Origin of the sequence: Aestuariibaculum lutulentum (assembly GCF_032926325.1) — a bacterium.
GTDB classification, from domain to species: domain Bacteria; phylum Bacteroidota; class Bacteroidia; order Flavobacteriales; family Flavobacteriaceae; genus Aestuariibaculum; species Aestuariibaculum lutulentum.
This window is the reverse complement of the sequence record NZ_CP136709.1, coordinates 2,433,185-2,490,855: the sequence shown is the minus strand read 5'-3', so window position 1 is coordinate 2,490,855 and position 57,671 is coordinate 2,433,185. Positions and strand designations below refer to the sequence as shown.

The window sequence follows — 57,671 nt, the reverse complement described above, 5'->3', positions numbered from 1 at the left end:
GTCATCGTAAAACACAGCGACAAATCGCTTCACAATAATATCGTAAACCTGCTTTTGGTTGTATGGCAACTGCGACTGCATACCGGTGGGAATAATAGCATGGTGATCGGTAACTTTTTTGTCATTGAATACCTTGCTGGATTTCCTGATTTTCTTACCTAATAAGGGCTGCGTTAAGGCAGCATATTCGGTTAGATTTCTAAGAATGCCCTCAACTTTCGGATACACATCATTTGGTAAAAACGTCGTATCTACCCTTGGGTAAGTCACCACTTTTTGCTCATATAAACTCTGAACAATCTTCAAGGTATCTTCAGCTGAAAAACCAAATTTATTATTACAATACACCTGTAAGCCTGTTAAATCGAACAGTTTGGGTGCATATTCCTTTCCATCCTTCTTTTCAATGGAAACAATCTCGAAGTCACTTTCTTTAACGCGATTGGCTAAAACCTCCCCGTCTTCCTTCTTTAAAAAGCGGCCTTCCTCACAACTAAACAAAGTATCACGATACATGGTTTGTAATTCCCAATACGGCTGTGGCTTAAAGTTTTCAATTTCCTTGAAACGATTCACAACCATCGCCAAAGTTGGCGTTTGTACGCGCCCGATAGACAAAACCTGTTTGTATCCACCATGTTTTAAAGTGTATAAACGCGTGGCATTCATACCCAGTAACCAGTCACCGATCGCTCTGGAAAAACCGGCGTAATACAAATTATCATACTTTTCAGATGGCTTCAAGTTTTCAAAACCTTCTTTAATGGCTTCGGTGGTTAACGAAGAAATCCAAAGACGTTTCACTTCACCTTTGTAATTCGCTTCATTCATTACCCAACGCTGAATAAGCTCTCCTTCCTGCCCGGCATCCCCACAGTTTATAACCACATCGGCTTTTTCAAACAGACTTTTAACAATTTTAAATTGCTTTTGAATTCCTGAATTGGATACTACCTTCGTTTCAAACTTTTCAGGCAGCATAGGCAGATTATTCAAATCCCAGCTTTTCCAGTACGGTTTATAATCGTTAGGTTCCTTTAAAGTACACAAATGCCCGAAGGTATATGTTACTGCATAGCCATTCCCTTCGAAATACCCATCACGTTTGGTATTCGCTCCTAAAACAGTGGCTATTTCTCGCGCCACACTTGGTTTCTCGGCTATACAGACTTTCATTCGGTTTCACTAAATAAGAGCCCGCAAAATAGCAATTTTGAAGTAGTTTTTACAGAAGACTTATCAGGAGTTATTAACGAAATTAATCTCCAACCGTCTGCATAAAATCAGGGAAACCACTTGGCGTCCATTTTACTACTCTGGCTCTGGTTGCACGATTTGGATCTGATAGTTCATGCCCTTTAATTTCCTTGTAATCACGGGCATGGTAAATCATAATCAACTCTTTACCGTCTTCTGAAGTGGTGAATGAATTATGCCCTGGTCCGTAGCGTTTTACATCTTCGTTGGTATAAAATACGGGGCCAGGTGATTTATTCCAGTTTTTAAGATCTAAAAGGTCCTTATCTTCATCAATCCATAACAGACCAACACAATAATTATGATTGGTAGCACTCGCCGAATAAGTTACAAAAATTCTACCACCGTGTTTTATTACCGCAGGTCCTTCGTTTACATTGTATTTCATACGTTCCCAGCTAAATTCTGGTTCGGTAATTACTACTTCAGGCCCCACTAAAGTGGTTGGATTTTTCATTTCAGACAAGACCAATCCTGTTCCATGAGCTCCACCACGTACATTTTGCGCCCAAATCATATAACGTTTACCATTGTGTTCAAATGTTGTGGCATCTAAAGAAAAGGATTCTTGTTTAGCTTTTACCTGTCCTTCTTCTTTCCATGTGCCTTCCATTGGATCTTCTGAAGTGTTAGACAAAGCCCACATACGGATATTCCAGATATTTTCGGCTTCGCCAGCTGCAAAATAAATATACCAGACACCATCAATTTTGTGTAACTCCGGTGCCCAGATATGATGCCCCATCACACCAGTTTTATGCTTGGTCCACACCACTTTTTCTTCAGCTTCCTTTAAGCCGTTTATAGTTTTGGCTTGTCGAATAACAATTTTATCATATTCGGGAACGGTAGCAATCAAATAATAGGTTCCGTCATCGGTTTTAAACACCCAGGGATCGGCACGTTCTTCTGCTATTGGGTTATTAAATTGTTCGTTCTGCGCAAAAGACTGCAAGGGCAAAATAACAAAACATGCCAGAAAAAGTAGTGGTGATAAAAATTTCATATGTAGTTTAGTTTTAATAAAATATAATAAGTGACTAATTTACACTTTTTATTAAAACTTCCTAATTCCTCTTTAAAAAGTATAGGTTTTGGCCGGACTAAAATTATCATCAAATAATATTTCTGCATGACCACTGGCGGCATCGTAAGGCGCTTTTGCAACCATCGATGGATTGGACGGATAGGTTCCGTTTATATAAATCAGCTCCTTTAATTCTCCTTGAGACCTGGTTAAAATAATTTTCCAACCATTTTTCATAGTCTGCTCTATCCAAATTGGTGTACTGGTTACGGTAAACTTAGTGATTGGTTTTAGTTCAGGGCTTAATAGTAGCAGGGTACATCCGCCTGTTCCACAAAAATAAGACGTCATAAAATTAACAAAGACCTCATTGTTTCCATCATTATTCAAATCGATTTGATAAAGCTGAAACTTGCGTTGTGATTCATCAATAATATTCAGATCACCTTCAGATAAATACTGAGTTGTTATAAAATCCTTTATTTGTTCCGCCAGCGTATAATTTACACTTTGTGGAGTAAAGATTTCTTTGGGCTCTTCATTTTTAACCTCAACCTGTTCAACTTGCTCTACTATAGGTTCAGTAACTTGATTCTCTATCTTCTTTTTACAGGTATACAAGACACTAACAACGACAAACAATAAAAGTACATTTTTCATGAATTATTAATTTTAGAAACCTATCCTAAATTTAATCAAATTCTTTAAAAAACGAATATGAAGAAACTATTTACTGGTATCGATAGCCAATACCATATCTTTACTTTTAACTTTTTTAGACATGAAAAAGAACAGATTACCAATCAAACTACAAGTAAACATGGCTACACCAATTGGTACTAAATCTTTAGAATGAAACAACGCAATTAGGGTTCCTGAAACAAAACCTAATAGGAATCTGAAAATCCCTAAAGTTGCATTTGCAGAACCGCTTACTTCAGGATTACTATTCAAAATTAAGGCTGTTCCGTTACCAAAAACCAATCCCAAACTACCTACATAAAACACAATCAATACAAACACACTCCAAAACGACACACTTTCAAACTGCACCGATAAAAATAATAAGAATCCTGCCAATAGCTGCATATACAAACCTATTCGCAACAAACGCTTTGGTTTGTAGAATTTAAGCAGATAGGTATTTAATAACGATAATAAGATGTTTAATAAAATGGTTGCGCCGAATATTAACGGGAAATGTACCTGATTAACCTCAAAATATTCTAAGTAGATAAACGACGAACTGGTAATAAAAATATACAGTCCGGACACCGGAAAACTTATTGCCATAAGCATAATCACCGATTTTCTATCGGACAGAAATACTTTGTACTTCTCTAATAATTGTCTGGTATTAAAATTTTTGGTAATTAGCTTTTCATCTCTGGATTCTGGAATAAGCATGTAAAATAATGTAAACAGAATCACCGCCCAGATACACAAAAAGAAAAAGACCCCTTGCCATCCGTTATAATGAATGATTGCGGAACCCAACACTGGAGCAAACAATGGTGCCAGCATCATAATCATGGTTGTAATCGTAATAAGTTTAGCAACTTTTTCACCATGATACCAGTCGCGTATAAAGAGATTGGCCGTTACTGTAGCAAAACCACCGCCAAAGGCCTGAAGGATTCGCAGAGCCAATACACCTTCTATTGCCGTACAAAACGGAATAGCCAATGCCGAAAGTCCGTAAAGTGTAATTCCTGTTAAAGCTATTGGTTTTCTACCAAAGGCATCAGAAAGCGGACCCCCAAAAAAATTACCTATAGAAAACCCTAGAAAATATAAGGTAATAGTTAATTCTACCACATTAATATCCACCCCAAAAAACGTTGCCATAAGCGGCATGGCCGATAAATATGAATCTATTGCAAATGGCGACAATGCTATCAATGCCGCCAAAAACAATATGATAATTTTGCTATTACCCTTATTAACTCTAAACTTTTTCATATGCAATTTTCTCCCTTCGGAAAGTGCAAAGATAGCCAGGCTTACAGGTTTAACAGCAATTCAAAATAAGGTGAAAATGATATTTTTTAAGGTAGTTTTCTAAAAACCGAAGGCGTTAGCCCTTCGTTATTTTTAAAGAATTTAATAAAGTTGGTCGCTTCTTCAAACCCCATAATCATTGATATTTCTTCAATAGGTTTTGTGGTTTGTACCAGTAAAGATTTAGCGCGCAGCATCTGATAATTAGTTAAAATCTGTTTTGCTGAAAGTCCATTGGCGCGCTTGGTAGATTCCGACAAATAAATAGGTGTAATATTCAACTGGCTGGCGTATTCGGCAATCGTTTTATATTTACCGGTTTCTTCAAGTACCAGTTCTTCAAAAGCATTGGTTAACTGCTCATAACGTTTCAGTTTCACTTTGCCCGAATCTCCTTTTAAAATTCTCTTAATGTAATTCAACAAAATATTTAAGTACGATTGAATGATTTCAATACATTGTGGTTCGTTATTCTCAAACTCGCGATGCATGACTTCCAATAACTGCTTGATATATTGCTTTTCTTCTTTACTAATTTTAAACGACGGTTTGGTATTTAGTTTAAAAAACGGAAACTCATGCTGGATATCGTACTGGTGGCGTTTGGGCGTAAAAAACTTAGCTTTAAAGAACACAATGATGCCCACGGGTTTTTCCTTACGAATCACCGACAACGACTGCATGGGTGAGGTAAACATAATAGAATCATTCAAATCGTTCATAGTAGTATGTCCCACCTGAACCTCATTCTTATTTTCCTCGTAAAAAGTAATTTCAAAAAAACGCTTATAATGCGGAAACGTCTCGACACGACGGGCATAATCTATATCGTCAAACTTTAGAATGAAGAAATCCGGCGACACGCTTTTTTTGGTCACATGGAGTTCGGTAAGTAGATCGTCTATAGTATCGAATACCTTCATAGAGAGTTATTCTATTTTTATTTGATACGCCTCCAAGAGTCCAGAAACGCCTTCCAAAGCAAATTTAGCGCCTTTCATTTTATTATGCTCAGGATGAATTCGATAATTTATTGATTTTCTAAAATCGGTATGTTCTAAAACCGTCTTCTGAAAGGTCGCGCCTTTAAAGTCACAGCCTTCCAGATTTACCCCACTTAAATCGGCTTCCGTGAAATCTACATGTATACACTTACTGTTAACAATGCTGCTGGTTTTTAGTCCGACCTGATAAAAGGAAGAATGATCGAGCGTGCAGTCATCAATTTTAATCTCCAGAGCAAAGGTGTTACAATACTCAAAATGCAACCCCAGCATTTTACAGCGTTTAAATTCCACATCCTGAAAACTGGTATGCGTAATATTAGCAGAACTCAAATTACAGTCAATAAACTCGCATTCCATGAATTTAATTTCAGATAGAAAGCTTTCAGAAAAATTACAATTAATAAATCTACAGTAATCGTAATCACCTTTAGGTAATCGGTTTACTGTAAAGTCTTGTTTTTCGAAAACTTCATCTTCTGTTATATTTAGTGACATATGAGCTGCGTTTAATTAAAGAGTTTCTTTCACAAATTTTCTATACTTAAAACCATAAATCTCCTGTAATTTATAATTAAGGATATGATCTGAAGGAATCACCTTTAATTCTATATTTTTATTTTTGGATTTCAAATATTTAACAAAACTAAGGTAACATTCATCATCTCCAACAGTATCGAATTTAACGGCCTGAAGTTTACTCCCTTTAATGAATTTAATACTATTTTTGGTAGGCACCCTGTATCCTGATATATATTTTACTTCTATCAAATCATTATACTGCACTTTAATTTCCCTATCTATAAAAGTATATTTTATGCATATTTCTTCTTGTTCAAAATAAATATTAAAAGCTTTCTTTCTTGAATAAATGACAACCCAAACTATCATCAATACCACTACAGACAAAGAAATAACCTTCAAAAACATTAAATCTAAACCCCTAAACAAAAAATAACCTATAAGCAAAATCATAATACATGCTGTAGCTGCTTCACTGATAAACTTACTTGAAGATGAAATGTATTTTTTCATTAATAAACATTATAGTTTGATTAATGTATAAAGTAAATTAAAATACTTGACTAAAAAAAAGAGCTCCTCTACCCTTTTTCAATAACACTCAACGCCAAACGAATTTTAAAGTAATCCATCTGCTCGTTAAAGTAATCGAAATACGGTTTTAAAGCATCAGGTGCGTCCAGCTCTTTATAGGCTTTTTTTACCGCAGCCACTTCGCTTTTTGTTACAAAATCGTAGATATTTATAGCTTTACCATCTTTATACAACTTAGCTATATGTGAGTAAATAGTTTGTGATTTCAGTTTTCGTTTTATAGATATTTCTTCAATAGACAAACCTTGCTTATACATCTCGTAAGTAACCAAATGTGTATCGTTCTTTTTAGGTTTCTTAGGTTTTGTGCCCATAAAATCGAGAATCTCGGCAATAAACTCATCACCATAAACTTCGAGCTTACGCTGTCCGACCCCGCTAATTCGTAAAAAGTCGTCTTCACTCATTGGGCGTTCGCGTTCAATTTCTTTAAGTGTGGCATCACTAAACACCAGGTACGCGGGAATATCTTCCTCTAAAGCAATCTTATAACGTAACTGACGTAAACGCTCAAATAATCCAGTCCCTTTTGGTTTCGACACTTTAAGCTCACGTTCCGCTGGCTTTTGTTTCACCTCAGCAACCTCTGTTGGTTTGGTTAACGATACCTTTAAACCTTCGAACAGCACCTTTTTTGAAAATTCGGTAAGATGTAAGGCGTTATTCTTATGAAAAGCGATTTCGCAAAACCCCTGATTAATCAACTGAATAATATAATGCTGCCAGTCTTTCCAGGCTATATCTTTACCAATACCAAAAGTTTTTAACTGGGTGTAACCTTTCTCCATCACCGCTGCATTATGCGACCCACGCAACACATCAATCACCATACCTATGGCTTCGGTTTCCTTTAAGCGATAGATGGCCGACAATACCTTTTGCGCTATAATCGTTCCATCAAAAAACTGAGGCGGGTTTTTACAAACATCGCAGTTCCCGCAATTCTCAGCCAGTAATTCCCCGAAGTAACTCAACAGTATTTTTCTTCGACAGGTAGTGGCTTCAGAGAACTGTTTCATGCGTTCTATTTTCGCCACCTGAACATCTTCATTAGACGTGCCCGAAGCAAAATTCCGCAGCTGAATCACATCGGCATAACTATGAAATAACACCGCATGCGATTTTAATCCGTCACGTCCGGCACGACCAATTTCCTGATAATAGCCCTCTATATTTTTAGGCATGTTGTAATGCACTACCCAACGCACGTTCGATTTATCAATCCCCATCCCAAAGGCAACCGTAGCACATACAATGGGAGTTCTATCGAAAATAAAATCTTCCTGTACCTTATTACGTTGATCGAAATTCAATCCGGCATGATAAGCCTTAGCTTTAATCCCGTTATTAGATAATTTCTCTGCGAGTTGCTCGGTAGCTTTTCGGCTTAAACAATAGATAATTCCCGATTGGTCTGGTCGTTTTCTAATAAACTTTACAATTTGCGACACACGATTATCGGCGGCACGCACCTCCAATGAAATGTTTTTTCTGTCGAAAGACGAAATAAACTGCTGGGCATGCTCAATCTGCAACTGCTTTAAAATATCATCGCGCGTGGCTTTATCGGCCGTAGCCGTTAAAGCAATAAACGGTGTATTGGATAAGCTGGCTTTTAAAAAGCCTAACTGCTGGTAACTGGGACGAAAATCATGACCCCACGATGAGATACAATGCGCCTCATCAATAGCCACACAACTAATGTATGTTTCCTTTAAAATATTCTGCAAACCCGGTAAACTTTCAGGTGCTACATACAATAATTTTAACTGCTTTGCGACCACCTTTTCAATAATGGCTTCCTGCTCTTCGGCACTCTGGCTACTATTAAAAAACGAGGCTTTAATGCCATTGGCATTTAGGCCATCCACCTGATCTTTCATCAGGGCTATTAATGGTGAAATGACCAACGTGACTCCAGGAAATGACAAAGCAGGCAACTGGAAACATATCGATTTTCCACCACCGGTAGGCATAATTACCAAACAATCCTGCTTGTTTAGTAAAGTTTCAACAATGTCTTTTTGCTGCGCACGGAAACTATCGTAACCAAAATAATGCTTCAGGTTCGATAATACCAGATTTTGAATATTTGTAATTTGCATGTAGCTGTGTCGTGAAAAGACCAGAGAGAATGGCTTAGTCTACCACTCTCTAAGTTTATTCAATTCCTCCTGTGCCTCTAATTCTTTTTGAGGAATCACTTTTAAAAACGATGGATGTTGCTCGATAGCAAATTCTATTTTTTTTACGATATCATCGGTAGTTTCGTTATCGTAATCAATCTCTAACGGCGCTTTAATCTCCATGCTTTGAAGAATGTTCTTCTTCTTAATGCGTAATCCTTTTTTATCGAACGAACGGCGGAACCCATCAATAACAATAGGCACCACAACAGGTTTGTAACGTTTTATAATATGAGCCGTTCCTTTTCGAATCGGTTTAAACGGCGTGGTTGTTCCCTGCGGAAACGTAATTACCCAACCATCGTCCAGTGCCTTACCAATATTCGAAATATCACTCATACGCACCTGACGGTTTACATCTTTACCTTCCGATCGCCATGTACGCTCAATACTTACCGACCCCACATAAGCTAATACTTTAGGCAGTAAACCTGCTTTCATGGTTTCCTTAGCTGCTACGTAATAAATGTTCAGTTTTGGGTGCCACAGGTAGCCTACATTTTTTATAGAATCGACACGGCCACTTAAACTCGCGTTAAACACGTGAAACATAGCCACCACATCGGCAAAATACGTCTGGTGATTAGAAATAAACAACACGTTTTTATCCGGAAGATTTTTGATGATTTCAGAACCTTCGATTTGTAGTTCGTTAAATCCGCGAAAGCGCTGATGCGTCATGGCGCCCAACACGCGAATTAACCACTTCTTTACAATAAGTATATGTCCAAACGGATTTCTTTTAAACAACCCCATAAAATCGTGCCTCAAATAAATTTAGTTAGCAGCTACAAAAGTAATAAATCTATTAGACTACTATGGCCGTTTTTAATAAGTCTTTTATTTCACTCAGCATCATGGCGGTAGCTCCCCACACCACATAATCGTTCAATTTAAAGGCAGGCACCTCAACTTCAGGACTATAAGACGTTTGCAGGGTTTTGGCAATCACGTTCGCATCGTCTAAAAAATCGCTTAAAGCCACTTCAATAAGCGCTTCAACTTCTTCATCCTGCTTTATAAACTGAGGCGTTTCATGACACACCCCGATAAACGGAAACACATAAAAATTACTTGGCGGAATATACACCTCGGTTAACTGGCGTAATACTTTTATATTTTGCTCCGGTACGCCTACCTCTTCAAACGTTTCACGTACAGCAGCCGCTTCTATCGAGGCATCGTCGTCTTCCAGCTTACCTCCGGGAAAGCCCACCTGTGCCGAATGCACCCCTTTGTAAGTCTTCCGTAAGATTAAAATAATATTGGTAATATGTGAGCTATCAGGATAAAACAAAGCCATAACGCCTGCCTGCCGTGCCTGTTTTATGGCTTCACGTTGCATACGTAATTCTTCACGACGAAACGTGGGTACCATTTTAAACTGTGCAGATTCGGCTGGTAGTGGTATATTTTTTATTTTTGAAGCAACTTTTAAAAATTCATCAAAATTCATACACTATGCGCTTTATCTTGTTTTTATGTCTTTCCTGTTTATTTCTGAATTGTGAAGATAAACAATCTAAACAAAAAAATAAGACCCAAGAGCTGAAGACTGAAACCGCAGCCGACAAACCGAAACTGGTAGAACCTAAAAAACGTACCTACCCAAAACTTACCGATAAGAATGCCATGGAGTTCTTTTTAAAGTACGGCGAAGAGAATAAGGAAAATAAAGTGCGTATTACTACCGACTTTGGCGATATCGAGATTTTATTGTTTGAAGAAACCAAATACCACCGTGCTAATTTTATCTTTTTAACCAAACAGAAGTATTTTAACGGCACCCAGTTTTACCGTGTGATTAATAACTTTATGGTTCAGGCGGGCAGTAGTGACGATATTGAAGTGGGTAGAAAACGTGCCAATATTGGACGTTATTTATTACCTGCCGATACCAAACGTGGTTTTAAACACGATCGTGGGGTGATTTCTATGCCAAGCAGTGAAATTGACAACCCGCATAAGCTGGCATCGCCTTTCGAGTTTTTTATTGTGCAGCAACATGGTGGCTCCCACTTTTTAGATGGTGATTTCTCCATTTTTGGTCGTGTTACCAAAGGTATGGATGTGATTGATAAAATTGCTGCCGTTGAAACCGATGATGCCGACTGGCCTTTGAAGAATATTTACATTCGTAATGTTGAAATTATACAGTAAGGTTTGATAACTGGGGACCGGTGACGGATGCCGGAAGTGTTAACTATCATGCCTGGGGAAGGAGGCATCCATTATACGTACTCCTTGATAGATTCCTGCCTACGCAGGAAATCGCAGATTCGACGTAGTCAATAATAAACTCCTGAACTCTCACAACTGTCATGCTGAATTCATTTCAGCATCTTTACTACATCTTATTTATACACTGAAATCGAAGATTCAGCGTAGCTAAACCAGTTCAGGGTGACAAGGTTTGTTTTCTTTCAAAATGAAATTATTCCCCTTAATACCTTTACTTTTTTTAGTTCACTATTTTATATTTTAATTTAAGGAGTTCATGAATCTCCTTCGTCGATTTGCATTACCCAAAAAAGTAACAAACCCTTCGACTCCGCTCAGGACAGGCAGCTAGACTTCTGATTCATTTCTTGAATATCTGATTTTAAGGCTTTGCATGCGCATGGCAAACGCTACGCTAGGCCATGCTTCTCTGCCCTAGCTGCGCCTTAAAGCTTATATTACTACAAAATAAATCATAGGTCCAAATATAAAAAGACAACTTTTTAATTCTACTTTTAAACCAAAAATAAGAACAACAAATATTGTTAGAAACTCATCTCCAACGTAAGCATAACAAGGCAAAGCTCCGAGATTCAGGAACGCAGTGACGCGGAGTTTGCATTGCGGTTTTCGGTATGCCGAAAAATGCCTATCGTTGGAGGGTCTTTTTCTTTGGTTCGTTTCTTTTGGACAAGCAAAAGAAATGAACAAAATAATTCGAAAAATAAAACCATTTGACACAATATGAGACAGAATGAGACGAATTGACACAGTTTGAGACCATTTGGGACTGAAGCCAAAAAAACAGGGGTTTTGTTGCAGTTTTGTTCGAGGTTTGTTCAGCTCTCGTTCAGGGTTATGTTTTTTAAATACACCTTTAGCTGAACAAGGGTACTATTAAAGTGGTTTTAAACGAGAATAATGGTAATATGTAGAGTTGTTTAAAACTACAAATAAATTCATTTTTAGTTCGTAGGAATAGTATGTATATTTAGATAAACAAAACACATACGATGATAAAACAAAACCCCTTTTCAGTATATGATTTTCTTGGATATCTTATTCCTGGGTCAATTGTAATCTATTCTTTATTGACTATTGACTACTTAAAAAAAGTAGAGAGAATTAATATCGATGAATTAATCAAAAACTTTTCTTCGGTTAAAATAGAAGGCATCTTTTTATTCATAATCTTAGCCTATACAACTGGACATTTAATCAGTTTTGTTTCTTCAATAACCATTGAAAAATATGCTAACTGGAGATATGGTTATCCTTCTAAATATTTACTTGGCTTTGAAAATCAAGGTTATTGGGAATCTTCATCAAATTGGAAAGAATTATTATGGAGGATTTGTTTATTTATTTTTTTATTTCCTTGCGTTTTATTTGATTGGATTTTTGGTCAGTTATTAGGCTTAAAAAGTTTCTACACAAAGCCCTTAGATTCATTTTTAACTGACCTAATTAAATTAAAAACCAATATTCTTTTAGGTAATCTTGGTTTTAGAAATATGTCTCAAAAAACCAAATACAATAGAGGAGAGAGTAAAAAATATGATTTCTACCGAATTCTATCACACTATGCTTATGAAAATAGTAAGCAACATCAAATCAAAATGAATAACTATATTGCACTTTACGGTTTCTTAAGAACCATTAGTTTAATTTTCAACATACTAACAATTTACTTTATAGTTAGGTTTATTAGATTTTTGCCAATTACTATGGAAAATATTCTATTAACACTCATTCTTTCTGCAATTTCATATATAGCATTTATGGCTTTCATGAAATTTTACAGACGCTATACATTAGAAGGACTTATGATAATTGCTATATCAGAAAACATAAAAAAACAACCTTCACACTAACTATCTATAAAACATCAAACTAGGACATTTTCTTTTTTATATCAATCCCTATAAATATTAGGCAAAGCAATTTTAAAACGCACCGCTAGTAAACGCGTGGCAATAATAATGGTTCCGGAAGCTAAAAACACAATATTGTGGTCTAACGGCAAAACCCCTAAAGCAAAATACATTACCCCTCCCAATATACAGCAGGTGGCGTAAATGGTTTCGCGCCTAAACACCACGGGGATTTCGTTACACAAAATATCGCGTATTACCCCACCAAAACAGGCCGTCATAGTACCTAAAGCTATACAAAGTATGGGGTGCAAATGCAACTCCACGCCTTTTTCTAAACCAATTAAGGTGTACAACCCGATACCAATAGCATCAAATAACAATAAAGAGGTACGTAAATAGTTGAGTTTACTGCGAAACCCAATAGCAAAAATGGTCGAGACAATAATAACATAGGTATAGGTCAGGTCGTTCATCCAGCCTACCGGTGTATGCCCAATGAGTAAATCGCGTAGGGTACCACCACCTACCGCCGTTACAAAGGCAATAATAAAAATACCAAACACATCCATGCGTTTATCGAACGCCACTAAGGCTCCCGAAATAGCAAAGGCAATGGTTCCTAAAATGTCAATTATATACAGCATTACATGTTCTGGGTATAAAAGTTATAATCTTTTAAAATCACATCAATAAACTCCATATCGGTTTTTTGCTTCACGTCTTTAATGCCTACCACCTCAATCAGTTTTTTACGCAGACGAATCAAGGTTTGATAATCGCGTGCCGCCTTGGCCTGTGTAAAGGTTTCTTTAATAATGCGGGCATCGTTATCACTTAGTTTTATCACGTTCGGGTAGGTTGGCACGTAATCGTCCTTCAACTCTTCCAGAATGGTGTGGTTAATGTTTATGTTTTCCTTTAGGCTAATCACTGCCGTACCTGCCGCCATATCACCCAGACGCTGCGACTTTTTATTGAGGATCATCACAAAAAAACCAAGTCCGAAGATAAAGACATCAACAATTCTAAAAAACCAGCGCACCACATAATCGGACAACGACGCCTGATAGCCATCAATCTTCACCACCTTAATCTTCAAGGCTTTCTTCCCCAGGGTTTGCCCCTGTAACGTCGACTCTAATGCCAGGGTATAAAACATCACCGGAAAACTTAACACCGTATTAATAGCTATTTGCGACCATTGATCCATAGCATCGAACACCCCAAACGCCTCACTCAAAATAAGCAGATACCCAATTTTAATAGCCCAGTCAATAGCATACGCCAGTACACGCTCTCCGGCACCGGCGGCATTGAAATTTATTTTCACATTTTGGGTCGTGTTAATTTGTAACTCTGACATTTTATATTTTAATTTATCTCCTATATGAGAGAAGTTTCATTCATCAAGCAAAATAAAGAAAAATGGTTAGCTTTCGAAAAAGCCATCTTTAATAATGACTTTAAAGATGCAGACGAACTGGCTTCTCAATACATTCATGTAATTAACGATCTGGCTTACGCACAAACCTATTACCCCAAAAGTAAGGTAATTGTTTATTTAAACCAGCTGGCCGCCAAAGCTTTTCAGAAAATTTATAAAACCAAACGCGAAGACAGCAATCGACTGGTGAGTTTCTGGAAAACCGAAGTCCCTTTAATCTGCTACCAGTACCGCAAGTTTATTTATGTGGCCTTCATCATCTTTTTTGCCTTTACCTTTATTGGAGCCATATCGGCTGCCAACGATGGTGAATTTGTACGTTCCATTCTGGGCGACGATTACGTAAACATGTCTATAGAAAATATTGAAGCCGGCGACCCGGTAGCTGTGTATAAAAGCGGCAGTAACTGGGGGAGTTTTATTGGTATTACCATAAACAACCTGAAAGTGGGGATTATCTCGTTTATTCTTGGGGTGTTTGGTGGTATTGGCACCATATATATCCTGTTTAAAAACTGCATCATGCTGGGCTCGTTTCAGTATTTCTTTTACGAAAAAGACGTATTCTGGGAGAGTGTTCGAGGTATCTGGATTCACGGCGCTATGGAAATTTTCGCCATTATTATTGAAGCCGCCGCCGGATTAATTCTTGGGGCAAGTATTCTATTCCCCAATACCTATAGCCGCATGACCTCGTTTAAACAAGGGGCTAAAACCGGTGTGAAGATTCTCATCAGTACCTTTCCGTTTACCTTTTCGGCAGGCTTTCTGGAAGGTTTTATTACCCGTTACAGCAACATTATGCCGCATTGGCTGTCGGTAGGCATTATTTTAACCACGCTAAGCATCATTACCTACTATTACCTGATATATCCGTTTAAAATTCAGAAACAAATTACCCAAAGCCTCATATTAAATCGCCCTTGATATTAAAACGTTTACATATTTACACGCTACTTGTTTTGATGCTTTACTGCTATCAAACCGTTACGGGATTACCTGTACAGGAGCCGAAACAGGAACGCGAATTTGATGAAAATTTTAAGGAACGATATAGTGACGATACTTTTAATTATGAAGGTATTGATATAGTAGGCCATACACAGGAAGGTTCAGGTGAATATGTGGATTATAAAGAGCAAAAGGTTAAGGTTAAAGAACAGAATAACGACAATTACCTGAATATGAATTTAGGGCCGCTGCGCTTTATATTCTACATCGCGATTGCTTTGGCCGTCATTGGTTTGGTTTACGTATTATTTAAGGAAGGTGGCAATGGCTGGTTTCAGTCGAAACAAAACCGAAACATTGCACATCATCAGGAGATTACCTCTGAAAACATTGAGCATACCGATATCAGTCTATTGATTAAACAGGCGGAAGACCTTGGCGACTACCGACTGGCTATTCGCTATTTCTACCTGCTGGTATTGAAAAATCTGAGCTTAAAAAACCATATTAAGTTTGAAGACGACAAGACCAATAGCGAGTACCTGAATGAAATGAGTAACACCCCTTTCAGCGACAACTTTGCTTACACTTCCTATTTATACAACTACATCTGGTACGGTAAATTTCCGGTAAACGAAGCCCAGTACAACAAAGCCAAAGGCAATTTTACAACCCTGTTAAACCTGGTGAAATAATGAAGAAAGTCTTACCATTTATCCTCATTATTGTCGTCCTGATCATTACTGCATCGGTTGTGCTTTCGGTACGTACTACCAAAACGGTAGACTGGGAAGAATCCTTTAACGAAAAGAGCAACAAACCCTACGGAGTAAGTATTCTGTATAAGGAATTACCGAACCTGTTTAAAGATAAAAAGATTCGAACGGTGTACCATCAGCCGGCGAGTTACCTGAGTGTAAATAGTGAAGACGGCAACGGCAAACATATAGCCAGGGGGACGTTTATGATTATTGGTAATTCTGATTATTTACTGGACGATTCCATTGATGAACTGATGCGTTTTGTGAGTGATGGCAACACCCTGTTTATTTCCGATTATGTGTATCCGCAGAAAATACACGACACCCTGCAAATCAGTATCGATTATATTGCCAACGAAAAAGACAGCATATCCTATTTATCTTTTGAAAACAGAACCTTAAAGTCGACTAAGATTGACAGAAATGTGGGTGACAACTATTTCTCCCGTTTTGATTCCATAAACTGTAAAATTCTGGGCTATTCAAAAATTGACTATAAACATGTGAATTTTATTGAAGTGCCTTTTGGAAGTGGTTCCGTATTCCTTCATACCGAACCAAAGATTTTCACTAATTACAACCTGTTAAAGGATGACCGTTACCAGTATGTTGAGGGAGTCCTCTCCTATTTTCCCGATACCGATATTTACTTCGACTCGTACACCAAGATTCAAAAAAACTATTACGGTGAAGTGGAGAAAACCTCTAACCTCAGCTGGTTTTTAGAGCAAACCGCCTTCCGATGGGCCTGGTATACCGCACTCATCTTTACATTACTGTTCATGATTTTTAACGCCAAACGCCGACAACGCGTAATTAAAATCATCAAACCTTTACAAAATACCACAGTGGCCTTTGTTAAAACGGTTTCTAATTTATATTTTGAAACACAAGATCACAAAAACCTGATTGACAAAAAAATAACGTACTTTTTAGAAAAAGTAAGAAGCGATTATAATATCAATACCGATACTCTTGACGATGAATTTGTTTCCAGGTTGGCATCGAAATCGGGTAAGAAAAAAGAAGATATTAAAGCACTGATTAAATACATTAATTGGCTTAGAACAAAAAACGAGTTTTTTGAAGAAAACCTAATCAAGTTAAACAGGCATATCGAAGCCTTTTACAACTACTAATTATGGAAGAAAACATGCAACCCCAAGACCACAGCGCCTTTTTACCAAAACAAGACGCAGGCGCACAAATAGAAACTACCGATAATGCAGAGACTAACGGCTTAGAGTTTCAAAACCGTTTAGACCTGTCGGAATTACAAAACAGTGTGCAAAACATTAAAGCCGAAGTAGGTAAGGTCATCGTTGGTCAAAAAGATATGGTCGATATGCTTATTGCCTCGCTATTAGCCAAAGGACACGCCTTAATTGAAGGTGTTCCAGGAGTTGCCAAAACAGTAACGGCAAAACTTTTAGCCAAATCATTAAGTGTTGGGTTTAGTCGTATACAGTTCACCCCGGATTTAATGCCTAGTGATATTTTAGGAACCTCGGTATTTAACTTAAAAGTGTCGGAATTTGAGTTTAAGAAAGGGCCTATTTTCTCGAACATGATTTTAATTGACGAGATTAACCGTGCTCCTGCCAAAACACAAGCAGCGCTGTTTGAGGTGATGGAAGAACAACAAATTACCATCGATGGTAATAAATATAGTCTTGATGGGCCGTTTATAGTCTTAGCAACACAAAACCCTGTTGAACAGGAAGGCACCTACCGATTACCGGAAGCACAATTAGACCGCTTTCTGTTTAAAATAGATGTGGATTACCCGAATCTGGAAGAAGAAATTGAAATTCTGGTACGTGAGCACGACCTTAAAGAAAAAGAAAAAACGGCAACCATCACATCATTTTTAACCGCCGAACAAATAGTAAAATATCAGACTTTGGTGAGTCAGGTTCTTGTAGAGCAACATTTATTAAAATACATCGCTGAACTGATTGTGGCTACACGTAACAATCCGTTTTTATATCTGGGTGCTTCACCAAGAGCTTCTATAGCCATACTAAAAGCTAGTAAGGCCTTTGCTGCCATGTCTGGTCGCGATTTTGTAACACCTGAAGACATTAAGCGCGCATCGGTACCTGTATTACATCATCGTGTTATTGTAACGCCGGAGCGCGAAATGGAAGGAGTTACCAGCAAGCAAATTATCAAACAAATTATTGAAACGGTAGAAATACCAAGGTAAATATATAAATCCAGTGCACATTGAAATTCTTTAAACCCTTTTACATACAACCTCGTTTTTTCTATGCCGGCATTGGCATTGTCGTGTTATTTGGTTTAAGTTATTTCATTCCGGTATTATTCAATATAGCACAGTTATCTATTTTAGTTCTGGTCCTGTTATTTGTGATTGATTTCCTGACGATTTTCATCGGAAAGCATAAAATTGAAGCCGAGCGTATCCTTCCTGATAAGTTTTCCAACAGTGATAATAATACCGTCAATCTTCAGATTAAAAATAATTACCCAATTTCAATTCATCTGGAAATTATTGATGAAATTCCGGAGCAGTTTCAAAAGCGCGATTTTAAAATTAAGCATCGTGTAGCACCGAGGCGCTCAAAAAATATCAGCTACAAGTTACGCCCTACCGAACGTGGTGAATATCATTTTGGGAGTTTAAATATTTATGCGACTTCGGTTCTAAACCTGGTTGCCAAGCGCTTCACCTTTAGTAGTGATGCTATGGTGCCCACCTACCCGAGTTTCAAACAACTTAAAAAGTTTGAGTTATTAAACATCAACAAAAACTCTCTGGAATATGGCTTGAAGAAAGTCCGTCGTCTGGGGCACACCATGGAATTTGAACAGATTAAAGATTATGTAATGGGTGATGACCTGCGTACTATTAACTGGAAAGCCACTGCCAAGCGTAACCAGCTTATGGTTAACCAGTTTCAGGATGAGAAATCGCAACCCGTATATTCTATTATTGATAAAGGGCGTATTATGAAAATGCCTTTTAATGGATTAAGTCTGTTAGATTACGCCATCAATTCAAGTCTGGTCATTAGTAATGTGGTGTTGAAAAAACACGATAAAGCAGGTATGCTATCGTTCTCTAAGCGTATAGATAATGTGGTAGTTGCTGAGCGTCGCAGCTCTCAAATGCAACTGATCCTGGAAGCGCTTTACAACGTCAACACCGATTTCTTTGAAAGCGATTTCAGTAGATTGTATGCCAATATAAAACGTCATATTACCAACCGTAGTTTATTGTTAATGTATACCAACTTTGAAACTATGGATGGCTTAAACCGACAATTACCTTACCTTAAGGCCATTGCTAAAAGTCATGTATTAGTGGTTATTTTCTTTAAGAACACCGAATTGGAGACCCTAATAAAAAACAAAGCCGAAACCGTACAGCAAGTTTACGATAAAGTGATTGCCGAAAAGTTTGATTTTGAAAAACGACTGATTGTAAACGAACTAAAAAAATACGGCATCTATTCCATCCTTACTACACCTGAGAATTTAACCATTGATACCATTAATAAATATCTGGAGATAAAATCGAGAGGCTTATTGTAACATGCTGTTTTCACAATTCATCCGGTTAAAACCACAATTGAGTCACTTCTTTTATAATTACTCCAGTTCATTATAGACTTTTGATACACAAACCAATACAAAAGTCATTATGCAAACTATTTCAACACTTATTTTATTAGTCTTATTTACCACATTAAGCTTCGGACAAGAAGAAGAAACAGGACACAGTATTACCGTAAGCATCGATAATATAACCTCTAACGAGGGGCATGTTTTATTAGGATTACATACCAAAGATACTTTTATGAAAGGCAAAGGTATTCAAACTCTGAAAAGCAAAATAGAAGATGGCAAAGTAAAAGTAACCTTTAAAAATGTTACTCCTGGCGATTATGCGATTATGGCTTTACACGATAAAAACGATAATGAGCGTATGGATTTTGATTCCAACGGTATGCCTCAGGAACCTTATGGCATGTCTAATAACCCGATGAGTTTTGGTCCTCCACAATTTCACTTAGCACAATTTAAAGTTACTGATGAAGATTTGAAACTTGCTATTCGATTTTAATAATTAAGACGCTATTAAAAAAACAAAAGCCCTCAGTAACTGAGGGCTTTTACAATATAATCAATCTAAAATCGGAAGATTTAGCTTAACCAAGCTTTCATCATCCAAACTGTCTTTTCCTGCTCAGTAATGAAATCACTCATCATAGAGTTGGTACCTTCATCATTAGCTTCACCAGCTTTATCTAAAATATCACGCTCAATTTTTAATAACTCTGTTAACGAATCTACAATTAATGTTACCGCCTTTTCATCCTGAGATATGTTCTTACCTACCGGTACTTGTGCATGAGCTGCATAATCTTCAAAGGTATGGAATGGTGTTTCTCCTAAAGTTAAAATACGTTCAGCTATCTCATCAACCTTTGCATTAGCATCGGTATATAACTCTTCAAACTTCACATGTAAATCGAAAAAACGCTTCCCTTTAATGTTCCAGTGTATTCCTCTAAGGTTCTGATAATAAATTTGAAAGTTAGCTAAAAGGTGATTTAAATCGTTTGCTAATTCTTTTGCTTTTACGGTATCTAAACCAATACTATTTAATGTCATTATATAAATGTTTTAATTATTTGTCGTTTGTATTTACTACAAATTTACTCTATAAAAGCCGAACAAACAATAAGTTTTATTGATAGTTTTTATATCTTTATAGCCTAAATTGATACCTAATGACAATAACACAATTATACTATGTTTTGGCCGTTGCCGAAAACCAAAACTTCACCAAAGCAGCCGAAAAATGCTTTGTTACCCAACCTACTTTAAGTATGCAAATTCAAAAACTGGAGGACGAATTATCAATCCAGATTTTTGACCGAAGTAAAAAGCCAATTGAGCTAACCGATGTGGGTAAAAAAATTGTAACTCAGGCGCGAAATATTGTTAACGAGTCTTACAGAATACAGGATATTGTCGACCAGCAAAAAGGATTTATAGGAGGTGAATTTAAATTAGGAATCATTCCAACGGTGATGCCTACCCTGCTACCTATGTTCTTAAAGAATTTCATAAAAAGACACCCGAAAGTAAAACTAATAATTGAGGAGTTAACAACAGACGAAATAATAGCACGTATTAAAGACGGACATTTAGATGCTGCCATTGCAGCTACGCCATTGGAAGATGATGCTATTAAGGAACGTGTGTTATATTTTGAGCCTTTTGTATCTTACATACCTAAAAACCACAAACTACACACCAATAAAAAAATTGATATCGCAGAATTAGATGTTAGCGATATGCTGTTACTGGAAGACGGACATTGCTTTAGAGAAGGTGTATTAAACTTATGTAAAGCATTTAAAACCCAGCAGGACGAGCAATTTCAGTTAGAAAGTGGTAGTATAGAAACCTTAATAAAACTATCTGATGAAGGTTTAGGCATGACCCTTCTTCCCTATTTACATACCTTAGATATTAACGATAAAGAAAAAGAAAATTTACACTTCTTTAAAGAGCCTTCACCTGCACGTGAGGTAAGTTTAATTTATCATAAAAGTGAGCTGAAAATGCAGATAATAGAAGCCTTACAAGATGTTATTCTTGGTGTAGTTCGTGGTGCTATTGCCTTTCAGGACGTACAAATTATAAGTCCGTTAGCATCCAGTAAAAAATAAAAAAAGAGGCGACCAATTACGGTCGCCTTTTCTTTATGGTTTTAAGTATACCAGACACTGATTCAATTCCGGGTTTTGCTGTATTAAAGACTGAATGAAAATCTTGAGCTCTTCCAACTCGTAAGGTAGTAATCGCTCAACCGCCTTTTGTACTTCTTTGCAAAACAAGTTAGCATCAAAACTAACTTTATTAAGTATAGTTTTAGTATACTCTAGCATTGCTCTTGCCATGATTTATTAGGGATTTTAAGTTTATTCTTTTAAAGTAGATGTTCTTAATAGGCATTATTTTAATCGTTATTTAAAACACTTAAAAATAATAAAAAAATAAACATAGCGGTCGATAAAGTGTAAAATTTAACGGTTTATTAGTTTATTAACAATTAAGAAATCCAAAAACCCACAGTACATAAGGTTTTACAAACTTTATTGTTAATATTTTATTTTATTAAAAAAAATATTAGATTTACACTATAATTCTCTCAATCTCTCAAAATTTATGAAAACAACAATTGCTATTATCAAAAACATCGATACATAAGAAAGACTTTTTGTAATTAAAAATACAAATGATGTGACCGCCATTAAAATAAGCGTGTCTAAACGTGCGTAGTATTGACATTACTATGTACGCATAATAATTGCTATTTAATTAACAAAAAACTAAATCCTCTCTCAAATCTATGGATGTTTTTAAACTATTCACGCTCGTCGGCGTTATGACATTTTTTCATTTAACATATGCGCAAACAGGACCTGGTGGTGTTGGCTCTGCAGATGGGACTTCAAACTTAATTATGTGGTATCGCCCAGATAGCGGCATCTCTACTACTGGTAACTTAATTGACAACTGGACTAATGCTGCAGGCTTAAGTGATTTTGATTTAAACGAAACGGATACCCAAAGACCAACCTTACTTTCAGGAAGTCTTAATGGTTTTAACGAAATTTATTTTAACGGAAGTAACAGATTGCGCACTGACTTAACGCTTAGCAGTTCAAACTTCATATCAAATCAAGCCTCGACTTTTGTAGTGGCTAAAGCAGATAATACAACACAACAATCCGCTGTTTACACTACAGATCCTCTTGAAAACAGCACGAGATTTTCGGCACATATTCCCTGGAACGGATCTGTATACTACGATATTGGGACCTGTTGTACATCTGATGCCCGAATTGAGGTTAGTGGTCTTTCAGGACTTACCAATTATTCAATTTGGTCGTACGATGCCCATCCTTCATCTGGAAAGCAGCTTTATAGAAACGAAACCTTGATTGGTGACGAAAAAAATAGTTCAACCTATACCTCCTACGCCACCCAACGTTTTAATTTAGGAGGTAACACCACAGGTACTAATGGGTTTTCAGGTAATATGGCTGAAATAATCATTTTTAAAGAGAAAATTAATGAAACACAGCGTATCATTATAGACAACTATTTAGCAGCGAAATATAACCTGACTTTAGACAATTACGATCTTTATACCCAAGATACTCCTGCAAATGGAAATTTTGATTTTCATGTGGCTGGAATTGGGAAATATGGAAACTTTGATGAGCACACAGATGCTCAAGGAACTGGTATTGTTCGAATGAACAATCCTTCAAAATTATCAAAAGGTGATTATTTGTTTTGGGGAGAAGAATTTGAAAATCCTTCCTATAATTTTGAAACTAATACAATCAATTATACCGAACAACTAAATTCAAGATGGCGTATTAGCCGATCTAAAAATGCAGGAAGTGTTACTGTTTCCTTTGATATAAGCTCAATGAATTTATCAGGACTTCAAAGTTGTAGTTCTTTACAACTTGTTATTGATAATAATGGTGACTTTTCTTCACCAGAATCAGTTATTGACTTAACCATATCTGGAAACACGGCTTCAGCAACTTTGGTGGATTTTAAAAACAATGATTATTTCACACTTCGATACATTGATCAAATCGTCTGGGATGGCACCATGTTTTATAATGGCTCCGGACCTTCAAGTGCACCTGACGATTCTGATTCCTGTTATAAATTGCTAGTTAAATCAGGTGTAAATTCGGCCGATATCTATTTTGACACTCATGTTAGGGAAATCGAAATAGAATCGGGAGGTATCTTGAATATTATGGACGGTCTATTAATTCAAGTTGAGGAAAAGGTTACTATCAACGGATTGTTTAATCTTCTAGGCGAAGCTCAACTTATACAAAACCACAGAAACACGAGTTCAAATTCAGGTTCAGGGTATCTAAAAATACAACAACAAGGCACCTCAAATTTATATAATTATAATTACTGGAGTGCTCCTGTTAATAGAAACGGTTTTTGGAAAATTGCATATCTGGAAGACAATAATGGTGTTGTTAGTTTTATAAGCGGGTATAATGCAAATCCTACAACCACCTCAATATCCTTAAGCAAATATTGGCTATACAGTTTTAATGGAACGGCAGGAAACTACTATTCATGGAAAAAAATATATCCAAACACCAATATGATTCCTGGTCTTGGTTACACAATGAAAGGTTCCGGAGCTTCTACTCCGGAACAAGAATACATTTTCAGAGGACTTCCTAATGATGGTGAATATAATTTTAATGTTACTGCGGGTAACGATATATTAATCGGCAATCCTTACCCTTCAACTTTAGATGCTGACCAGTTTATAAACGACAACCTTTCTGTAATTGATGGAATACTTTTATTCTGGGAATCCTTCTCCACGAACAATAGTCATGTTTTAGCAAATTATGAAGGAGGTTATGCTACTTATACCTTAATGATGTCAATTCCTGCTATTGCTTCTACAGATTTAATAAGCGGGAAAGGAAGCACTTCAAAACCCGAACCAACAAGATATATTGATATTGGACAAGGTTTTTTTGTGAATATTGATAATTCAGGGGTTTTGAATTTCAACAATGCACAGCGCGCTTTTGCGAGAGAATCTCTAGACGAAACAGTTTTTTATAAAACAACAACAAAATCTAAAACTACAATTGCAGAAGATGAAAGACCAAAAATCTGGTTTTCTTTCACAGACCCCCGTGGATATACTAAAGTTATAGGATTAGGCTATGACAGTAACACAACGTATGGCTATGATAAAGGCTATGATGCGATAGCTACCAGTTCACAAAACGATTTACTTTGGAAACTAGATGACGGCAAAACCTTATCCATTCAAGCTTTACCTGAAATAAACATTGACGATAAGTTACCTCTAAATATTAGCATAAAGAATTCAGGTAACTATATATTTTCAATTCATAAAATGGAAAACGTTACTGACAACTTAAACATCTATCTATTTGATAGCTATCAAAATACATTTTACAATCTTAGAGAAAATGATGTGAATTTAAATTTAGATTCAAGCACCCCAGCAGATCGATTCTCAATTGCTTTTAAGGAAGATGTAACCTTGGAAACTAAGGAAAATAATAGCAACAAACTGTATATTAGTTACAATAAAAATTCAGAATTATTAAAAGTTTACAACCTACCCAATGACACTTCAAATTTAGGCATCTTCAATGCCTTAGGGCAATTGGTTATGAAAGTAAATATTTCAAATTCAGAAAGCATTTCACTATCCAGTTTGAATGATGGTGTTTACTTTTTAAAAGAACTTTCAAACATACAAAACATGAAAGCATTAAAATTTATAAAATACTAGATAAAAAATAAAGGCTTGGAAATTCCAAGCCTTTATTTTATGATGTTCAATTAAAACCTGTTATCGCCATCGAGTAAATTACCTAAACCTCCAAGAATACTACCTTCTCCTCTATCCTTTCCACCTGCTTGTGGTGCCGATGCCCAAACACGACCAGCGAGTCGACTAAACGGTAAAGATTGAATATATACCACTCCTGGTCCTTGAAGTTTTGCATAAAATAAACCTTCACCTCCAAATACGGTATTTTTTATACCTCCAATAAATTCAATATCGTAATCGACATCTTGAGTAAATCCGATAATACATCCAGTATCTACTCGCAAAATCTCCCCCGACTGAAGTACTTTTCTAGCCATGGTACCACCAGCATGAACAAATGCCATACCGTCGCCTTCCAGTTTTTGCATAATAAAACCTTCGCCTCCAAAAAATCCACGCCCCAATCGTTTAGAGAACTCAATACCAACACTGACCCCTTTAGCGGCACATAAAAATGCATCCTTTTGGCAAATAAATTTTCCGCGATATTCGGTTAAATCTATAGGTATAATTTTTCCTGGATATGGAGAAGCGAACGACACTTTTCGTTTTCCAGGTAAAGTATTATAGAACGCTGTCATAAATAGACTCTCTCCCGTTAATATACGTTTACCGGCACCAAGTATTTTTCCTAAAAATCCGGAATCGTTTTGGGAACCATCCCCAAAAATAGTTTCCATTTTAATACCGTCGTCCATCATCATAAAACTTCCTGCTTCGGCTACAACGGCCTCTTGCGGGTCAAGTTCTATTTCTACATACTGCATTTCTTCACCGTATATATTATAATCAATTTCGTGCGCTGTCATTTTTACTTTTTGTTTTTTGATTTGCTTATTGGTTGAATTGTTTGCTTAATTGTTACAACAATTTTTAAAAATTAAGATTTAACCTTTACACTCCACTCGAATTCAAAAGACGAAACCTCTACACCTTCACTATTCAATCCTACCGAGCGTAATTTAACGGTTTGCCCTTCAACGGTTTCAATTGCTTTCTGTAAACAGTCATCAATTAAAGCCCCATCATAACATGTAAAAGTGATTCTTCCCGTTGCTTTTTTAGTAAAAACTGCTGTATTAGAGGTAACCAACATGGAGATCTTCTTTCCTGAATTTTGAATTTTATCAATCATTAAAGCTCCTGTAGAAAGTTCGGCGGCCATGCCTTGTACCGCCCAAAACATAGAGCGAAATGGGTTTTGATTTATCCACCGATATTTTACCGAAACCACACACTTTTTATCATCAAGATACTTGGTTCGTACACCGCAAAAGTAAGCTGAAGGCAGCTTAAACAAAGTAAAAGCATTTAATTTCCTGGGAGTTATACTCATGAATATTTAGGTTTAGTTTTTACTAAGGTATAAAAATAATGCACATTTTAATTTGTTAAATTTTTGTTAATTTTAAGTACTATGCGTAACATAATACCTGTTTTAAGACATATATTTGCATAAGAAACTATTATATGTTTTTAATCATGCTAGACCAACATCAAAAAAACATCGCAACATTCATCCACTTATCAACCTTCAGCAGGTTTATAGTTCCGTTTGGAAATTTCCTTGGACCAATCATCCTATGGATAACGAATAAAGATAAGTCGGAGTTTATAGACGCTCATGGCAAACAGGCTATTAACTTTCAAATAAGCATATTACTATATGCCATTATTTTAGGAACCTTAACCATACCATTTTTTGTTTTTAAGATTTTTAGCGGTATAAATATTTTCAATTTTGATGGTTTCCATTTCGATTTTCACAAAGCTTCACCACTATTATTTGTTGGCGGATTTTTAGGAATCATTGCAGTTATAGGCTTTATTATGGAACTGGTTTTTATTATCGTTGCCAGCTTAAAAGCCAGAGATGGGGAGTATTATCAATATCCTTTAACCATTAATTTTTTAAAATAATTTCATCAATTATATACTGAATTATTTCAGTTTTCATCAATCAAACATCAATCAAAAAATGAACAGTTTTACAACCTTAAAATGCTTTAGAACATGAAGATAGAGAACACAAAAGCACAAATGCGTAAAGGCGTTTTAGAATTCTGCATACTATCGGTCTTAAAAGACGACGATGCATATGTAGCAGAAATTTTAGACACTTTAAAAGACGCAAAACTGCTTGTGGTAGAAGGCACGATTTACCCACTACTAACAAGACTAAAAAACGCCGGACTTCTTAATTACCGTTGGGAAGAAAGCACTTCGGGACCACCCAGAAAATATTACGGTTTAACCGAAACAGGAAAATTATTTTTAAAAGAATTAGATACCACTTGGAGCGAATTACAAAACGCCGTTAACATAGTAACCAACACAAAAGCAAACAAAAATGAATAAAACAGTCAACATAAATTTAGCAGGTATATTCTTCCATATTGATGAAGATGCATACTTAAAATTACAGCGCTATCTTGAGGCTATAAAACGTTCATTTACCGACTCTCAAGGACGTGCAGAAATTATTGCAGATATTGAAACTCGTATTGCCGAACTATTTAGTGAGCGTTTGCAAAGCGAAAGACAGGTAATTGGCAATAAAGAGGTAGACGAGGTAATCTCTATTATGGGGCAACCGGAAGACTATCTTGTAGACGACGAAATATTCGAAGATGAGCCACAAGCTTTTTCATCAAACAAATCGAAAGCTAACAAAAAACTATTTAGAGATACCGACAATTCTTATATAGGTGGAGTCTCGGCTGGGTTAGCTCATTACTTTGGTATAGATACTATATGGATTCGTTTAGCATGGATTTTATTAGTAGTCGCTGGTTTTGGAACAGGTATAATTATCTACATTTTACTTTGGATATTAGTTCCTGAAGCTAAAACCACTGCCGAAAAACTAATGATGACCGGTGAACCGGTGAATATTAGCAACATCGAAAAAAAAATTAAGGACGGATTCGATTCGGTAAGCGAAACAGTTTCTGATGTAGCTAAAAACGTATCTGATTCGGTATCGGGAGCTGCGAAGAAGGTTGACATAAAAAAGCAAGGCAATAAAATAAAATCGAGTTCAAGAACATTTTTCGATACCCTTGCCGATGTTATTATGTTCTTCTTTAAGATTATAGCCAAATTTATCGGTCTTATTTTAATCCTGATAGGAGCGTCTACCTTAATTGCTTTAATTATTGGATGGTTTTCATTAGGGGCGATAGATGTTATTCCTGGAACAGATTTAGTAGGCATTGTAAATGCCGGAGGAACTCCTGTTTGGTTGGCATCAGTCCTTGCCTTCTTAGCCGTTGGTATTCCGTTTTTCTTCCTATTTTATTTAGGATTAAGAATTCTAATTACCAATCTGAAATCTATAGGTAAAGTTGCTAAGTTATCGTTATTAGGATTATGGCTGTTTTCTATTATAGGTCTAACAATTATAACGATTAAAGAAGTGAGCGAGCATGCTTATAACGAACACTACATTGAAAAAATGTCGTTAGAAAACACTGTAACCGACACTTTAATGGTAAGCTTTGCTGATAACGATATTTTTAAAAATCCGTTTTACAGAAGTAATGACTTTAAAGTAGCCACTAACCATGATGGTAAGAAGAACATCTTTAGTAAAGATCTAAGAATTCAAGTAAAGTCAACTACTGATAGTTTAGCATCTATCCGTATAGAGAAAAGTGCCGATGGTAGAAATTACGAAAAGGCTTTAGATCGCGCTAAAAATATTGAATACAGCTATACTTTTAATAGTCATGAATTAATTTTAGACCCATACTTCACCACACCAATTTCTAATAAATACTGTGAGCAGGAAGTATTAATTACGCTGTATTTACCAGTTGGAAGCGTAGTTAAATTCACCAAAAACACTGAATCGTTTTTAAATTACAGAACGCATTCTAACAACATAGTGTCTTCTAATCAAGTAAATCATTATTTAACAATAAACAACGATACTGTTATTTGCGATACTTGTGAAACAGAAAATGATGAAGAGGAAGACAATGATATTGAAATTAACATTGATATGCCTCAGGTAAAAATTAACGATAAGGGTATTGAAATTAAAACCGGAGACAAACAAATTTTAAAAATTGACGAGAATGGTATTAATGGCAATTCTGAAAATGTCCGCGTAAAAATCGACTCAACAGGCATTAATATCACTTCAGAGGAAATCGAGGAAGAAAACAATTAACAATTCATCATCAAAAAACAACAGTTCAATCATTTAAGTTATTCATCAAAACTATAAAACCAGATATTTGAACTAAATAAATCAATCAAAAAACGAACAGTCATGACAACACTAATCAAAATTATCGTAACCACCATATTAAGCTTGAGTCTATTCTCTTGCAATTTCGATATTAACTTCAACTCAGGAGTAAAAGGCAATGGCAATGTAACAACTGAAGAACGTAACATTTCAGAACCTTTCTCAACGATTAAAGCCACCGAAGGGCTTGACGTTTACCTAACACAAAGTGACAAGACAGGAGTAACTGTAGAAGCCGACGAAAATTTACAAAGCCTTATTATTACTGAAGTTATTGATGGTACTTTAAAAATCCATTGTGAAAAGAACATTGGCAGATGTAAATCTAAAAAAGTAATGGTGAGCTTTACGGATATCTCAAGTATCAAATCAACCAGTGGCAGCGACGTATATTCTACCAATACCATCATGGTTAATGATTTACATTTAGAATCAACCAGCGGAAGTGACATGAAACTAGATGTTAACACGAATAGTTTAACCTGTAAAACCACAAGCGGAAGTGATTTAAAAGTATCAGGAACCACGAAAAAACTTATTGTGGAATCGACAAGTGGAAGTGATTTTAAAGGTGCTAACCTTATTGCAGAATCAAGTCAGGTGAAAGCCACAAGCGGCGCTGATATTACGGTAAACACTTCAAAAGAATTAACAGCTGATGCCAGTAGTGGTGCCGATATTAAATACTTAGGAGAACCTGAACAAGTAAACAAAAACAGTAGTTCTTCTGGCAGTGTAAAAAAACAATAGCCACTAACCAACCCTTTATATACATAAAAGGCTTCACGATATTTTTGTGAAGCCTTTTTTCTGTAACACTATTCTCTTAAAAACCAGCATGTGCTTTTGTGTTTTCTTTTATGTTATAGTCCTTTGTTTTTTCGGAAGTAAAATTCCATTTTATAACATCTTCAAATGTGTTACCGTCCTTTTCAGCTACAGCTTTAATGGTATTTCCCTCTTTTGTAAGATTTACATTTTCAAAAATATAACATACGTCTGTCGTTCCCATTTTAGGATTTTCTAACAAAGTACCGTTTAAATACACTTTAGGTTCGCCTAAATTTGAATAGACTTTTATATTAGTTTTTTGCTTTTCGCGCTCTACCATTCGGCGCTCTGCTAAATACAAAACCGGTTCTTTACTCCAATTGGCTTTATACCAGTAAAACGCATCTTTTTTAGTCTTTCTATCGAAAGTTACCAATCCTTTGTGATTGCGGGCTTCAATACCACCATTATTCCATTTTGGCACACAAAAATCAAACATGTTCCACACATAAGAACTCAAAATATTTGGATTATTCTTTATGTGTCCATACTGAATTTCATGAGTTTTTGTTTGATAGGTTTCAGGATAAAAAGGCAGTGTATAATTCCAGGTGTCACCCAAAAATTCGGTTTGATGATTTGGGTTTCCTCCTGCACCGTATTCGGTAAGCATCACTTTATACTCCGAGTAATTTTGCTGAAGTCCCTTTGCCCATGTGTCTAAACCGTCCACTTTGCCTTCATACCAACCATAATATCTGTTCATTCCCTGAATATCTGCATTTAAATTTACCGGATGATCCATGTGCCCGTAACCATTTACTGCAACTGTGAAGCGCCCCGGATCTTCAGATTTTGCCAAATCGTGAAGTTCTTTAGTTAATTGGGCCGTATAATCGTGAGGTTTATACACTTCGTTATGAAGTCCCCAAACGTAAATGGATGGATGGTTATAATTTTGACGAATTAAATCTACTAATTGAGACTTAGCATTATCGCTTTCCTGACCGCTTACACGATTAACAAACGGAATTTCAGCCCAAACCAATAACCCTAAACTATCACATTTTGCATAAAAATATTCAGATTGCTGATAATGTGCCAAACGTACGGTGGTTACTCCCACTTCCATAATCATCTCTAAATCGATGTCGTGTTGTTCTTTCTCTAAGGCATTACCAATACCCCACCAATCCTGATGGCGACACACGCCATACATCGGGTATTTTTCTCCATTTAAAAACACGCCTTCACCAGCAACAACCTCAACTTTTCTAATTCCTAAAGGCTGAGTAATTTCATCTAAAACCATAGCTCCTTCAGTAATGGCCGTTACCACTTTATACAAATACGGATCTTTACGGCCTTGCCACAAATGAGGTTTATTTAAGATTAATGATGTTGTAAATGTTTGAACACCCTGCGGACTTAGAGAAACTTTTTCGTCTTTTTTAGTCACTAATTTACCTTCTTGATTATATATTTTATGTTCTAAATTAACCTGCTGAAGATTTTTCAGTTTACTTGAAAGTTTCACTTTTACAGAAACATTTGCCTTTTTATTATCTATGACTTCCTGAGAGATATACACGCCATTTGAAGCATGATCGGTGACATCAATATTAATTTGATTAGTGGTTATTAACCAAACCGGACGATGAATTCCGCCGTAAACACCAAATAAATTATGGTTTATAGGAATAACATCTTGACGTGCTTCGTTATTTACTTTCAACACAAAAGTATTCTCTTCACCAAAATTTACAGCTTTTGTAATTTCAAAAGAAAAGGCTGAATATCCGCCTTTGTGATTACCAACAAACACGCCATTAACATACAAATCAGCCACCTGACCAACGCCTTCAAATTTTAAGAACAGACGCTTATGTTTTAATGCTTCATCGACTAAAAAGGACTTTTTGTAATATGCTTCGCCTTGGTAAAACACACCGTGCTCAACTTGCATATCTTTAGCATTATAGGTATGTGGTATTTTTACATCCGTCCACTTTTTATCCCAGTCTTGCATAAACGCTATGTTGTCTGTTGTAAATGGTCCTTTTTTAAACTGCCATCCTTCATTAAACGATTCTACTTTTCTACCGGTTTGTGAAATCCCTAATTGCGTTATTAAAATAACTAATAGGAATGTGATAATTTCCCTTTTCAATTTTCCTTTTTTGTAATTCATTATTTTATTAAGACTAGTTACTTACAAAAAAAGAATATTATTAAGTTGATGTGGTAGACATTTCTATCAAACTAAGGTTTCATTTTAATCAATTAAAACGCATGTTTAAATAAAGGTTCAAATGTTCAACCACATTTCATTTTATTTAACCTCACCGGACATATTCATAAAAAAAGGCTTCACAAAGTATTGTGAAGCCTTTTATATTTTTTTTAAAAGAATCTTTTATTTATTCTACTACTAAATTAAAATCTATGAATATTTCATTGTCAACTGTAATTAGACCAAACATTTTCTTAGGTTGTTCTAAATTATAATCGCTTAAACACACTTTTAAACCGCCATTGATTAAAGTACTACCATTCTTTTTTACAGTAACTGGTATTTTATACTCTCTTTTAATTCCGGCAATTTCAACATCTACCAATGTTTGAACATTATTTTTATCTTCCAAACTACTGGTTTCTTTTAAAATGAGTTTAATCTGCGGATAGCTTTCTGATTTCAGAATTTTCTGAAAATCTCTATTAATACCTTTTCCGCCACAATCGAAACAACCATTGTCCAAAACCAGCGCTGTTTCTCTAAATTTTAATTTTTCTCCATTTGAAAAATAAGTTACAGATACTGGATTTTTAAGACGTTTGGAATCAAAAACACATTTAAAAGTATTTACATTGGTTGTACCTTTAACTACTAATGTACTTTTTGAAGACACAACAATCGACGTGTTATTTACCGCAGTATCCTTATTTGTAAAAGCTAATGCTGCTAGTATAAACACTATGAACACAACTCTTCTCATTTTTCTTTTTCTTTTAATTCTTTTATAAAGATAATAAACAAGTCTCTAAAGTAATTGTTTAGTCGAAAGTTTAACTATTTAACAATACTTTAGAGACTTTATCTACTACTATTTAGCTATTAATCGTTCTTATTTTTATTTTAGAAACTAATTACAGCTTCCATCATTAATCCATTGAATTTACCGTCTTCATAAACGCTGTTTGTATAACCATCATAAGTTTGGTTCATATATTCAGCTTTTAAAAGTACATTTTTAGTCATGAACCATCCAGCACCTAATTGGAATCTGTCGATAGTTACATCTCCAAAAGTTTCCTCAGAATCTACTGTATTATAACGACCTCCTAAGAAGAATTTTTCATCTTGACCAAAACGGTAAATAACTTCTCCTGCATATTGCATAGTATTTCTATCATCGTCACCACCTGTAGCACTTTCAATAGTACCAAATAACTCTAAACCTTTGTATTTTACAAATGGGTTAATCATGAAAGATGTAATACTACCGCTAAAACTTGGAGCAAAACGACCAGATCTAAAGTTATCTGAAGTTGCAGCTTCTGCTTGCATTACATGGTAATATCTAGAACCTGTACGGTCTGCACTATATAAGTACAATCTAGATGCGTAACCTGTGTTATATAACGAACCTGTTAAACGTAATCTTAAATCGTCGTTTATTTGGTTATCGTATCCTAATTTAGCTAAGAAAGCAGCACCTCCAGTTGTTCCATTAGAACCAGCTTCTACAGATTGGTTTAATTTACCATTAGTAAAACCAACCATACCAAATAGACCTGAATTGGTGTTATAATAAACTTCAGCTCCTACTTCTGTAGTGAAAGCATCCATAATTAAGTTACCAACAAATGGATTGTAAATGGCTTGCGCATTATCTGTTCTTCTAAAGTGTGCATCACCGTAGTTATTCTCCATATGTCCAATTTTAATGGTCGTATGTTTCATAAACTCACTTAAAAATCCTTCGCTGATAAAATCTAATTTATCAATTTGGAAATACCCACCTTTTACATATGGTTCCGGGTGGTGACGAGATGATAAATAGGTTCTTAAGTGCATACGAACACCATCATAAAGCGCTACATCTAAATCTAAGTTTGCTGTTGCAAGATTGAAATTTGAACCTATTTCAGCTAATGGTACTGTACCTGAATTTTCATGGTCTAACCCTTGAAATTGTAAAGCGAACGAACCACCCACACGTACTTTAAGACCATCGAAACTAGAAATGGTATCTTTTTGTGGTTCGAAGACATTTACACCTCTTTGGTCTGGTTGCCTGTAATTATCTAAATCTCTATTATTTTGCGCATAAAAACTAACTCCTGCTAGTAAGGCTACGCCTAAAATTGCATTTTTGAAAATTGATTTCATGATTCTAATTGTTTAAGTTGTAAAGTGTTTTAAATTGATTTATAAAAATATGTGGTTGAAAATTTGATTTATTTTAATACGGTTGAGTATTTTACTGTTACTTCATCGCCAGTAGTGATGGTTCCGAACATGGCTGTAGGAGGGTCAACTTTAAAATCTGTCATTTTAAACGTTTTTTCTCCATCTAATGTAATTTTAGAACCGTTAATAGTAACTTTAAAATTCATTGGAACATTTTTAGTTGTTCCGGCAATAGATAAGTCTCCTTGCGCTTTTACTTCGTAAACACCGGACCCTTTATCTGTAACAGTATTAACTTTAGTTAATTTAAAGGTTATAGATTTATACTTGCTTGAATTTAAAGCTTTGTAAGTGTTTTTATCCATACCAGATTTTCCACTTTTTAAGCTTTCAGTTACAATATCTAAAGTAAGCTGGTCTATTGTGCACGCTTCTGTGCTAGAAAATTTTATTTTACCTGATTGATTTTCAGCATCAATATGCCAATCGTGTAAACTTGAGGTTCCGTAAACTTTTAATGAAGATTCTTTGTTTACTAAATTATATTCCTGTGCCTGAACCTGACTTAAACCTACAAATAGTATCAGGACTAATCCTAATACAGTTACGCCTATTTTTCTAAATTTACTCATCACTTTTATGTTTTAAATTATACGACAAATATACATTTTACTTGAATTTTGAAACTATGATTTTTATCATGTTTCGGTTAAATAAACTTAATCAAACACTACAAAAAAGAACTTAAACAACTGATATTCAGTTTTATAATATTAATAAAAATATTACACGCATCAAAGTGTATTTCGATGTATTTTTTGAGATATTTTTAAATTTTAACATAACCAAGTCTAAGATTTTACTTAAAACAGGTAAACCTATCCTTAAAAATAAATCATGGGAAGAATTGGGAATTCAACTGAGAATATACAAAATTTATTTACATCTTTTCGCTATTCTCACAAAACAATACTAATTTTACTACATATAATATAAAATGACACGTATAAAAAAATCCTGAAATAATACTGTTTCAGGATTTTATAATATAAACTTCACAACCTTTTACATTGGTAATTCCGGAGGCGATTCTCTATGTCGTCTGGACTCTAAAGTTTCTAAAAACGCGACCAATGCGCCTTTTTCCTCTACTGTTAATTGCAAGGCTTTTAATATAGGTGAGGTTGTTGGAAAAAGTGTATCATTTAATTGATGTGCTTTGCGTTTAGGCTGCGGCATCCCAGCGTTATACATATTTACCACACCTTCTAGATGTGGAAATAATCCATTATGCATGTATGGTCGCGTTCTGGATATTTCTCTTAAACTCGATGTTTTAAATTTCCCGACATCTTCTTTCTTTCCAGTAACTTCATAAAGCCCTAAATCTTCAAACGGACGACCATAATAAGTTAATCCGGTATTGTGAAACTGATTATCTGAAAAATATCCTGAATTATGGCAATTAATACATCTGGCTTTGGTTCTAAACAAATGCAAACCTAAAACTTCTTCATCTGAATATACTTCTGAATTACCGGAAATAAACTTATCAAATTTAGTACTCTCACTAACAATAGAACGTTCGAAAGTTGCAATAGCTTTTCTTATTCTTTGCTCAGATATTTGTGATGTACCAAAGGCTTTTTCAAAAAGTGCTTTATATCCTTCAATTTTAGATATGGTATCGACAGCCAGATTAATGTGAAAATTCATTTCCAATGAATCTTTAATAGGGAAATTAACCTGATCTTCAAGACCGCCTGACCTGCCATCCCAAAATAATTTTTCAGCGTAAGCGACATTTAAAATCGTCATAGAATTTCTTCGCCCCAATTGGCGGTTATGCCCATAACTGGTTCTTCTTCCGTCGTTCCAGCCAATTTCGGAATCATGACAACTGGCACAGGCTATTTGTCCGCTGGACGATAAACGCGGATCGAAAAACAGCGTTTTCCCCAACTCTCTTTTTTCTTTAGAATACGGATTCGTTTCAGGATGAACAACAGCATCTAAATGACCAATATCTTGAAAGTTAATAGCGGTTATCGAATCTAAATCGGGTGCCGGCCATTGCGTATAATCGCCACTACTATATTGCTCTCTAAGTACATTAATATCATAATACTGATAGGTTTTAAATGCTGAAAAAAGCACTACTAAAACCAGTATTGGAATAAAACTATATTTTTTCATCTTTAATAGCTAATAGTTAAGCTGGCAAGCCCGCTAAAACGTGAAGGGTCTGAACTTGAAAATGCATGCATTTGTTGTAAAGCAATCTGATAACCAGCCTGCAATTTCAGACTTACATTATAATGCTTTTGAGAATTGATATTAATAAAAGTTCCGCCACTTAAATTTAACTGATTCGCACTGTATAATTCATGGTTTGGAATAATCACTTCGCTATAAAAATCGCGCTGCGCGTAAGCTGCAAAATCGTTTTCCTGAATATTTTCTAAATCTGAAGTATTTCCCTGAATATACAATTCATCAAGATTCAACCTCAATGTACTTTTAAAAAACGGACTTAAAGCCATATTATCTGAAACGGCAAACGAACGCATAATGTAAGGTTGAAAATCTAAATTTGTATAATTTGAAGAAGTTGTCGCCAAAGCATCACGTTGTTCTACATTCCAAATTTTTGTACTCAACCCCATATCCCAAAATATCTTTTCTGAACTAAAATTTAAGTACGACACCCCTGCTTTCAAAGCATTTTCCTGAGCTGAATAAGTTTTTCCGCCTTTAGCATACCAAAAATTATTTCCAGAACTAAAATCGCCGCTTACATTAAACTTTACCTGTTTCAAAGGTGTTATTTTATATAAACCTAAAACATGTACCGAAAATGATTCTGGTTTATAACTTGCAAAATAATTTGAGGTATCATCTTTATCTACAACTCCATTATTTCTATACGTAAGCTGGTCTGCTGCTTTATACAAGGCATCTGCCATTATAGTTAAATTTTCCGTCTGGAACGTGTACCCTAAATGAGCCTGATGCTCGGTGAAGCGGCGCTGCGTAGAATTTTTAAACGGACTTGATAAAGAACCGTAACCTGACATCCATCTCACATAAATATCGTAATTAGCAGGTAGGTTTTTATCATTATTAGAAAACTTGATCTCATTATCACCATGAGTATACCCGTAAGAAAACGATGCTTTTATATGATGTTTTTCAGCTAACTTATAACTTAAACCCAGATTAACATCTAAGTTATTACAGGTTATTTCTGGTCTGGGGTCTAAATCAATACGATACTTATTAAACAACGTGTAATTCGTATTTAGTAAAAGTTTAATTTTAAAACTTACAGGCAAAATAAAACCGCCGTTTATATCATACTCCTGATTACTCCAGTTTCCTCCTTTTGAAACGCCGAAATAATGCGGATCGCTCATTACTCCATTTTCAGGTAAATCGTAAGACAGATTCCACTTTAAGTTTTTATAAAATTCTTTTGAAATGGAAATATCACCAAAAAACAATACGCCTTTTTTATTGCGGTACAACCCTTGAGTTTTTAAACCAAAGTTATTTATGGTTTCGGGTGTACGTCCATCTTTTAAATCACCGCTTTCGGTTTTAAAATATAAAGCTGAAGCCGTATAATCTTTAATTGAGGTAAACTGATAGTTTAAAGGAAATTTGCTTAACTCCTGCACTAAATCTTGAGCAAAAATTTGACGCACAGGATCCTGAATACTATCAGCTTTTTGTTGACCGAAACCAACTAAACTGACACTAAAACCTAGCAAAAAAAGAAAATACTGCTTCATAACTTTATTAGTTCGCAACGTAAAATTTAATTTCTTAAAAGCTTATTCTATAATGACTTCAGGGTGCGATAACACCATAAAATCGTTGCTGGAATTGTTAGTATCCTGATAAACTGTAATACCGTTTACTTCTTTACTTTTTCGAATTACCGATTCTGAAGAATAATGTCCAAGAATTGTAGAGATTTCACCAGCATCAATATCATCGGTTAAACGTTTTGGCTTTGCTTTAGAAGGATCATTTCGTTGTGTCTCAACACCATCAATAATTACAGCACTAGGAATTTGTAAATACACTTTAGTGTCCTCTGAATAATTTTCTGCAGCAATGGATGGCAATGGCACGCGGCCCCATGAATTTATAGCGTCATCATTTTCTTTAAAAAGCACAAAAGCGTCACGACCAAATGGATCTAAAATAAGATCTTTCCCTGCATAGGTTTTAAATACAATTTCCATGTTAGCTGCATTCGGGTTATCGATATCTGAATCTAAATACGAACTTCCAATAGATTCCTGATAATCTCTGTAATAAGCTTCAAATGGCGCATTACTTAAATCGATTGTTCTGTCTGGCTCCGGTACTTCGTAAACTTTGGTTTCTCCATCATTATCTAAAACCGTTAACGGACTTTTATGGTTAATAGCCGTAGCTGCAACAATCACGCTTTTTCTTGGCTCTAAAAGATGTTCTTCTCCGGTTCCTGGAAATCTTAATACCTCATCGGCGTAAACATAATTAGTATTTGCATGTTCAACATTGGCTTGGTTATACGACTGGCTCCAGTCGTACTGACCGTTAGCTAAATGATACGATTGTAATGTAGAACTTACTGAAGATGCCCCATATACCTGAGCAAAACATAAACCGTCTAAATACACAGCTTCGTTGGAGTTGTTATACACTTCAAAAAACAAGTCTCTGAATGAAGCGCCTAATTTCACATCGGAACCTGAAAAGTACACCTGTTTAATCAACAAACTTCCTATTTTTCCACTTACTAAAACCATTTCTACCAATCCTGTAGATTCCTGATTAATCGTCACGCCACTTAAAGACGCATTAAAACTAACCGGATCTGAAACTTCCTGCCCCCAATAGGCTGAATATTCTTCGGCCGTAAACACTAAAGACGCATTTACATTATATTTCCCTGGCACAACTTCTATATCAGCCATACCATTAGCATCTGTCGTTAACGTATATGTTTTGCCGTCATCGTTATTCACTAATGTAATAGCAACATTTGCGGCAGCTGCAAAATCGTAACCTTCATTAAAAGTTACCTTAAAACTATTATTTACGGGCATTACAAAATTATCGTCGTCATTACTACAAGCCATTAAAAAGCTTGTTAGGACAAATAGTAAAATCTTTTTCATTGTTTTTTAAAATTTATATTGGATTTGGGCACCAAAACTAATTGGGCTGTTTTTTACATATTCAATGCCATCTACCGTAATCACTGGGCGATAGTCTAAAAAGTTGTTAGCATAAACCGACATACTTATGCCATTAAGCAACTCTTTTGTCATTCGTAAATGAAAATTATGATAGATAGGCGTGGTTTTATCTTCGGCTGAAGATGGATTTAACCATAAACTACTATACTGGTCAGACTCCTGCTGATTTTCAGGAATACTTACACGTTCGCCATTTGAGTTGATATAAGCAATAGGAAAAATACTTGACGAAGTCGCAAAACTTTTCGATCTGGTAAATTGTTCGGCGGTTAAAGAAATTAATAATCCTAAATCGGACAAATGATGTGTTACTGTTCCACGAAGTCTAAATAAATCATCTTTCGTTGGCGTACTTTTATAAACACCATATAAGTATTGTTCTTCAAGGGGATCTGTATTCTGAATAACACGATCTAAATCTGAAAACGACTTACTATACACATAAGTTCCAACCAGACTAAACGAGGTATTGATAGCCTTTATCTTATTGAAGTTGAAATAGAACTCGATCCCTTTATCAATGGTACTTGCCGCATTGGTTTGTAAACTATAATCCAGCAATAATGGAGAATACCCAACAACCTCGTAGGTTGGAGGCGACTGACTATCGGCAAAGGTAAATTCTACTTCTGGGAAATCAACCCGTTCTAACGCATTATAACTCGCCAGTGCATCAAAGGTATGATTGTAATAACCGGTTAACGACAAGTTCCCAAAGCCTGTATTATAATTTAACCCCAATTCGTATTTCCAGCTTTTTGTAGGCTCTAAATTCTGCTTGGCTATTTCGGTTTTATACGTTTGAATTAGATTGAATGAATAATCAGATGTTCTGAAATCACGAATAAGCATATCAAAATATTTATCTCCCGGAAAAATCTGTGAAAGCGATGGAGTTTTTGAAGCAAACCCCAAGCCGCCTCGAAGACTTAAACTTTGACTTAACTCTACACCTAAATTAATTCTGGGGCTAAAATTTGAAAAACCATTCTGAATATCATAACGCATACCTAAATTGGCATACACTTCGTTATCGTTAGACAATTTCCAGGTTATATTATCCTGAGCATAAACGCCAAAATTTATCCTTGGTTTCACGTAACGCCCAAAATCTAAAGCACGAATACCTTCACCCGAACTTAGCGTACTACTCCCTGAACTAAGTGTTACCTGAGTATGAGCATTAGCTGGATCGTAAGCTTTTCCTTTTCCGTTGTTATCACTAAAACTATAATTTGCTCCTAATGACAGATTATGTCTTACATGAGAATTTTTAATTGTTTTATCTACAGATGTACCTAAATTTAAATTTACTGGCTGCCCATACACCTGACGAATTTGCATATAGGCTACAGGTGTATATTCCCCGGAATACAATCCGGTTTCTAAGCCTGTTGGTACCACACGTCCTCCATCATTTTTAAAAGACTGAACATAGGAATGCTGATAGGTATAGGCATATCCTAAATTAACATTTAAATGATCTATAAACGAAGCCTCAGGTTGCCAGGTAAATCGGTTACTTAATTTTATCCCTCTATCCTTTTTATATTTTGCCTCCTGACCTCCATCATCATTATCTTGATCATAATTTAAATCATCAAGGTTATTATGCAGGGTTAAAGAAAAAGTATTTTTAATCGTTTTATTTGAATTATATAACGACCATATTCCAGAGGCTGTAAGTCTGTTGTATTGCTCTAAACTATTTCTTGGATCGGCATTGGCATTTACGTAATCTAATGACAAGCTCAGGTTTCCTAACTTATCATTAATTTTAAAGCCTTTTCCAATGCTTACAGCACTATTACCTTGTCTTATATTGGCAGAAAGCCTGTAAGGTGTAACTCCAGCCTTTCTGTTAATTTTAATTAATCCGCTGGTTAGGTTACCATATTGAGCATCAGGAATTCCGGTTACGACTTCAATTTCATCAATATTACTGGCTGGAATAGAACGTAAATCGATACCTGAATTCACATTATCATAGGTAGTTAGTCCAGAATTACTATTATAATTCTGCATGTTTTCATCGTTAGATAGCTGCATGCCATCTAATACATATGAAACCCCAAAAGCATTGGTTTGACTTTCTTGCGCTGTTCGTAATGAAATGGAATTAACCGAATTTAATGAAGGTGGGGTTATGGTTTGCCCAGGAATTTGATTTAAAACATCACTTAAACTATAGGACTGAATTTGATTAATGGCATATTCATCTAAAACAACCGCCGAACCAACTTTACTTCGTCTTGGTACAGCCGTAACTTCTACTTCTTCCAATCGTAAATCTTCGTCTTTTAAAACGATAACTAATGACGTATTTACAGCTGTTTCTTTTGATGTTAAAACTTTCGTTTTCTTTCCGAGTATTTTTAACTCAATTTCAAAATCGTTAATATCAACCTCAATAGTAAATTTCCCTTCTTTATCGGTCACATCCCACTTTCCCGTTTTTATATTAAATACCGTTACGTTTTCTAAAGGCAGATGAGTTGCATCATCATTGACAACACCAAATACCCTATCCTGAGCTAAAGCACCAATAGAACACAGACAAATGAAAAGAAATACAGACCTCATAGTTAATTTTAAGGCTGCAAATATATCTTTATTTTTATTTATTCTAAATAAGAATAATAAAAATACACCTAAAGAACTAAGAAGTTAACATGTGTTAAATTATGTTATAAAACATAACAAAGGATTGCTATTACAAACAAAACATATAACTCATTGAATTAAAACACTAAGAAAGAAAGAAAGAAAGAAAGAAAGAAGATTGTCGGGATGACAGGATTCGAACCTGCGACCACACGGCCCCCAGCCGTGTACGCTAACCGGACTGCGCCACATCCCGATTTTTAAATTTATTGCCAAAGAAAATACTTTTTAATAAATTTCAAAAGTGTAAAATAAAAAAAGCCGAAGTAAAAACTTCGGCTTTTAAAATCTATTTAATTTCTATGTTATGCAGTGGCTGAAACTTCTACAGTTACTTCTTTAGCTGCTAAATAACGTTCTGCATCTAAAGCTGCCATACAACCAGTTCCGGCTGCTGTAATCGCCTGACGGTATACGTGATCGGCAGCGTCTCCACTTACAAATACTCCCGGCACATTGGTTTTAGCTGTTCCCGGTGTATTAATAATATAACCCGTTTCATCTAAGCTGATATAATCTTTAAAGATATCGGTGTTTGGTTTATGTCCGATTGCCACGAAGAATCCTGTTGCTGGAATTTCGTGTTTTTCGTTAGTTTTATTGTTGTGTACACGAACTGCAGTTACTACCTGTCCGTCACCAATAACTTCATCGGTTTCTGTATTGAAAAGAATGTCAATATTTGGAGTGTTAGCTACACGCTCTGCCATGATTTTAGAGGCTCTAAACTCATCACGTCTTACTAACATGGTTACTTTTTTACATAGTTTTGATAAATAGTGCGCTTCTTCACAAGCTGAATCTCCTGCACCAACAATCACCACTTCCTGATTTCTGTAGAAGAACCCGTCACATACTGCACATGCTGAAACACCGCCACCTAGCTTCAAGTATTTTTGTTCAGATTCTAAGCCTAAATATTTTGCTGAAGCTCCGGTTGAAATGATTACCGTATCACAGTGAATTTCCTTCTCGTCGTTTACCCAAACTTTGTGAATATCGCCTGAAAAATCTACTTTAGTAATCCACCCATCGCGGATATCAGCTTCAAAACGTTGTGCCTGAGCCTGTAATTCCATCATCATTTCAGGTCCTGTAATCCCTTGTGGATATCCTGGAAAGTTCTCCACTTCGTTCGTGGTTGTTAACTGGCCTCCTGGCTGTGTTCCCTGGTATAATACCGGACTCATATTAGCACGTGCTGCATAAATCGCTGCGGTGTAACCTGCAGGTCCCGACCCGATAATTAAGCACTTTACTCTTTCTATTTTATCTGACATAATTGCTACTAATTTTTATTAAAACAAAAGTAGAATTTTTAACAGAAAACTTACACTAAAGTTATCAAAAGATATTATCGGTTCATAATTAGTTGTTATCCTAATTCATTTTCACCACATTTTTTCGTAAATTGTAGTAATCTGACTAATAACCTAATAAGATAATTATGAAACCATTTCTATTACTTCTCTGTACTGCAATTTTATTATCCTGTAACCAAAATCCGAAAGCAGAACTACAAACGGCAGAGCTCTCTAACAAACTTGATTTGAAAGGAGCCTGGAAAATGATTAGTTATTTAAATTATAGTGGTGATGGCTCTGTAGACACCATTATGACTTCTGAAAAATTTATTCAAATGAAAATGTTTTCAGATAATAAATTTATGTGGAACAGATTCACCTCTTACGATTCATCTGAATGGTTTGGAAGTGGAAACTACACTTTTAAGAATGATACCTTAGCTGAGCACACCGAGTATGGCTCGGAAGCCTTACTTACCGTTTTAGAAAAAGATAGTATTCACCGATTAGATATTATCTTTATAGACGAAGACTCCTATATGCAAACGGAAAAAGATAGTTTGGGAAATCCTATTTATGGTGAAATTTACCATAGAATAAAATAAAAAAAGGTTGAACATGAGTTCAACCTTTTTTTATAAAGAAAATTTTACAATTATTTTCTAACAGCTTTGATGATATCTAAAGCAGCTTTAACATCCTGCTCTAACTTTGCGTAATCTTTATTTGCAAGAATCTCTTTTGATATTAATTGAGATCCCATACCAACACAAGTTACTCCTGCATCAAACCAACCTTTAAGGTTTTCTTCGGTTGGAGCTACACCACCTGTTGGCATAATGCTTGTCCAAGGTTGTGGGCCTTTAATTCCTTTTACGAATTTAGGTCCGTATAAATCACCAGGGAATAACTTAACGATTTCGCATCCTAGCTCTTCAGCTCTTGCGATTTCAGTTAAACTTCCACAACCAGGAGACCATAATACCTTTTTACGGTTACAAGCGATAGCGATATCTTCTCTTAACACCGGAGTTACAATAAAGTTAGCTCCTAAAGCCATATATAATGACGCGGCAGCAGCATCGGTTACCGAACCAACTCCCATAATCATACCTGGAAGTTCTTTAATAGCGTATTTTGTTAATTCACCAAAAACTTCGTGAGCGAAATCTCCACGTGCAGTAAACTCTAATAATCTAGCGCCACCATCGTAACACGCTTTTAATACTTTTTTACTTAACTCTAAATCGCTATTGAAAAATAAAGGAATCATTCCTGTTTCTTTCATAGCCTGAGCTACTTCTAATCTTGTATATTGTGCCATTTTAAAATGTTTTTATCGAGCTACACGACCTGAAGCGTCACCACCCATTAATTTTTCAACTTCTGAAACAGTAACTAAGTTCGCATCACCTTTAATCGTGTGTTTTAAACAAGAAGCAGCAACAGCGAAATCTAATGCGTTTTGATCATCTTCTGGGTATTTTAATAATCCGTAGATTAAACCTCCCATGAATGAGTCACCACCACCTACTCTATCAACGATATCTGTAATTTGGTATTGACGCGTTTCAAACATTTTGTTTCCATCATATAATACACCAGCCCAAGTATTGTGAGATGCAGAAATAGAACCACGTAAAGTTGTAATTACCTTTTTAGCTCTTGGGAATTTCTCCATCATTTGTTTACAAACCGATAAGAAAGCTTCCGCTTTAACATCGTGTCCTTGAGTTTGTACTGTTAAACCTTCTGGTTTGATACCAAAGTGCATTTCAGCATCTTCTTCGTTCCCTAAAACGATATCACAGTAAGATGTTAACTCAGTCATTACAGCTTCTCTATGTGCAGCATCACAATATTTCCATAATTTAGCACGGTAGTTTAAATCTGTTGAAATAGTAATACCTTTTGCGCTAGCAGCTTTAACAGCCTCTAAACAAGCATCAGCAGCACCTTGAGAAATCGCAGGTGTAATACCTGTCCAGTGGAACCACTCTACACCTTCAAAAACAGCATCCCAGTCAATCATTCCAGCTTCAATCTCAGCCATAGCAGAATGCGCTCTATCGTAAACTACTTTACTACCTCTTGATACAGCACCAGTTTCTAAGAAATAAATTCCTAAACGGTCACCACCCCAGATAATTTTATCAACATTAACACCACGCTTACGCATTTCCATCATGGCACATTCTCCAATATCATTTTTTGGTAAACGCGTTACGAAATCTACAGAAACGCCATAGTTTGCTAATGAAACGGCTACGTTAGACTCACCTCCACCATAAATAACATCAAAGTTATCAGCTTGCGAAAATCTTTTAAATCCTTGAGGTGCTAAACGAAGCATGATCTCACCAAAAGTTACTACTTTACTCATTTTTTTTAATAGTTATTAATTATTATTCGAAATTTAGTTAAACGATTAAGCAGTATTTAGAAAAAAAAAATTACCATTATCAAACTACTTATTTTGATTTAAAAAAGTATTACAGTAATTTTGCTTAAACGATTAAGCAAATATATAAAAAAATTGACCAACAAAAAAAAAACAACTATAAAAGACATTGCTAATGTATTAAACATTTCGCCGGCCGCCGTTTCTAAGGCATTACACGACGATTCGCGCATTAGTGATAAAACTAAAGAAGCCGTTAAAGAAGTGGCTAAAAAATTAAACTACCAGCCCAACCACTTAGCTAGTGCCCTGCGCCGTGGAAAAAGTAATCTGGTAGGATTGATTGTTCCAAGAACCAACAGCAACTTTTTTTCTTCCGTAATTCAGAATATTGAAGAAGTTTTGAACAAAAAAGGCTATAACATTATCATTACCCAGTCTAACGAATCATTCAAAAAAGAGTGTAGCAATATTGACACCTTACTATTTACTCAGGTTGATGGTATTATTGCATCTATGGCAAATGAAACCATTAGTCTGGATTATTATGAAAAGATAAAGTCGAAAGGCATTCCTTTAATCTTATTCGATCGTGGTGAAAATGATTTAAATGTCGATTACATCGGAATTAATGATTACGATAGCAGTCATATGATTGTTGAACATTTAGTGGAACAAGGCTGCAAGCGTATTGCCCATATTGGAGGTTACCGACATACCAGAATTTTCAACAACAGGATTCGAGGTTATATGGACGCCATAGCAAAACACAATTTACCTTTAGAAGATGAGCTACTCATTGAAAGCAGTCTGACCATAGAAGACGGCAGAAAAAAAATGAAGCAGCTTCTTGAGTTAAAAAACAGACCGGATGCTGTTTATGTGGCCGCAGATTATGCCGCTCTTGGAGCTTTACAAGTTCTAGAAGAAGAACACATAAAAGTACCTGAAGACATCGCCTTAGTTGGTTTTGGAAATGAACCTTTTACAGCTTTGGTAAACCCTTCTATTACAACCGTTAACCAACATAGTGATGAAATAGGCAAACAAGTGGCCTTAACGTTTTTAGAGCGCGTTAAAACACCCGGAAAAAAGCAAACACTGAATAAAATTATTCTTGGCGCCGAATTGATTGTTAGAGATTCATCTAACAAAAAAGGATAACTATAAAAATTTCAAAATAAAAAAGGTTTCAATAATTGAAACCTTTTTTATTTCCACTAAGTCATTAGTTTAGGGTATAAAATCCTCTCGAATAGGATTAAACACATCTATCAAAATCCCAGCCTTTTTACAAACCGTGCCATGCATGGTATTGGGAGGAATATAAAGTCCATCTCCTTCTTTTACCAGTTTCACCTCATCGCCAACCGTAAATTCAAATTCCCCGCTGGCCACATAAGTTACCTGAACATGTGGATGCTCGTGCATCGCACCAACCCCACCTGCTTCAAAACTCACATTAACGAGCATGATATTATCATCATACCCCATAATTTTTCGTTTAATACCTCCGCCAAGGTCTTCCCACGCTATATCATCACCAGATAAAAACACCTCACTTGCTCCAAAATTTATCATAATATTACAGAATTTCCATTTTACTTAAATTAATCTCACAAAAACAAAAGTAACACATAAAAACAACTTGATTTTTTAAAAATTTTTAGAATTTTTCACAAACACAAAAACCTCTGTAAAGCCTCACTATCTCTAGTAAAACAAAAGATAACCACCAAATAAAAAATCATTTTTTAATTTTTTTTTAACTAAAAATGTCACCCTCAACATGACATACTGCGTTTTAATAATATACGGCAGTAAGTTTTACTGCATAACAAACTAAAAAACCTCTAAAAAATTAATTTATGAAAAAAAGACTACTTTCATGTTTAGCTTTCACTTTAGCACTTGCTGCAAGCGCTCAGATTGAACTTTTCAAAGAAATTAACACTGTTGGAACAGACTCAAATCCAAACTATGTTTATGTTACTAATGATGGTAAAAAAGCATACTTTCAAGCAAGTAATGGTACCGACGGTTCAGAGCTTTGGGTGTCTGATGGTACCGTTGCTGGTACAAACATGCTTATAGATTTAGATGGTACCACCTCAAACTCCTATCCAAGAGCCTTTGTAGAATTTAACAATACTATGTATTTCTGGAACAACGGCGCATCAGCAATGTGGAAAACAGATGGAACCGCTTTAGGTACTGAGGTAGCTACCGAATTAGCTGGTCAATATTTTGAAGGCTCTATAGAATTTAATGGCGCTTTATATTACATTGACAAAAACGCTGGGGTCACTAATGGTGATATTTTTAGATTTGATGGTACAACAGCTTCTGTTTCTGGTTATGATAAATCAAACGGGGACATGTATGTTTCTGAGATGTTTTTATTTAACGACAAAATATTTTGTTATGCCAGAACATCTACTGAGCAGTCGACAATAGGCAACGAACTTTACGTTTTTGACCCTAGTAATGACACCTTCCAGCTATTTAAAGAATTTGCTTCTGGTGCTTCAGCTGGTTATGTTAGTAATTTTATAGAATATAATGGACAAATGTATTTTAGTGCAGCAAACGATACCGACACCTCTGTAGATGCACTTTGGGTATCTGACGGTACAGCCTTAAACACTGTAAAAGTAACAGCTACTCAAGACTTTGCTGTAAAAGGAGAAGTATTCACTTGGAACAACTTGATATACTTTTTAGCAGACGATAGCAATGCTATAGAAAACATATTTTCTTACAACCCAAGCACCCAAGCAGTTAAACAATTAACCTGGTTTACTGTAGATCATGATGCCAACTCTTACACAGAAATAGACGGTTATTTATATTACCGAGGTGAAACTGAAAACACAAGAACTTATTCAACTTCAGATGCTAGATTATTTAGAATTAATCCTGATGGTGAAACCATTGAACAAGTTGACCCTGACAATAAATTGGATATAGATTGGTTTGTTAAAGTTGTAGACCCTAACGATAACAACATTATATTAATGAGAGGTGATGATGATGGAGACACAATAGTATATGGTACAGAGTTATTTTGGGTAAATCCAGCAGCAATAACCTACTCACAAGTATTATCTACAGCTAAACCATTATCTGAAGTTGCCAGAGTATACCCTAACCCAGCTTCAGACTACTTAATGATGCCTAACAAATTAATGAATGCACCATACAGCATTTATGACATTACTGGTAGAGCTGTTAAATCTGGAGTTATTAGTTCTGAGCGTTTAGATTTCAACTTAAACACTGGATTATACATCTTAAAAGTAGAAGTAGATGCTGCAAGCTACACCCAAAAAATCATGGTTAGAAAATAATTTATTATACACTTAATTTTATTAAAAAAATCCCGTTCAAAACTTGAACGGGATTTTTTTATGAATAAAAAAAACTTTATTAAGCCGCATTAATACAAGCATTTCAACTAAAAATCAATGATAATTAAATAATTTTTCATTTTTATTAAATAAAAAGCAAGGGTAATTCATTTTTACTGAGTAATACTTATATAAAACTTAATAAATCTAATTATCTAAACATTTTAATTTATGAAAAGAAAACTATTTTCTTGCTTAGCATTCGCGTTTGGGTTGGCTGCAACCGCCCAAAGCACTTTATTATTTGATATCAATAAAGGAACTGGGAGTTCTAACCCCGACGTGATGTTCTTTTACAATGACAAAATCTATTTTAAAGCTACCACAGGAGCTGCAGGGAGCGACTACACCACAGACGGTGATGACGCAGATGCTTTAAATGACCACATTGGTACTGAACTTTGGGTTTTAGACCCTAGTGACCCTGATAACGAATCGTTAACATATGTTGACGTTAACCCTGGAACTGGCAGCTCATCTCCTAGTTACTTTTTCGGTTTTAATAATTATGTTCATTTCACGCGCAGCAATGTACCTTACAAATCAGACGGCACAGCCGCAGGAACAACTCAAGTAACAGAATTAGTTAATGGGATGGACGACATGGTAGAACTAAACGGTATACTATATTTTATAAATATCTCTAATAAGGAATTATGGCAGTGGGATGGTACCAATACAGCCGCTACACGTGTTAACAGACCAACAGGACAAGTGGAAACCATATTTTCATGGGGAAATCGTGAATCAAATAATAACCATGCACTCATACAAGCCTTCAACAATAAAATCTATTTTGCGGGAAACCTAACTATTGATGGTACAGATACAGAAGGAATGGAAGTAATTATATACGATCCTGCTACAGAGCAGTTCTCTAGAGCAACTCAACTACCTACCACATACAGATTACATAATTTCGTACAGTACAATAACGAGTTATATTTTGCCCAAAGAGAAAGTAGTTCTGTAGCACTTAAAGATGACTTTGTTCTTTACAAAACCAATGGTAGTAGCACCGAACTAGTAGCTGCTGTAAATGATGCAGTAGATTACATTAAACCATGGTACGTTTGGAAAAACAAACTTTATTTTAGCGCCATAGATTCCAATGGATTTTCTCAACTATATTCTTACGACGCAAACGCAAGCACTGATGCAGATGCGGTTACACAAATTACACACAATGTAAAGAAAAACCACGACCCAACACATTTTGTAACTGGAAGTGATTCAGATGATTTTCTTTATTATTTAGGAGAGAAAGATGAAATACTTAAGTATAAAGATACTAATGGAAATGATGTAGAAGAACCTGTAGATGACAATTTCATACATAGAACTGATGGAACAACCTCTACCATATTAGACCCTGAAACAATTCTTGCTAACAGACCCATAAAAGTTAATGATATTTTATACTTTGAAGGCCACTATTCTGGAACCACAACTAGTAAAATATTTGGAGATGAAGTTTATAAACTTAACTTAAACACCTTAACCTTATCTGATTCAGATGAAAAACTTAAAGGCATAAACAATGTTTACCCTAACCCTGCTAAAGATTATTTTATGGTAGACAAATCGTTAGTTGATGCTGCTTATAGCATTTACGACATTACAGGTAAAGTGGTTAAGCAAGGCGTTTTAAAATCACAAAGATTAGATTTTAACTTAAATACTGGTTTATACATTTTTAAAGCACAAACCGATTTAGGCTTCTTTGCTCAGAAAATTATCGTTAAATAATTTTGATATAAATTCAAAAACCCAAAAAATCCCGTTCAAGTTTTGAACGGGATTTTTTTATTCCAAATATCAATATCACAAATAAAAAAAGCCAGAATATCAATTGATATTCTGGCTTTTTTGTCGGGGTGGCAGGAAGACCTTAAAACCCAACTTATGTAGTGAAATCAATAAGTTTCAAACTCTAATTAACTTTTGGTAACCGAATGAGTAACTTATTTGATGAGAACTTTTGTTTGTATTTATACTAAAAATTCTACTTGCAATATTACAATTTTTAGATTTGAGTCTCAAACCTCATTCAAACATATATTTTTAAAACCAATATTCATAAATTGAAAAATTATCTATTCACTATAGCTTTCATTTATTTATTTTTGCGACTGATCATGTTAATATTTTTTTGATGGATACTCTCTATGCTTTGTTATATTATTAAAAGCCAAAGCAATTACAAATAATATTAATACCCCAGACAAAACGGGTGAAAACACATAATAATACCCTAAAGATTTTATTTTTTCAGTTCCAATAATTGCTATCAATGCTGTTGCTCCTCCCGGAGGATGTAAAGTCTTGGTAAATTGCATTAAAACAATAGAAATCGCAACTGCCAAAGGAGCAGTCAACCATATAATTTCTGGAAATATTTTATAGATTGTAACACCGATAAGAGCAGAAATTAAATGACCTCCTATTAAATTCCTAGGTTGTGACAATGGGCTTCGAATAGCTCCAAAAATCAAAACACTTGTGGCCCCAAAAGAACCAATTAAAAAAACATTCTCCTCTTTCGATAAATAAAACGATTGAAAGAAAGCAATGACTCCTATACCAATAAAAGCTCCCAAAAAAGACCAAATTTTTTCTGTATAATCGATAAGTGTTTCTCTATATAAAATATATCTGGATACTCTAATTCCTCTTTTTATCCTAGTTCTCATAGATGTATTAAGTGTGGTCTTTATTTTCAATTAAAAAGATGCAAAAATACTAAGTTTAAACTTTTAATAATTATTTTACTAATCAAATTCACCTAGAAAAACATTGAAATTTTAAACCTAAAAAAACAATTAAGACAAATTTATCCTAATTATGATAAATATCATATTTTAAAAAAATAGTATATCATAGTTTTGAGAATACTAAATCACTAAATATGAAAACACAAATCAAATATTTACCCTTAATTATTACTTTATTTCTTTTTAGCTGCTTCAAAAATCAAGAAAAACATTACGAAAACACTTCAAAAATTCCCGTAAGCAGAGAAATGGTTGCAGAATTAACCTCTCCTCCCAATGTACCTACACCTGTAGGACGGAGAAACGCAAAAAAGCTAATTGTTAAAATGGAAATTCTTGAAAAAGAAGGAGAAATAACCAATGGTGTTCGTTATGTATACTGGACATTTGGAGGTACAGTTCCTGGTAGTTTTATAAGAACTCGTGTTGGTGACGAAGTGGAATTTCATCTTCAAAATCATCCAGAGAACAAACTACCTCATAATATAGATCTGCATGCTGTTACAGGTCCCGGAGGAGGTGCTGAATCTTCTTTTGTAGCACCTGGACATGAGAAAGTATTTTCCTTTAAAACTTTAAATCCGGGTTTATATGTATATCACTGTGCAACAGCTCCTGTAGGTATGCACATAGCCAATGGTATGTATGGTTTAATTTTAGTTGAACCTGAAGGAGGTTTACCTGCTGTTGATAAAGAATATTATATTATGCAGGGTGATTTCTATACAAAAGGCGCTAATGGTGAACGCGGCTTACAACCTTTCGACATGCAGAAGGCAGTCGATGAAAAAGCTGATTATGTTGTATTTAACGGTAAAGTAGGCGCGCTAACCGGAGATAATGCAATAACAGCGAAAGTTGGTGAAACAGTGAGGCTTTTCGTAGGAAACGGAGGCCCTGGTTTGGTTTCCTCATTCCATGTTATAGGAGAAATATTTGACAAAGTACATATTGAAGGAGGAAAACAAACCAATGAAAATGTACAAACAACTCTTATTCCCGCTGGTGGTGCAGCTATTGTTGAATTTAAAGTAGATGTTCCCGGAACATTTATTTTGGTAGATCACTCGATCTTCAGAGCATTTAATAAAGGCGCCTTAGGTATGCTTAAAGTAGAAGGCGAAAAAAATAAAAAAATATATTCTGGAGAAATTAGAGATGATATTTACCTTCCTGAGGGGCCGGGTATTCAGTCTATGCCGACAACCGATGAAATTGTAGAATCTAAGATTCCAGCCAAATCCTTTGATGAACAAATGAAATTTGGTAAACAAACCTATATGCAAACCTGTTTTGCTTGTCACCAATCAGAAGGACAAGGAATACCAAATGCCTTCCCTCCTTTAGCTAAATCTGATTACCTAAATGCCGATATTAATCGCGCAATAGATATTGTATTGCATGGAAAATCTGGGGAAATAACCGTTAATGGTGAAAAATACAATAGTGTTATGACCAAACAAATGCTCTCTTCAGAAGAAATTGCAAATGTATTAACTTATGTATACAACAGTTGGGGCAATTCTAAAAAAGTGGTAACGACATCTATGGTCGAAAATGTAAAAAACAAAAAATAGCCAAGTCATGAAAGATCATGTTTTCAGATTATTAATTTTTATAATTATCAGTCAAACTAAATTGTTTGGGCAGTCTGAAAACATGGTCTTTATACAAGGTAGTCGATATATCCCACTTTACGGAAGAGATTCTACCGTTGTAGAAGTTAAAGATTTTGAAATGGACATTTTCCCTGTCACTAATGTCCAATTTTTAGAATTTGTTAAACAATATCCTAAATGGCAAAAATCGAAAGCCTTAAAATTATTTACTGATCAAAGCTATTTATTAAATTGGAAAAATGATTTTGAACTTAATGATACAGAAAAACAAAATAGCCCAGTAACTTATGTTTCCTGGTTTGCAGCTAAAGATTATTGTGAGTGCCAAGGCAAACGATTACCTACTATTGATGAATGGGAATACGCCGCTATGGCAGACCAAACCTCTCGTGATGCTAGGCTTAAACCTGAGTATAACAAACAAATTCTAGCTTGGTACGAAACCCCTAAGACCAATGAAAATCTTATAGGTAAAAATCAAAAAAATGTTTGGGGAGTATATGATTTGCATGGTCTAGTTTGGGAATGGACACTTGATTTTAATTCTGTGCTCATTACTGGTGAATCGAGAAAAGATGTCGATAAAGACAATAATCTATTCTGCGGAAGTGCAGCCGTTAACGCCACCGATTTAATGAACTATGCGGCCTTTATGCGTTATGCCATCAGGGGAAGCCTAAAAGCTAAATACGCTATGAAAAACTTAGGGTTTAGATGTGTAAAAGATACAAAACCACAACCATGAAAATTTTAAAAATAATTACAATTTTTGCGCTGCTCACATTCACTTTCAGCTCATGTAACTCAAATAAGTCAAAACAGGGTACGATACTTTACTTATGCCCAATGCAATGCGAAGGTAATAAAACATATAACCAACCTTTTAATTGTCCAATATGTAAAATGGATTTACAACCATTGGAAACAAGTGCTTCAAAAATTGAAAATACTGATGGTATTTCAGAAGAATCAATTTTCAATTTAACTTCTAATTGGAACACCGAAGAAGGTGAGCAGATTCTTTTGAAGGATTTAAAAGGAAAAACGCTGGTTATGGTCATGATTTATACTTCATGTAAAGCCGCCTGCCCGCGTTTAGTTGCAGATATGCGGAATATTGAGGCACAAATTCCTGATAACAAAATAGACCAGCTCAACTTTGTATTAATTAGTATAGATCCAAAAACAGATACGCCCGAACGTCTGAAATCCTTTGCCATTGAAAATTATATGGATGACCCGCAATGGACATTCCTTCAAGGTACTGAAACTGGGGTTAGGGAATTCGCAAATGTATTAGCCGTTAAATACAAACAAATATCTCCAATAGACTTTTCGCATTCTAATATTATAAGTATTTTTAATCCTAAAGGCGAATTAATACATCAACAGGAAGACTTAGGAGTGGATAACACTGAAACAATCGATGCCATCCTTAGACTAACCAATTAAACCATCTTAAAAATGAAAAACTTTATAGCAATTCTATTTACAGGAGTTGTAATGACCTGTTACGCTCAGGAATTTGAAATTTCGGCAGAATTAAGACCTCGTTATGAATATAGGCATGGCTATAAAACGTTAATTCCAAACGATGCTGAAGCTGCAAATTTTATATCCCAACGAACACGTTTAAATTTAAAATTTACTTCTGAAAAAATTCAGGCCTTTGCTGCCCTCCAAAACATAAGGGTTTGGGGAGACATTGCTACCTTATCTGCTTCTGACAAGAACGGAACAGCTGTTCATGAAGCCTGGGCTAAACTCTACCTGACATCTAACTTTTTTTTAAAATTAGGGAGGCAAGAAATTGTTTATGATGACCAAAGGATTTTTGGAAATGTGGACTGGGCACAACAAGCCAGAAGTCATGATGCCCTTATAGCATCTTTTAAAGGAACTAATAACGGACATTTAGATTTTGGATTCGCATTAAGTTCTGAGGAAGAAAGTCTGTTTAAAACAAATTATGAAGTAAACAATTATAAAAACTTTCAATATTTATGGTATCATAATCAACTTAAAAACACAAGTATAAGTTTATTATTTTTAAACCAAGGACTTAATTACACTGATAATCTTGAGCAAAAAATAAGTTATAACCAAACCATAGGAGCCAGACTAACTTATAATAAAGATTCATTTGGTACTGATGCTTCCGCATACTTGCAAACTGGTAAAATTGCTAGCTCTCATTTAAGCGCATACAATATTGCTGCAAATGTATATTATGATTTTACAAATCATTTTAATCTGGCAATAGGTTTTGAATATCTTTCAGGAACAAACAACAATTCTAATGCTTCAAAAATAAGCTCATTCAATCCTTGGTATGGAACCAATCATAAATTTAATGGTTTAATGGACTATTTTTATGTTGGAAATCATATAAATTCTGTTGGTTTGACAGATATAAATGCCTGTTTATTTTTTCATAAAAATAAATTCAGTGGTAAACTTATGCCTCATATTTTTTCTGCTGCTGCCAAAGTGTTTGATGACTCTGGAAATGAAATGAACCAATCTTTAGGTACAGAATTGGATTTGGTTTTCACTTATAATTGGATTAAGAATGTTAATTTTCAGTTTGGATACTCACAGTTATTTGCTACTAATACGATGTCAATCCTAAAGGGAGGTAATAATAATGCTACTAATAACTGGGCTTGGTTTATGATAACCATAAAACCTACCCTATTCAAAAATTAAATTTTCAGTAATTAACTATAATATTAACCCTTCACCAATGTTATTTTAAAGTCATTTATAACGTTTATTTTCTATTTAAACATATTTTTAAACAACCTATAATCTAACCAACTTAAAGATTTTAATTTACTGCCGTAGACTTAATATAATGTATTAGCTTAATATAATGTATTAGAATGAAAAGAATACCTAAAGGTAATAAGCCACTAAACAAAAATAATAATAAATAATAGTTTGAAATTACCCCTATACCAAGGTAAAACCTAACACCTTGAATTAATAAAATTATTTCAGTCAGTACAAATCCTGAAAGAAAACTATACAGACCTAATTTTAATGACGCTGAGGGTTTCTGATTACTATAAAGAAACGCAAAAAGAAAACCTGTGATCACTCCCAGCATCACTAAATGAATAAAACCAATAACAAAGTTACGATGCATGAAAACAACTTCGGAAAATTCAGGATTCAGCGTTACTCCTTGGAAAAGAATTTTCAGTGCAAAACAAAAGACGCTAAAATAATACAGCGTGACAATGAGTTTAGATTGTCCCTTTAAGGCTTTTTTCATCTTGAATTTTATCAGTTTTATAAACAAATACAGGGTTAGTAATTGAAGTAGAACCCCTAATATATTTATATAAATTAAAATCGGATGCGGAGCAAACCATTGCACAGGTAAGGCAAAAGTAAGTATTGTTGATATAATCAATAATTTAAAAAAGTTTTGAAATAGTATAGAATCTTCAATTCTAACTAAATAAAATAACAAAGCTAAAACTGCAATTAAAAACCACCCGTTAAATTGAAAGTGCAAA

Annotated in this window: 52 protein-coding genes and 1 tRNA gene (2 of these 53 running past the window's edge); 22 read left to right on the top strand and 31 right to left on the bottom strand. The window is 35.2% G+C overall.

Going from position 1 to position 57,671, the window contains the following annotated elements:
• The 10 genes from R1X58_RS10660 to R1X58_RS10615 form a co-directional block, all read right to left on the bottom strand.
• On the bottom strand, positions 1-1,176 hold the 5' portion of the coding sequence (locus R1X58_RS10660) for a type IA DNA topoisomerase (protein ID WP_240572728.1). The gene continues 1,149 nt to the left of window position 1, outside the view; only the first 1,176 of its 2,325 coding nucleotides appear in the window; its start codon is at positions 1,174-1,176; its stop codon lies beyond the left edge, outside the window.
• Between the two features lie 82 nt (positions 1,177-1,258).
• On the bottom strand, positions 1,259-2,263 hold the full coding sequence (locus R1X58_RS10655) for a glycoside hydrolase family 43 protein (RefSeq protein WP_240572727.1): 1,005 nt from the start codon (positions 2,261-2,263) through the stop codon (positions 1,259-1,261).
• 72 nt (positions 2,264-2,335) lie between these two features.
• Complete coding sequence (locus R1X58_RS10650; RefSeq protein ID WP_240572726.1) at positions 2,336-2,944, bottom strand: hypothetical protein; 609 nt, start codon at positions 2,942-2,944, stop codon at positions 2,336-2,338.
• Positions 2,945-3,010: 66 nt separating this feature from the next.
• On the bottom strand, positions 3,011-4,246 hold the full coding sequence (locus tag R1X58_RS10645; RefSeq protein ID WP_240572725.1) for a multidrug effflux MFS transporter: 1,236 nt from the start codon (positions 4,244-4,246) through the stop codon (positions 3,011-3,013).
• 86 nt (positions 4,247-4,332) lie between these two features.
• Positions 4,333-5,208: a helix-turn-helix domain-containing protein gene (locus R1X58_RS10640; protein WP_240572724.1), complete on the bottom strand. Its 876-nt coding sequence runs from the start codon at positions 5,206-5,208 to the stop codon at positions 4,333-4,335.
• Between the two features lie 6 nt (positions 5,209-5,214).
• A complete protein-coding gene (locus R1X58_RS10635; protein WP_240572723.1) occupies positions 5,215-5,787 on the bottom strand; it encodes a pentapeptide repeat-containing protein in 573 nt (190 codons plus the stop codon).
• Between the two features lie 15 nt (positions 5,788-5,802).
• Entirely contained in the window at positions 5,803-6,324 is a 522-nt protein-coding gene (locus tag R1X58_RS10630) for a hypothetical protein (protein ID WP_240572722.1), read from the bottom strand.
• Between the two features lie 68 nt (positions 6,325-6,392).
• Positions 6,393-8,510 (bottom strand): DNA helicase RecQ, encoded by a 2,118-nt coding sequence (gene recQ, locus R1X58_RS10625; RefSeq protein ID WP_240572721.1) that lies wholly within the window; start codon positions 8,508-8,510, stop codon positions 6,393-6,395.
• A 39-nt stretch (positions 8,511-8,549) separates the two neighbouring features.
• A complete protein-coding gene (locus R1X58_RS10620) occupies positions 8,550-9,347 on the bottom strand; it encodes a lysophospholipid acyltransferase family protein (protein WP_240573068.1) in 798 nt (265 codons plus the stop codon).
• Positions 9,348-9,399: 52 nt separating this feature from the next.
• Positions 9,400-10,047, bottom strand: coding sequence for an NUDIX hydrolase (locus R1X58_RS10615; RefSeq protein WP_240572720.1), 648 nt, complete (start codon positions 10,045-10,047; stop codon positions 9,400-9,402).
• Between the two features lie 5 nt (positions 10,048-10,052).
• Between R1X58_RS10615 and R1X58_RS10610 the strand changes: the two genes are divergently transcribed.
• Both R1X58_RS10610 and R1X58_RS10605 read left to right on the top strand, forming a co-directional pair.
• Positions 10,053-10,751, top strand: a complete 699-nt coding sequence (locus tag R1X58_RS10610; protein WP_240572719.1) for a peptidylprolyl isomerase — start codon at positions 10,053-10,055, stop codon at positions 10,749-10,751.
• A 1,073-nt stretch (positions 10,752-11,824) separates the two neighbouring features.
• A complete protein-coding gene (locus R1X58_RS10605) occupies positions 11,825-12,685 on the top strand; it encodes a hypothetical protein (protein ID WP_240572718.1) in 861 nt (286 codons plus the stop codon).
• Between the two features lie 41 nt (positions 12,686-12,726).
• Here R1X58_RS10605 and R1X58_RS10600 read toward each other — a convergent pair whose 3' ends face one another.
• Positions 12,727-13,332, bottom strand: coding sequence for a trimeric intracellular cation channel family protein (locus tag R1X58_RS10600; RefSeq protein ID WP_240572717.1), 606 nt, complete (start codon positions 13,330-13,332; stop codon positions 12,727-12,729).
• The gene (locus tag R1X58_RS10595; RefSeq protein WP_240572716.1) at positions 13,332-14,051 is read right to left on the bottom strand and encodes an RDD family protein; all 720 of its coding nucleotides are present in this window, start codon (positions 14,049-14,051) and stop codon (positions 13,332-13,334) included. Before R1X58_RS10595 ends, R1X58_RS10600 begins: the two co-directional genes overlap by 1 nt.
• A gap of 24 nt (positions 14,052-14,075) precedes the next feature.
• On the opposite strand from R1X58_RS10595, the gene R1X58_RS10590 reads away from it, so the two are divergent.
• The 6 genes from R1X58_RS10590 (at position 14,076) to R1X58_RS10565 (ending at position 19,937) form a co-directional block, all read left to right on the top strand.
• The gene (locus tag R1X58_RS10590; RefSeq protein WP_240572715.1) at positions 14,076-15,059 is read left to right on the top strand and encodes a stage II sporulation protein M; all 984 of its coding nucleotides are present in this window, start codon (positions 14,076-14,078) and stop codon (positions 15,057-15,059) included.
• Positions 15,056-15,778, top strand: coding sequence for a hypothetical protein (locus R1X58_RS10585; protein ID WP_317292974.1), 723 nt, complete (start codon positions 15,056-15,058; stop codon positions 15,776-15,778). Before R1X58_RS10590 ends, R1X58_RS10585 begins: the two co-directional genes overlap by 4 nt.
• Positions 15,778-16,983 (top strand): DUF4350 domain-containing protein, encoded by a 1,206-nt coding sequence (locus R1X58_RS10580; RefSeq protein ID WP_240572713.1) that lies wholly within the window; start codon positions 15,778-15,780, stop codon positions 16,981-16,983. The genes R1X58_RS10585 and R1X58_RS10580 overlap by 1 nt, the downstream gene beginning before the upstream one ends.
• A gap of 14 nt (positions 16,984-16,997) precedes the next feature.
• Positions 16,998-18,053 carry an AAA family ATPase gene (locus tag R1X58_RS10575; protein ID WP_394804323.1) on the top strand — a complete coding sequence of 352 codons (1,056 nt, stop codon included), beginning with the start codon at positions 16,998-17,000 and terminating at the stop codon, positions 18,051-18,053.
• A gap of 20 nt (positions 18,054-18,073) precedes the next feature.
• The gene (locus tag R1X58_RS10570) at positions 18,074-19,405 is read left to right on the top strand and encodes a DUF58 domain-containing protein (RefSeq protein ID WP_240572711.1); all 1,332 of its coding nucleotides are present in this window, start codon (positions 18,074-18,076) and stop codon (positions 19,403-19,405) included.
• 109 nt (positions 19,406-19,514) lie between these two features.
• The gene (locus R1X58_RS10565; RefSeq protein WP_240572710.1) at positions 19,515-19,937 is read left to right on the top strand and encodes a DUF2141 domain-containing protein; all 423 of its coding nucleotides are present in this window, start codon (positions 19,515-19,517) and stop codon (positions 19,935-19,937) included.
• Positions 19,938-20,017: 80 nt separating this feature from the next.
• Here the strand turns inward: R1X58_RS10565 and R1X58_RS10560 are convergent, their stop codons facing one another.
• The gene (locus R1X58_RS10560; RefSeq protein WP_240572709.1) at positions 20,018-20,488 is read right to left on the bottom strand and encodes a Dps family protein; all 471 of its coding nucleotides are present in this window, start codon (positions 20,486-20,488) and stop codon (positions 20,018-20,020) included.
• 119 nt (positions 20,489-20,607) lie between these two features.
• Here R1X58_RS10560 and R1X58_RS10555 point away from each other — a divergent pair, with 119 nt between their 5' ends.
• Positions 20,608-21,555 carry a LysR substrate-binding domain-containing protein gene (locus R1X58_RS10555; protein WP_240572708.1) on the top strand — a complete coding sequence of 316 codons (948 nt, stop codon included), beginning with the start codon at positions 20,608-20,610 and terminating at the stop codon, positions 21,553-21,555.
• Positions 21,556-21,588: 33 nt separating this feature from the next.
• On the opposite strand, the gene R1X58_RS10550 is transcribed toward R1X58_RS10555, so the two are convergent.
• Entirely contained in the window at positions 21,589-21,786 is a 198-nt protein-coding gene (locus R1X58_RS10550; RefSeq protein ID WP_188217438.1) for a hypothetical protein, read from the bottom strand.
• 488 nt (positions 21,787-22,274) lie between these two features.
• On the opposite strand from R1X58_RS10550, the gene R1X58_RS10545 reads away from it, so the two are divergent.
• Positions 22,275-25,229 carry a T9SS type A sorting domain-containing protein gene (locus tag R1X58_RS10545; RefSeq protein WP_317292973.1) on the top strand — a complete coding sequence of 985 codons (2,955 nt, stop codon included), beginning with the start codon at positions 22,275-22,277 and terminating at the stop codon, positions 25,227-25,229.
• A gap of 50 nt (positions 25,230-25,279) precedes the next feature.
• On the opposite strand, the gene R1X58_RS10540 is transcribed toward R1X58_RS10545, so the two are convergent.
• Both R1X58_RS10540 and R1X58_RS10535 read right to left on the bottom strand, forming a co-directional pair.
• On the bottom strand, positions 25,280-26,080 hold the full coding sequence (locus tag R1X58_RS10540; RefSeq protein ID WP_240572706.1) for a TIGR00266 family protein: 801 nt from the start codon (positions 26,078-26,080) through the stop codon (positions 25,280-25,282).
• A 71-nt stretch (positions 26,081-26,151) separates the two neighbouring features.
• On the bottom strand, positions 26,152-26,607 hold the full coding sequence (locus tag R1X58_RS10535; protein ID WP_240572705.1) for a DUF4442 domain-containing protein: 456 nt from the start codon (positions 26,605-26,607) through the stop codon (positions 26,152-26,154).
• Positions 26,608-26,753: 146 nt separating this feature from the next.
• On the opposite strand from R1X58_RS10535, the gene R1X58_RS10530 reads away from it, so the two are divergent.
• From R1X58_RS10530 to R1X58_RS10515, 4 genes are all read left to right on the top strand, one after another.
• Positions 26,754-27,191 (top strand): DUF4870 domain-containing protein, encoded by a 438-nt coding sequence (locus R1X58_RS10530; RefSeq protein ID WP_240572704.1) that lies wholly within the window; start codon positions 26,754-26,756, stop codon positions 27,189-27,191.
• A 93-nt stretch (positions 27,192-27,284) separates the two neighbouring features.
• Entirely contained in the window at positions 27,285-27,629 is a 345-nt protein-coding gene (locus R1X58_RS10525; protein WP_240572703.1) for a PadR family transcriptional regulator, read from the top strand.
• Positions 27,622-29,448 (top strand): PspC domain-containing protein, encoded by a 1,827-nt coding sequence (locus R1X58_RS10520; protein WP_240572702.1) that lies wholly within the window; start codon positions 27,622-27,624, stop codon positions 29,446-29,448. The genes R1X58_RS10525 and R1X58_RS10520 overlap by 8 nt, the downstream gene beginning before the upstream one ends.
• A 102-nt stretch (positions 29,449-29,550) precedes the next feature.
• Positions 29,551-30,279, top strand: a complete 729-nt coding sequence (locus R1X58_RS10515) for a head GIN domain-containing protein (RefSeq protein WP_240572701.1) — start codon at positions 29,551-29,553, stop codon at positions 30,277-30,279.
• 76 nt (positions 30,280-30,355) lie between these two features.
• On the opposite strand, the gene R1X58_RS10510 is transcribed toward R1X58_RS10515, so the two are convergent.
• From R1X58_RS10510 to trxB, 10 genes are all read right to left on the bottom strand, one after another.
• On the bottom strand, positions 30,356-32,491 hold the full coding sequence (locus R1X58_RS10510) for a glycoside hydrolase family 2 protein (protein WP_240572700.1): 2,136 nt from the start codon (positions 32,489-32,491) through the stop codon (positions 30,356-30,358).
• A gap of 229 nt (positions 32,492-32,720) precedes the next feature.
• Positions 32,721-33,296, bottom strand: coding sequence for a YceI family protein (locus R1X58_RS10505; protein ID WP_240572699.1), 576 nt, complete (start codon positions 33,294-33,296; stop codon positions 32,721-32,723).
• A gap of 140 nt (positions 33,297-33,436) precedes the next feature.
• The gene (locus R1X58_RS10500) at positions 33,437-34,693 is read right to left on the bottom strand and encodes a hypothetical protein (RefSeq protein WP_240572698.1); all 1,257 of its coding nucleotides are present in this window, start codon (positions 34,691-34,693) and stop codon (positions 33,437-33,439) included.
• A gap of 68 nt (positions 34,694-34,761) precedes the next feature.
• Positions 34,762-35,346, bottom strand: a complete 585-nt coding sequence (locus R1X58_RS10495; RefSeq protein WP_240572697.1) for a YceI family protein — start codon at positions 35,344-35,346, stop codon at positions 34,762-34,764.
• Between the two features lie 433 nt (positions 35,347-35,779).
• A complete protein-coding gene (locus R1X58_RS10490; protein ID WP_240572696.1) occupies positions 35,780-36,910 on the bottom strand; it encodes a cytochrome-c peroxidase in 1,131 nt (376 codons plus the stop codon).
• A 2-nt stretch (positions 36,911-36,912) separates the two neighbouring features.
• Positions 36,913-38,508 carry a DUF6850 family outer membrane beta-barrel protein gene (locus R1X58_RS10485; protein WP_240572695.1) on the bottom strand — a complete coding sequence of 532 codons (1,596 nt, stop codon included), beginning with the start codon at positions 38,506-38,508 and terminating at the stop codon, positions 36,913-36,915.
• Positions 38,509-38,550: 42 nt separating this feature from the next.
• Entirely contained in the window at positions 38,551-39,891 is a 1,341-nt protein-coding gene (locus R1X58_RS10480; protein WP_240572694.1) for a DUF4876 domain-containing protein, read from the bottom strand.
• 6 nt (positions 39,892-39,897) lie between these two features.
• Entirely contained in the window at positions 39,898-42,555 is a 2,658-nt protein-coding gene (locus R1X58_RS10475; RefSeq protein WP_240572693.1) for a TonB-dependent receptor, read from the bottom strand.
• Positions 42,556-42,757: 202 nt separating this feature from the next.
• Positions 42,758-42,832, bottom strand: a tRNA-Pro gene (locus tag R1X58_RS10470).
• 109 nt (positions 42,833-42,941) lie between these two features.
• Entirely contained in the window at positions 42,942-43,916 is a 975-nt protein-coding gene (trxB, locus tag R1X58_RS10465) for a thioredoxin-disulfide reductase (RefSeq protein ID WP_317292972.1), read from the bottom strand.
• A 167-nt stretch (positions 43,917-44,083) separates the two neighbouring features.
• Between trxB and R1X58_RS10460 the strand changes: the two genes are divergently transcribed.
• Complete coding sequence (locus tag R1X58_RS10460) at positions 44,084-44,545, top strand: hypothetical protein (protein WP_240575453.1); 462 nt, start codon at positions 44,084-44,086, stop codon at positions 44,543-44,545.
• Positions 44,546-44,595: 50 nt separating this feature from the next.
• Here the strand turns inward: R1X58_RS10460 and R1X58_RS10455 are convergent, their stop codons facing one another.
• Together R1X58_RS10455 and R1X58_RS10450 are read right to left on the bottom strand one after the other, a co-directional pair.
• Entirely contained in the window at positions 44,596-45,264 is a 669-nt protein-coding gene (locus tag R1X58_RS10455) for a bifunctional 4-hydroxy-2-oxoglutarate aldolase/2-dehydro-3-deoxy-phosphogluconate aldolase (RefSeq protein ID WP_240575452.1), read from the bottom strand.
• A gap of 12 nt (positions 45,265-45,276) precedes the next feature.
• Positions 45,277-46,323 carry a sugar kinase gene (locus R1X58_RS10450; protein ID WP_240575449.1) on the bottom strand — a complete coding sequence of 349 codons (1,047 nt, stop codon included), beginning with the start codon at positions 46,321-46,323 and terminating at the stop codon, positions 45,277-45,279.
• A gap of 153 nt (positions 46,324-46,476) precedes the next feature.
• On the opposite strand from R1X58_RS10450, the gene R1X58_RS10445 reads away from it, so the two are divergent.
• Complete coding sequence (locus tag R1X58_RS10445; RefSeq protein WP_240575447.1) at positions 46,477-47,505, top strand: LacI family DNA-binding transcriptional regulator; 1,029 nt, start codon at positions 46,477-46,479, stop codon at positions 47,503-47,505.
• A gap of 69 nt (positions 47,506-47,574) precedes the next feature.
• On the opposite strand, the gene R1X58_RS10440 is transcribed toward R1X58_RS10445, so the two are convergent.
• Positions 47,575-47,922 carry a cupin domain-containing protein gene (locus R1X58_RS10440; RefSeq protein WP_240575446.1) on the bottom strand — a complete coding sequence of 116 codons (348 nt, stop codon included), beginning with the start codon at positions 47,920-47,922 and terminating at the stop codon, positions 47,575-47,577.
• Positions 47,923-48,209: 287 nt separating this feature from the next.
• On the opposite strand from R1X58_RS10440, the gene R1X58_RS10435 reads away from it, so the two are divergent.
• Both R1X58_RS10435 and R1X58_RS10430 read left to right on the top strand, forming a co-directional pair.
• Complete coding sequence (locus tag R1X58_RS10435) at positions 48,210-49,691, top strand: T9SS type A sorting domain-containing protein (protein WP_240575445.1); 1,482 nt, start codon at positions 48,210-48,212, stop codon at positions 49,689-49,691.
• Between the two features lie 231 nt (positions 49,692-49,922).
• On the top strand, positions 49,923-51,500 hold the full coding sequence (locus tag R1X58_RS10430; RefSeq protein WP_240575442.1) for a T9SS type A sorting domain-containing protein: 1,578 nt from the start codon (positions 49,923-49,925) through the stop codon (positions 51,498-51,500).
• 392 nt (positions 51,501-51,892) lie between these two features.
• On the opposite strand, the gene R1X58_RS10425 is transcribed toward R1X58_RS10430, so the two are convergent.
• Complete coding sequence (locus R1X58_RS10425) at positions 51,893-52,444, bottom strand: HPP family protein (protein ID WP_240575441.1); 552 nt, start codon at positions 52,442-52,444, stop codon at positions 51,893-51,895.
• A gap of 215 nt (positions 52,445-52,659) precedes the next feature.
• On the opposite strand from R1X58_RS10425, the gene nirK reads away from it, so the two are divergent.
• The 4 genes from nirK to R1X58_RS10405 all read left to right on the top strand — a co-directional run bounded on the left by nirK (position 52,660) and on the right by R1X58_RS10405 (position 56,853).
• Positions 52,660-54,102: a copper-containing nitrite reductase gene (gene nirK / locus R1X58_RS10420; protein ID WP_240575440.1), complete on the top strand. Its 1,443-nt coding sequence runs from the start codon at positions 52,660-52,662 to the stop codon at positions 54,100-54,102.
• Positions 54,103-54,109: 7 nt separating this feature from the next.
• Positions 54,110-54,889, top strand: coding sequence for a formylglycine-generating enzyme family protein (locus R1X58_RS10415; protein ID WP_188229994.1), 780 nt, complete (start codon positions 54,110-54,112; stop codon positions 54,887-54,889).
• Positions 54,890-54,990: 101 nt separating this feature from the next.
• Positions 54,991-55,596, top strand: coding sequence for an SCO family protein (locus tag R1X58_RS10410; protein ID WP_240575439.1), 606 nt, complete (start codon positions 54,991-54,993; stop codon positions 55,594-55,596).
• Positions 55,597-55,608: 12 nt separating this feature from the next.
• Positions 55,609-56,853 (top strand): alginate export family protein, encoded by a 1,245-nt coding sequence (locus tag R1X58_RS10405; RefSeq protein WP_240575438.1) that lies wholly within the window; start codon positions 55,609-55,611, stop codon positions 56,851-56,853.
• Between the two features lie 121 nt (positions 56,854-56,974).
• On the opposite strand, the gene R1X58_RS10400 is transcribed toward R1X58_RS10405, so the two are convergent.
• Positions 56,975-57,671: the 3' portion of a hypothetical protein gene (locus tag R1X58_RS10400; RefSeq protein WP_240575437.1), read on the bottom strand. The gene runs 506 nt beyond the window's last position; 697 of the gene's 1,203 nt are visible here — the last part of the coding sequence; the start codon falls outside the window, past its right edge; the stop codon is at positions 56,975-56,977.

What these genes read in the sequence shown, in the direction of transcription:
- R1X58_RS10515 (WP_240572701.1), top strand. Translation starts at nt 29,551, where the DNA reads ATGACAACACTAATCAAAATTATCGTAACCACCATATTAAGCTTGAGT.
- R1X58_RS10510 (WP_240572700.1), bottom strand. Translation starts at nt 32,491, where the DNA reads ATGAATTACAAAAAAGGAAAATTGAAAAGGGAAATTATCACATTCCTA.
- R1X58_RS10580 (WP_240572713.1), top strand. Translation starts at nt 15,778, where the DNA reads ATGAAGAAAGTCTTACCATTTATCCTCATTATTGTCGTCCTGATCATT.
- R1X58_RS10500 (WP_240572698.1), bottom strand. Translation starts at nt 34,693, where the DNA reads ATGAAATCAATTTTCAAAAATGCAATTTTAGGCGTAGCCTTACTAGCA.
- R1X58_RS10450 (WP_240575449.1), bottom strand. Translation starts at nt 46,323, where the DNA reads ATGAGTAAAGTAGTAACTTTTGGTGAGATCATGCTTCGTTTAGCACCT.
- R1X58_RS10485 (WP_240572695.1), bottom strand. Translation starts at nt 38,508, where the DNA reads ATGAAGCAGTATTTTCTTTTTTTGCTAGGTTTTAGTGTCAGTTTAGTT.
- R1X58_RS10595 (WP_240572716.1), bottom strand. Translation starts at nt 14,051, where the DNA reads ATGTCAGAGTTACAAATTAACACGACCCAAAATGTGAAAATAAATTTC.
- R1X58_RS10635 (WP_240572723.1), bottom strand. Translation starts at nt 5,787, where the DNA reads ATGTCACTAAATATAACAGAAGATGAAGTTTTCGAAAAACAAGACTTT.
- trxB (WP_317292972.1), bottom strand. Translation starts at nt 43,916, where the DNA reads ATGTCAGATAAAATAGAAAGAGTAAAGTGCTTAATTATCGGGTCGGGA.
- R1X58_RS10405 (WP_240575438.1), top strand. Translation starts at nt 55,609, where the DNA reads ATGAAAAACTTTATAGCAATTCTATTTACAGGAGTTGTAATGACCTGT.
- R1X58_RS10600 (WP_240572717.1), bottom strand. Translation starts at nt 13,332, where the DNA reads ATGCTGTATATAATTGACATTTTAGGAACCATTGCCTTTGCTATTTCG.
- R1X58_RS10455 (WP_240575452.1), bottom strand. Translation starts at nt 45,264, where the DNA reads ATGGCACAATATACAAGATTAGAAGTAGCTCAGGCTATGAAAGAAACA.
- R1X58_RS10535 (WP_240572705.1), bottom strand. Translation starts at nt 26,607, where the DNA reads ATGAGTATAACTCCCAGGAAATTAAATGCTTTTACTTTGTTTAAGCTG.
- R1X58_RS10530 (WP_240572704.1), top strand. Translation starts at nt 26,754, where the DNA reads ATGCTAGACCAACATCAAAAAAACATCGCAACATTCATCCACTTATCA.
- R1X58_RS10520 (WP_240572702.1), top strand. Translation starts at nt 27,622, where the DNA reads ATGAATAAAACAGTCAACATAAATTTAGCAGGTATATTCTTCCATATT.
- R1X58_RS10415 (WP_188229994.1), top strand. Translation starts at nt 54,110, where the DNA reads ATGAAAGATCATGTTTTCAGATTATTAATTTTTATAATTATCAGTCAA.
- R1X58_RS10610 (WP_240572719.1), top strand. Translation starts at nt 10,053, where the DNA reads ATGCGCTTTATCTTGTTTTTATGTCTTTCCTGTTTATTTCTGAATTGT.
- nirK (WP_240575440.1), top strand. Translation starts at nt 52,660, where the DNA reads ATGAAAACACAAATCAAATATTTACCCTTAATTATTACTTTATTTCTT.
- R1X58_RS10555 (WP_240572708.1), top strand. Translation starts at nt 20,608, where the DNA reads ATGACAATAACACAATTATACTATGTTTTGGCCGTTGCCGAAAACCAA.
- R1X58_RS10560 (WP_240572709.1), bottom strand. Translation starts at nt 20,488, where the DNA reads ATGACATTAAATAGTATTGGTTTAGATACCGTAAAAGCAAAAGAATTA.
- R1X58_RS10435 (WP_240575445.1), top strand. Translation starts at nt 48,210, where the DNA reads ATGAAAAAAAGACTACTTTCATGTTTAGCTTTCACTTTAGCACTTGCT.
- R1X58_RS10565 (WP_240572710.1), top strand. Translation starts at nt 19,515, where the DNA reads ATGCAAACTATTTCAACACTTATTTTATTAGTCTTATTTACCACATTA.
- R1X58_RS10620 (WP_240573068.1), bottom strand. Translation starts at nt 9,347, where the DNA reads ATGGGGTTGTTTAAAAGAAATCCGTTTGGACATATACTTATTGTAAAG.
- R1X58_RS10605 (WP_240572718.1), top strand. Translation starts at nt 11,825, where the DNA reads ATGATAAAACAAAACCCCTTTTCAGTATATGATTTTCTTGGATATCTT.
- R1X58_RS10550 (WP_188217438.1), bottom strand. Translation starts at nt 21,786, where the DNA reads ATGGCAAGAGCAATGCTAGAGTATACTAAAACTATACTTAATAAAGTT.
- R1X58_RS10505 (WP_240572699.1), bottom strand. Translation starts at nt 33,296, where the DNA reads ATGAGAAGAGTTGTGTTCATAGTGTTTATACTAGCAGCATTAGCTTTT.
- R1X58_RS10655 (WP_240572727.1), bottom strand. Translation starts at nt 2,263, where the DNA reads ATGAAATTTTTATCACCACTACTTTTTCTGGCATGTTTTGTTATTTTG.
- R1X58_RS10525 (WP_240572703.1), top strand. Translation starts at nt 27,285, where the DNA reads ATGAAGATAGAGAACACAAAAGCACAAATGCGTAAAGGCGTTTTAGAA.
- R1X58_RS10410 (WP_240575439.1), top strand. Translation starts at nt 54,991, where the DNA reads ATGCAATGCGAAGGTAATAAAACATATAACCAACCTTTTAATTGTCCA.
- R1X58_RS10575 (WP_394804323.1), top strand. Translation starts at nt 16,998, where the DNA reads ATGCAACCCCAAGACCACAGCGCCTTTTTACCAAAACAAGACGCAGGC.
- R1X58_RS10440 (WP_240575446.1), bottom strand. Translation starts at nt 47,922, where the DNA reads ATGATAAATTTTGGAGCAAGTGAGGTGTTTTTATCTGGTGATGATATA.
- R1X58_RS10650 (WP_240572726.1), bottom strand. Translation starts at nt 2,944, where the DNA reads ATGAAAAATGTACTTTTATTGTTTGTCGTTGTTAGTGTCTTGTATACC.
- R1X58_RS10425 (WP_240575441.1), bottom strand. Translation starts at nt 52,444, where the DNA reads ATGAGAACTAGGATAAAAAGAGGAATTAGAGTATCCAGATATATTTTA.
- R1X58_RS10460 (WP_240575453.1), top strand. Translation starts at nt 44,084, where the DNA reads ATGAAACCATTTCTATTACTTCTCTGTACTGCAATTTTATTATCCTGT.
- R1X58_RS10475 (WP_240572693.1), bottom strand. Translation starts at nt 42,555, where the DNA reads ATGAGGTCTGTATTTCTTTTCATTTGTCTGTGTTCTATTGGTGCTTTA.
- R1X58_RS10630 (WP_240572722.1), bottom strand. Translation starts at nt 6,324, where the DNA reads ATGAAAAAATACATTTCATCTTCAAGTAAGTTTATCAGTGAAGCAGCT.
- R1X58_RS10590 (WP_240572715.1), top strand. Translation starts at nt 14,076, where the DNA reads ATGAGAGAAGTTTCATTCATCAAGCAAAATAAAGAAAAATGGTTAGCT.
- R1X58_RS10545 (WP_317292973.1), top strand. Translation starts at nt 22,275, where the DNA reads ATGACATTTTTTCATTTAACATATGCGCAAACAGGACCTGGTGGTGTT.
- R1X58_RS10640 (WP_240572724.1), bottom strand. Translation starts at nt 5,208, where the DNA reads ATGAAGGTATTCGATACTATAGACGATCTACTTACCGAACTCCATGTG.
- R1X58_RS10480 (WP_240572694.1), bottom strand. Translation starts at nt 39,891, where the DNA reads ATGAAAAAGATTTTACTATTTGTCCTAACAAGCTTTTTAATGGCTTGT.
- R1X58_RS10615 (WP_240572720.1), bottom strand. Translation starts at nt 10,047, where the DNA reads ATGAATTTTGATGAATTTTTAAAAGTTGCTTCAAAAATAAAAAATATA.
- R1X58_RS10430 (WP_240575442.1), top strand. Translation starts at nt 49,923, where the DNA reads ATGAAAAGAAAACTATTTTCTTGCTTAGCATTCGCGTTTGGGTTGGCT.
- R1X58_RS10645 (WP_240572725.1), bottom strand. Translation starts at nt 4,246, where the DNA reads ATGAAAAAGTTTAGAGTTAATAAGGGTAATAGCAAAATTATCATATTG.
- R1X58_RS10495 (WP_240572697.1), bottom strand. Translation starts at nt 35,346, where the DNA reads ATGAGTAAATTTAGAAAAATAGGCGTAACTGTATTAGGATTAGTCCTG.
- R1X58_RS10540 (WP_240572706.1), bottom strand. Translation starts at nt 26,080, where the DNA reads ATGACAGCGCACGAAATTGATTATAATATATACGGTGAAGAAATGCAG.
- R1X58_RS10490 (WP_240572696.1), bottom strand. Translation starts at nt 36,910, where the DNA reads ATGAAAAAATATAGTTTTATTCCAATACTGGTTTTAGTAGTGCTTTTT.
- recQ (WP_240572721.1), bottom strand. Translation starts at nt 8,510, where the DNA reads ATGCAAATTACAAATATTCAAAATCTGGTATTATCGAACCTGAAGCAT.